Raw genomic sequence first — 57,671 nt, forward strand, 5'->3', positions numbered from 1 at the left:
CGAACGGTATAGGAATTAATTATTCCAGAAAGGTCGATGTCGTATTTCTTTTCAACGTTGTTGATGTCGATAAGGGAAAAACGCAAATGGTCATCTGATTCCAAAGGCACATTATATTCTTTTGCAGAAAGAACTTTTTTTGAAGTTTCTGTTGTTACAAAATCCAGTTCATAATCAGAAAAACAACGACTACTTAAAGAATCCCTATAATAGCCAGCATCAAAAAAAAGTTTTAAACCGCATTTTTCTTCATACTGACATTTCAGCGTTAATTCAAAATAATATTTATTTGCATGATTTTTTGTCACCCCTTTACACAGGGAACCCTCACCAGGATTACCTCCAGTTGCAGGCATATCACACGCCACAAAACACAAGACTATCGATACAAGCAACAGCCATAATTTTTTCATAAGCTACCTCAACAAAAGTATAGGAAGTGCAGGGAGATAGGTTCCTTTATAAGGGTTCTTTACAAGCGTCCCATCCAGATTTTCATACACATACGATGTTCTAGACACCGTTGCAGATGATTACTTTTTCCAGTATATCTCAGCATGAATGTTTAAGTCATCCATTCCCGAAGGACCTTGTTCAAACCAAGAACAGTCATAACCAAACCATGATCTAAGTGCTTCCTTAGCAGAAAAAGTAAAAAAACTTTCAGGATATACATTTCCATATATTTCTATGTTTCGAGGGGTCGAAATAACTGTAATCCTACACCCCTTCATCACATTTACGTCAACAGAATCGCCACGAACGGTATAGGAATTAATTATTCCAGAAAGGTCGATGTCGTATTTCTTTTCAACGTTGTTGATATCGATAAGGGATATACTTGCGCGTTTATTCGAATCAAGAACCAAATCAACACTAGTGTTTTGATTAAGCTCTGAATGAAAATAATTTTTTCTTACAATTTTTATTTCATTTTCCTGCACAAATTTATACTCAAACCCAGCAACACAACCATAATCATCAGGAACAGCTACAGGTCCAAAAGAAAATTTCACATCACAAATAGAATCAAAAGGACAGATAATCCTAATGAAATTTGTCATTATTCCATGCTCTTTCATTATATAGGAACATTCTCCCTCACCTGGATTTCCTCCGGTTGCAGGCATATCACACGCCACAAAACACAAGACTATCGATACAAGCAACATCCATAATTTTTTCATATATCACCTCAACAGAAGTATGGGAAGTGCAGGGAGATAGGTTCTCGTATGGTTTTCATTTTTGCAAACACCCCATGACTTTTGAGACATTTACTCTTCGCAGATACAATAATATAACTTTTCATGATCATTCATATCATTTATTCTAGAAGATGGTGCGAATTACATGGTTTCAAAACGACATTTGTATGGATTCCCGATCTCGCGGGAATGACGATGGGAAAAAGCCCCGGACTTTTGCAAGTCCAGGGCCTTTGTGAGTGAGGAGGAAAGTGTGTAAGGTGACCCCGCAACAAGTGCGGGGTGACAAGTTTAATGGACAGTGAGTTTCATGGTCTTTTGCATGGAGCCGCTCTTGACGATGGCAAAGTACATGCCGGGTGCGAGAGAAGCGTTCTTGCCAAACTCGGCGAGGCCTTCGCCGTGGCCGCGCTGCGAGCCAATGAACTTGCCGTTCACACCAACAAGATGGACAACGTAATCATTTGCAGGGGCATTCACCATCAGCGCAACGGATGCGTGAGAGTACGGCACGCGACTTACGGAGAGCGAAGCGTTACGCATTTGGGCCTGCGGGAGTGCCGTCGGATCAGACTTCAAATTATACCAGTCTACGTTGCCAAGGTAAGTGTCTTCGCCAGTGTACGTGAACGTGAGCTTTTGCTTGCCCGCCGGGAGCGTAATCTTCGTAGAAGATTCATACCAGTCGTTCCATCCCTTAGACTTTGCGGGGTCCACAGAGAGCGTTCCGAGAATCTTGCCCGTAGAATCCGTGACCGTGATGACACTTTCTTTTTCGGAGCCTGTGGCAACGCGACCCGTCAAGACGTAGCTACCTGCAGCCGGGACATTTATGTAGTACTGCGTCCAGTCACCATCATTGATCCAGCCGATGTTCGGAGTACCAACAGAATCTTCTTCAATTTGCACGCCGTCCATAGCCACATAGTTTTCAGCCTGAATCTTGTCCGAAATTTCGAGCGGTTCGAACGGAGCGTTCGTCACCTTGAGATTGCCATCGAATTCATAGACCTTACCTGGAACGGTCGAAGTCGAGAATTTATTTGTACCAGACACAACATTAAGCGTGCTACCGACGAGAGATTTAATTGCAACATAGGTCAGCTTGCCGCCCTTCCATGCCATGGAATCAATTTCAAAACCGCCACGAGCGCGAATGCCCTTGACAGTTCCGTTTGCCCACTGCGACGGGAGTGCCGGAAGAAGATTAATTCTGTTGTTATGGCTCTGCATGAGCATTTCGTTCACGCCAGAGACAGCACCGAAGTTACCATCAATCTGGAACGGCGGATGTGCATCGAACAAGTTATTGTAAGTCTTGCTCGGCGTGAGAAGCATGCGAATCATTCTGTAAGCATGATCGCCATCGTGCATACGTGCCCAGAAGTTAATCTTCCAAGCGAGAGACCAACCGGTAGCATCATCGCCGCGCTGTTGGAGCGTAACGCCTGCGCCCTTGATCAAGTCCGGAGTTTCTTCCGGAGTAATCTGAGCACTCGGGAAAAGGCCGTACAAGTGAGAAATGTGACGGTTCTTGTTGTTCGGATCATCCCAATCTTGGAGCCATTCCGTAATTTGTCCGTACTTACCCGTCTTTGTCGGTGGGAGGCGCTTGACGGTTGCTTCCATCTTGGCACGGACATCTTCGTCAACGCCGAGAATCTTGGAAGCTTCAATCGTGTAGTTCAAAACGTCGCGGATAATCTGGTTGTCCATCGTTGGACCAAAGCAAACGTTGTATCCACCGTGGTCATTTTCCGGGGAATCGCTCGGAGCGGTGACTAAATACTTGTTGCCCGTAGTCGGTTCTTCGACGAGGCTGTTCACGAAGAAGAGTGCGGCACCCTTCATCGTCGGGTAAACATCCTTGAGGTATTCCTTGTCGGTCGGATTGTAGAGGAAGTGTTCCCAAAGGTGCGTGCTGAGCCAGCCAGCGCCACTCGGCCAAAGTCCCCACGCACCGTCAATCGGAGCAGAACGGTTCCAGAGGTCGGTATTGTGGTGTTCTACCCAACCTTCGTCAACGCCCCAATGCACTTTAGCAGTCTTTTCGCCCTGCGGCACCATGGACTTGATTTTGTCAATGAGCGGCCAAACGCATTCTTCGAGGTTGCCGGATTCTGCCGGCCAATAGTTCATTTCGAGGTTGATGTTCGTGGTGTACTTACTGCCCCAAATCGGGTTCGTGTCCTTGTTCCAGATGCCCTGCAAGTTGGCCGGCTGGCCACCCTTACGGGAGCTTGCGATGAGCAAGTAACGGCCATACTGGTAATGAAGTTCTACGAGAGACGGGTCGTTCGTGGAATTGAAATTCTTGACGCGGGTAGAGGTGATATCGCCTGCGCTCTTGTCCGCCGTACCGAGGTCCAGCTTGACGCGGTTGAAAATCGTCTGGTAATCCTTGAGATGTGCTGCAAGCAAATCTTCATAGGACTTCTTTGCAACCTTCGACATGATTTCGGATGCGATAGCACCCGGATCGCCACTCACATCGTTATAAGACTTGAAGTTTGTAGCGGTCGTGAGGATAAGCGTTGCGCTGTTTGCACCTTCGACATTGATGTTGCCGTTTACGACGCTGACCTTGCCGCCATCGGTAACAACAGTCAAGCGATTCTGAAACTTGATGGAGTTGACCGTGACATCGTAAATGAGCGTGTTGCCGCTGGAGGTCATGCGGTTATTGCGGTGCGGAGTCGTCATCGTTGCACCAAAGCTCACCGAGCCATCCTTGTCCGCAGACAAGTGAACGACAATCACGTGATCGGGATAGCTTGCGAAATATTCACGGGTATGCTTGACGCCGCCCACCGTGTAGGTAGTCTTTGCGATTGCAGTCTTGAGGTCAAGTTCACGGCGGTAATTGGAAGAACCCTTGTGCGAAGTAGAAATCACAAGATCGCCCACCGGCTGGAAACTTGCAGGCCCCGGTCCAATCATGTACTGGCTCACGATGGATTCTGCCGTGCGATAGTCGCCACGCCACAAGGCATCACGGGCATCTTTCAAATGGCTTGCAGCGCCCTGCTTGTTGTTATCGCCAGGGCCGCCCGACCAGACCGTACTTTCGTTAAGGCCGATGTAATCCTTTTCGACACCACCGTAGATGAGGCCACCCATGTAGCCGTTACCAATCGGGAGTGCATTCGTGAATTCGGTACCGGCATCACTATTGTACCAAAGCGTAAGCGGATTGTCCGTTGTCGCGACAGCACTTGAAAAACCTACTGCACAAGCAATTGCTGCAGTACCAAGGATACGACTTGCAAAAGATTTCTTTGTTTTAAACATAGTGTTTTCCTCATAACCAAAACACACTGTTTTCATAGATCCTATCGAGTTCTACGAACTCTCCAGGATGACAGTTTTCCCTTATAAAAAATACCCCTCGGAGAGGGGTTTTCATATAGGTTTAGAATTCTTCTCATTGATTTTTTATCAATAGAAAAGGGTCTCATCGACCAAAAATCTTTTTGAATGCAAAATGTACGTCATGCGGGCGGGGCCCCAGCTCAGAGTTGCGAAGGCCGCACGGGCCCCTCCCTGCACCCTCCCCATCCTTGGCCGACGCGTCCATTCTCTTGACGTTTTATTGTCATCATTAAATTATTTAATAGCCTTTCTCGCTTACACCATCATATAAATCAACTTATCATTTTTCATACAAATAAAAAAGTCATCGCGGGGCGCTGTAGGAAGCCTCGCGATGACAGTTCTTCAATCGATTATTTCTTACTTCTTAACGGTGATGCGGAAGGCTTGGCCACCGTTCTTGGACTTCACGATATACACGCCAGAATTCTTGACGAGCCCAGACGTAATCGCATGGAGGTCTTCGACACCGCGAGTCGTAAACGCACCGACCTTCTTGCCCTGAGCATCAAAGACATTGTAGTTCTTTTCTGCGACAGAGAGGTCACGAATCTTGCCCGGGAGCGCTACAGGAATAATCCCTTCCGTATCAGGATTTGCACCTTCCGTGATATCCTTTTCCGGCTGATTTTCGTAAATCTTGTTGATCTCGTCACGGCCGTATTTTGCAGGCGGAATTTCCTTGTTCCAGCCAAAGTTCGTGAAACCAAGCAGCGAGTATTCTGTCGGATCGTTCAACTGCTTACGAATCGGAGCTATGCGGAACTTGTGAGAGTATTCGCGATTGGCATTCAGGCGATAAGCGTTGAGCGGTTCTGCGCCCCAAGAGTTGATGCCACCGACACCCATTTGGTGCAAGTCCACACGGAGCGTGATATCCTTGTCGCGCTTGAGTTCCCACGGGAGCTTTACATTAGTGAGCTGTTCCGGAGTGTAGTGCTGGGCGCTGAATTCCATGCGCGGGTTACCCACAATCATAAGGCCCTTGCCGGTCTTTTCGTTTGTAAGCGTTGCCCACTTGACATCGGTGCGCTGACCCGTTTCGCCAATTTCCATGTACATGACGGTCATAGAGTCTGCATACGTCGAATAAAGTCCCATGAAGCTACCGCGGTTACGTCCGATGTAGTTTTCATCCGGACCACGACCAAAGTAACGGACCTTTTCGTAACCACCAGGAACAGTGAAGAGCGTACCCACGTTTGGCAAATAGCTCTTGGACCCATCAGGATTGAGCGTGTATTCCACAACGATATCGCCACTGCCGTAAACCGTGTACGTAAGCTTCATGCGGGTGCTGCCGACATCCGGGAAACCGAAATTGAACGTCACCTGCGTTTCGCGAGCGGAAACTTCCTTGACTTCGGAAGTGACAGAGCGGTTGTTGCTTGCCTTGCGCCATTCGCCATGGCCGCGTTCCATGTTGAAGCCCTTGTCGTTATCAATCGGGGCACGCCAGAAGTTCGGACGGCCGCCGTTCTTGATAATCGTATCGCCATCAAGAACGTAGCTTGCAAGCGTACCGGACTTTTCGTCAAACTTAATCTTGAAATCAGAGCCTTCAATCGTGAGACCATTGTTCTTAGTGACCTTGTGAGCCTCCATGGTGCTCACATCAATTTCAGTAGACCAGAGCTGGCCTAAATCAATGCCGAACTGTTCATGACCGATGCTGTAGCCCGCCTTAGCCCAGAGTTCATCTTTTTTGAGGCGGAAATCGATATCCAGGAAGTACTCGGCACCGACTGTCGTTTCAATCTTTGGCATGTCAATCGTTACGGTTTTCTTCTGGTTCGGACCGATGTTCATCTGTGACCCGTCAATCTTACCTTCCTTAATGACCTTGCCGTTTTCCTTAATCTGCCAGAAGGCATCGAGGAAGTCGCCAAGATTCTTGTAGAGGTAGCGGCTTTCAATTTCAATCTTGCCCTTTGCGGCGTCTACGTTATGGACGCGAACTTGACTGTACTGGTACTTGACTTCCCACATTTCCGGCTGGATTTTACGATCGGGGAACACGAGACCGTTAGCGCAGAAGTTGTCGTCGTTCTGCCAGTCGCCCCACATACCGCCAAATTCGAAGTACGGAGTTCCCTTGTGGCGCAGGCCCTGGTCAATGAAGTCCCAAATGAAGCCACCGAAAGAGCGCGGGTTACCGTAGAAGGCGTCCATGTATTCCTGCAAATCACCCACAGAGTTACCCATTGCGTGCTCGTATTCGCACAACATAATCGGCTTGTTGGCATCCCTATAATTTTGAATTGCATCCGGACCAAAGTACATCCAGCTGTTCACATCGGCATTGTTCCAGTCGCCTTCGTAATGCACAAAGCGCGTAGAGTCGATTTCATGAGCACGCTGACGTTCCGAGGCGAACACGTTACCGTTACCGGCTTCGTTACCGAGAGACCAAAGAATAATGGACGGATGGTTTTTATCACGCTGCACCATGGAATTCATGCGGTCCACAGCCGGAGCGCGCCAATCATCGCTATTCTTCGGGAGGTCATTGTTTGCACCGTGACTTTCGACGTTCGCTTCGTCAATCACGTAAATACCGTACTTGTCGCAGAGATCGTACATCACCGGATTGTTCGGATAGTGAGACATACGGAGCGCGTTGATGTTGAAGCGCTTCATGAGGATAATGTCTTTTTCCATACGATCGTAAGTCACAGCACGGCCGTTATCCGGATCAAGTTCGTGACGGTCCACACCATGGAACTTCACAGGCATGCCGTTTACGTACAAACGCGGAGCACCATTGTCTTTCTTGATTTCAATCTTGCGGAAGCCAATCTTGTTACTTTCAACCTGGAGAATCTTGCCGTCAGCATCCTTGAACGTGAGCACTGCGGTATAGAGGTCCGGCGTTTCAGCAGACCAACGCTTCGGAGAAGAATACGGAATTTCGAAGTGGACGCTCTTTTCGGCTCCATTCGGACCAATGCCGGAAACCTTCTGGGAAGTCGGCTTAATCACTTCGGCACCGGAAGCATCGTACAAAGAAAGTTCCACGGTGTAATCACCAGACTGCTTGCCCGTAGAATTGTAAATCCAAGCGGTCGTCTTTAAGAGACCATCCTTGTAGTTGTTCGTAAGAGTAGCATCAATCTGGAAGTCCTGAATATGGACCTGCGGCACAGCGTAGATATACACATCGCGCATAATACCGGAAAGACGGATAAAGTCCTGGTCTTCGAGCCAAGAACCGTCGCACCAGCGGAACACCTGCACGGAGATGTTGTTTTCGCCCTTGCGGAGGTACTTATTGATATCGAATTCATGACCCGTGAAAGTATCTTCACTGTAGCCGACATAATTGCCGTTCACCCATACATAGTAAGCGGATTCAACACCTTCAAAGTGCAAACGGATGCGCTTGCCGTCCCAAGTTTCGGGAACCGTGAACGTACGGCGATAATGACCGACCGGGTTAAAATCCGTCGGAGCATACGGTGCAGAAACGCGGTTGTTCTGGGACCACGGATAAATAACGTTGGTATAAATCGGATGGTCATAGCCTAAAAGCTGCCAAGAACTCGGAACCTTGATTTTATCCCACTTGGATACATCATAGTTGTCCTTGTAGAAATCATTGTTACGCTGGCTAGGCTTATCGACATGGTAAAATCTCCATTCGCCCGAAAGCGTCTGGTACCATTCCGAAGCGTGACGGTCGCCCTTCACAGCTTCTTCGACTGTCGTATATGGCATCGAAGTCACGTGCGGGTTCAACCTATTCACACCAAAAATTCTTGGCTTGCCATTCCATTCATCGTTGGGCTGGGCAAACAAAGATACTGCGGACAATAGTCCAGCAGACAAAACCAAAGACAAACTAGAACCAAAGTTCATAAGTCCTCCCTTATCATATTCCTAATTCAAAAATACCCCCAAAAACGAAATTTTTTTCACCTCTAAAACAAGGTTCTGTGGACATTTTATCAAAGGTCGAACGCGCAGGAAAGTTTTTATTTATTGCGATTTGGAATGTTCTAATTCGAGATGTCAGGACTTTTTATGACAAAAAAATGGCGGCCCGGAGGTCGCCATTCTGAAATTTTACTAGTTCCGTTTTACTTCACGAGGACGCGGAAGGTCTTGGACTGGCCTACGCTGCGGACCATGTACACACCCGGCACAAAGCCTGCGGCGCGGATGGACTTGGCTACGCTCTGACCGTTCACTTCAACATTGCCGAGGAACTTGCCGGTCATGCCAAAGACTGCGTAAATCTTTTCAGGAATCTGGAGTTCCACGCGAGATTTCGGGAGAGCAATCGAGCTTTCTTCGCAATCAAAGCCCATGCAGAATTTGAACCAGTCCACGTTCACGAAGTTCCCGACAATTTGCATTCTGAGTACATGTTCGCCCTTCGGGATTTCCTTGGTCTTTGCTTCAACCGTAGAATAATGATCCCAATCTTCGCCCTTTTCGGCCTTGATGACATCGGTAATTTCCTTGTCATCAATGAAGAACTGGACGCCGACATCATCAGATGCCGTAGCCATGTTCAAACGAACCGTGTATTCAGACGCAATCTGGTTATCGATAGTGTATTCCACCCATTCGCCATCCTCGGTGTAACCGAGAGCGAAGCCCTTAGACTTGTCCGCAGAGTCAATTTGCACGATGTCCACTTCATCTTCGCGATAGGCGCCGCCCTTGTTTTCGCGGTCGTTATCGTAGAAGGCCTTGTTGTGACCACCGACATCGTAATCTTCCGCTTCAATCTTGCCCGGGATTGCAGATGCGACTTCCTTGAACGGAGTCTGCGGAATAGCAGTCTTTTCGCTTTCCATGTACCAATAGTCGAAATCGAAACCACCCTGCTTGACGACGAAGAACAAGTCTTCAACGCCTGCAGCATCCTTCAAGTCGAAGGTGTTTTCTTGCCAGCTAGAACTTGCCGGAATATTCATCGTTGCAAGTGTTGCTCCAGTTTCGGACTTAGCGTGGAGTTCAATCTTACCGCCATTACCTCTCGTGCATACAATGATGCGGTCTGCGCCATCACCCATGTCCACAGAGCGAACCTTTGTATAGAAGTTCGAGCCCATGTTGGTGAGGTAGACGTTATCGCCCTGCTTTGCCACATGCTTGATGATGGTATATCCACCGCTCTTATCGACATTGATGCCACCGACCCAAGACTTCGTTTCGGCTTCAACGCGAGTGAATGGGTCAAGGTTCTTAATCGGCTTCTTGACGCCATCATTCGTAGACTTGATGGTCGGAATCGAACCGTCAGCATTCCAGGTAAATTCTTCAACCGCAGTAGAACGGCTATAGCCACCGCCACTCACGTTCTTCTGGTTGTGATAGAAGAAGAAGCTACGGCCCTTGAAGTCAATGAGACCGGAGTGGTTTGTGAACGCAGTCCCGTTGCCCTGATCCATGATGACGCCGCCCCACTTCCACGGTCCCGTCGGAGAATCACTTGTCGAATATGAAATCTTTTCGGGCACGCCATGGGAAGCGTAAATCATGTAATATTTTTTGTCGCGCTTGTGAATCCACGGACCTTCAGTGTAAACGGAGTTGCCGCTCGGAGAGAATCCGCGACTCATGTCCGTCACCTTGATGTCGCCATCGAACTCAATCATGTTTTCTTTGAGCTTGGCGTAATAGAGTTTCGGGTTGCCCCAGTAGAGCCATGCCTGGCCATCGTCATCAATCCAAACGGTCGGGTCAATGTAATCCCAGTTCGGGCCTGCGAGATGCTGTCCATTGCGCGCATCCTTGAACGGTCCTTCGGGCTTGTCTGCCACGGCAACGTTGATAGCGCGGCCACCGCGAGTCGATTCTACAGTCACGTAGTAGTAATACTTGCCATTGCGACGAACAACTTGAGCAGCCCAGTCACCGTTTTTCTTGGCATTGCCACCAAAGTTTTCATTCGTGAGGATGAGTTCGCCCATATCGGTCCAGTTCACCATATCGGTGGTGCAAGAGACGCGCCAACCGTGCATGGTAAAGAAGGAACCGCCTTCGTCGTTTCCCGTGTACACGCAAACGGTATCACCAAACACGACCGGAGCCGGGTCCGGCGAATAGTACGTCTGGATAATCGGATTTTCAGCAAGCGCATTGGACGCAAAACCAAGTCCAAACGCGAGCAAGAGTTTATTTGTAAGTTTCATAGTCATCCCACTCCAAAATTATTTTACCTGAATCATTTTGCCAAATGCCTTGTTCACGCTCTGGACAAAGTAGACACCAGACTTGAAGTTCTTTGCATGCATAGCCTGCATTACAGAGCTCGTTGTCGGCATGCCCATCACGCGGATGACGCCCATGTGCTGGCCACGGATATCAAACACGTTCAGCGTAGAGCTGCGGGAGATATCCATGTTCAAACCGTAACGGACGCTCGGCTTGATGGAGATGATTTCATCTGCGGACTTACCGAACTTGATCCAGTCAATGTTCAGGTAAGCGCCCGTGATGGCCACGCGAAGCACATGTTCACCAGCTTCAAGAGCGGTCGTCTTGCCTTCAACCGTGCCATAAGTATTCCAGTCTTCGCCCTTCGGGGCAACAATCGTATCGCTAATCGCCTTGCCATCCATGAAGAGCTGGAAGCTAGAGCCTTCGAGACCAGAAGCCACGTTTGCAAGGAACACGTATTCACCAGCTGTGACATTCACGGTGTATTCCATCCATTCACCAGCCTGCGTGTAACCCACAGCATAGCCCTTAGTCTTGTCGGTAGAATCAATCTGAGTGATGTCCACGCCATCTTCGCGGTAGGCGCCGCCTTCGTTCACAAAGTCCTTGTCGTTGAAGGAAACGCTCTGGCCACCTTCATCGTAGTTTTCCATTTCGATGGTGCCCGGGATTGTCATGTTTTCGACAAACGGAGCCTGCGGAACCACATTGGAGAAGTCCGGAAGCGGGATGGTGTTGATGCGGTCACCGATGTTTTTGAATTCGCCCTGAAGGCCCGCAGCTTCGGCAACAGAAGCGATGTAGCCACCGTTGTTCTTTTCGGTAAACTGACCCGGAGCGTTACGGCCAACGCCGCTCGGAGCGTTCTTGTAAGAGTTGTTTTCGACAGCAAAGCCACTAGAGCCTTCGTCAAGATAAATCGGCAAAATCCAGTAATCCGACCACTTGGACTGGGACATATCATGGATGTAGTTTTCCTTGATTTCGCTACCCGTGCCCTGGTTGCTCAATGTATAAATCGGACCGGAGTCGCAAAGCAAACGGGCAATGTGGTGGATGTTGTTCTTATTAATTTTGTTGTTCGTCATGGCTGTTTCGCTCTTGGTCCAGCCATAACCCACAGAGATACCGGAATAGTTTGTATAGGACACTTCGTTATTTTCGATGACGACATAACGCGGATACCCGGCGGCAATGCCCACAGCGCCCTGATGTTCATTCGTCACGTTTGTCACGAGGTTGTAACGGATTGTATCGCGGGTACTGATTTCGTCCTTGTCCTTCGGATTGTACGGGATGTGAATTTCGGTCGTGGAGTCTTGAGAGAACTTGCCGAGCATAATGCCGCAGCCGCCGATTTCATAGAATACGTTGCCTTCAATCACGTCATCATTTGTACCAGAGACAAAGTCAAGACCAGTTGCAGCCATCTGCGTGAACGTGCAATTCTTGATTTTGAAATGGTGCGCATTTTCGACGCGGAAACCAGCATCCGGACGCCAGAGGAGGAACTTATTGCTGCCGAGGCGGCCATTTTCCGGGAGCACGTCAATGTTGAACATACTTGCCTGCAAATCCAGGAAGCCTTCTTCGCTCGGACGCAAGAAATTGGAGTTTGCAAAGGTTATGCCTTCAAAAGACATGTAACCAACTTTGTTCTTAGTATCCTTACCGAGGATGCTGAAGAGCGTATTGACGCGCGGAACGACAACATTTGCGGTCGCCATGTTTTCGCCTGCGCGGGCCTTGTAATAAAGCGTACCAGTCGATTCGTCCAAGTACCATTCGCCCGGCTGATCGATAAATTCGTAAGCATTTTCAAGGTAGTAAACTTGCTGCTTCGGCGGATTGCTCATGAAAGCCGTGCCAAGCATCGGGTATTTGCGCTTAAAGAGCTTTGTTCTTTCAGGGTCGCGCGGTTCAAGCTTTGTGACATTGCCGTTCTTTGTAGCCGATTCAAGGCGCAAAATGCTTTCGGCCCAGGCAATCATCAAGTGGATTTCAACTTTGTTCAAATTCTTCCAGTTGGCTTCGCCAATATCGCTGTTGTTGACGAGGAAGGCGCTGCCGGCAGAGTCCACTTTGTTCAAGCGGAAGAAGTTATGGTCGCCGTTATCGAGCAAATTCGGCATACGCGCGCGAATTGCCTTTTTGCCGTTCACGTACATCTGGCGGAAACGGGCATCGACACCTTCGACCTTCCAGATGTTGTTCTTTTCATCGTGAATCGTCCAGCCAGACATCGGGATACCGCCCGTAATAAGCGGAGTTTCGTTCGGATAGGCTTTATAGCGGACGTAGAAACCATCCTTACCGCCATCAGCCTCAGTAAAATTGACCGTAGACGAAAGCTGGTAGGTACCGCCACGGAGAATGACCGAAATATCGCCCGTCATGGTGCCGTTGATGGCGCGCACAGCCTTTTGTGCCTGCGTAATGGTCTTGAACGGGGCCTCTTCGGTACCCTTGTTGGAATCGCTACCATTGGGAGCGACATAGAATGTAGCCTGATCAGCGGCTGTAGCAACAGTTGCACCAAGGAAGAGTGCCGAGACTGCGATAAAATGGCCAATTTTTTGGAAGCTCATACCTAACCTCACTTTTTAAACCAAACATATTACGCCCTAACAACACTCTAAAATTATTCTCGAAAAGCTTATTTTTTTATGGTTTTGAGGAAGATATTGTGGACTGTTTATCCATAGCTGTTCCTATTCGGAATTACACAAAATGCCTCGCGGAAGCGCGAGGCATTTTGAATGTGTTTGTGAGGAGAAATTTTACTTAGCGACTTTCACACGCTGGATTTGGCTACCCTTGACAGAGCGCACCATGTACGTGCCACGTGCATACCCAGCGTTCTTGAGCGCCTGCGGCATGCTAGCGCCATTCAAGTCCACGCGGCCGAGGTGCTTACCCGTTGCGCTGAACACGTTGTAGGAATTTTCGGATTCAAACGACGTGAGACGAACCTTTGCAAGCCCCACCGTTCCATCGGTAAACTCAATCCAGTCAATGTCCATCCAGTCGCCGGTTACAGTAAAGCGGAGAATGTGTTCGCCTTCGGTCAGGCTCACCTTCGCTTCAACCGTGTTGTAGTCATCGTAATTATCTTCGCCTTCGCTTGCAGCAGGTACCGCAATTTCTTCGGTAATGTCCTTTCCATCCATGGAGAGCTTGAAGCTCGAGGTGCTATTAGCAGAAGCCACAGAAGCGCTCATTGTGTAAGTACCCGTCTTGGCAACGTTCACGGTGTATTCAAGCCATTCGCCTGCCTGGTTGTAGCCAACAATGACACCGGTAGCCTTCTTGTAAAGGTCCACGCCAGTACCCGGGCGGTAATCGGAATCGCCGTGATTTTCTGTATCGCTTTCGTTGTAAGTGGTGTTGCCCTGACCCACGCCGTTCACATCGAAATCTTCCACTTCGATCTTACCCGGAATGTCAAGAGGCTTGCCCTTGAACGGTTCGCGCGGAACTGGCTTTAAAACCAAGCGGAGCAGTGCAGAACCATGAGCCGGGAGTTCAATAGAAACACTAGAGACCGGTCCCAAATCCTTCTTTTTCCAGGCATCGCGGACTTCTACTTCGCCTTCTACGCCAATGTCTTTAAAGTTGCATTCGACGGTCTGGGTAGAATTGTTGTTATTGAGAAGCGCCACGGCGATATCGCCATTTTTCAAAGGCTTGGTCCAAACCTGCTTGCCATTCTTGTCAGAAATGCGGTGGCCCTGAACGCCCAAGGAGTCCTGGTTAATGGCAATCATGTCCTTGTTCAGGTAGAGTTCCTTAGTCTCGTTGCTCATGTTGCGCACATCGGAACTGATCATGATGGGAGCAGCCATGATGGACCACATCGTCATCTGGGAGCGCTGTTCCTCGTAAGAGAGGCCTCTGTTACCTACTTCGAGCATGTCCGGGTCATTCCAGTGACCGGGCTTTGCAATCTGCCAATACTTGTTGTTCGCATCGATAATTTCGTAGACGCCGCGGTACCACGAAGTCGAAATCCATTCGGGACCAATGTCGAAAGTGGTGCGCCAGAGGTTAGCAATTTTCGGCATCCAGTCCTTGTATTCCCACATGCAAATGCTGAACACGATGTCGCGTCCGGAATTGCGGAGAGCGTTGGACATTGCAGTGTAATCTTTTTCCTGCGTTCTCGGATCCGAGTCGCAGTTATCGTACTTCCAGTAGTCAACGCCCCATTCAGCGAGTTTCTTGGCATCCTGTTCTTCGTGGCCATTGGAACCACTTTCGCTTTGCCAGTTGCTATTGTAATGGTGGCAGGTGCGTTTGCCACGGTCGCCGTAAAGGCCGAACTTCAGGCCCTTCTTATGCACGTAATCAGCGATGGCCTTCATGCCACTGGGGAAAGTCTTCGGGTTGTTCTGGAGGTTGCCCTGGGCATCGCGCTTGGTGTCCATCCAGTTATCGTCCAGATTAAGGAACACATAGCCCGCGTCTCTCAAACCGGATTCGACCATCGCGTCGGCAATTTCCTGAATCTGCTTTTCGTTGATGTTTTCGTGGAACACGTTCCAGCTGTTCCAACCCAGCGGCGGCGTAAGCACCAAAGTGTCAGCACTAGCAAAAGCCTGCGATGCCAATCCCGCCAAAGTCAAAGTTGCTAACACTCCAAGCTTGCAACCATTTTTCTTGTTCAAACCAAACATAAGCACTCCTATATCCTAAGTATTAATCATCCCCAAACTAAAAATACCCCCTAAAAAACAAAAAAATTAAAGGAATTACACATGTTCCTTTGACATTTTATCCACGATGGATAATTAGTTATTATTTATTAGTCAAGAGTCATTGGTTTTTAGTGGATAGTTATTGAGAGATGTAAAAAAAGAGCGTCCCCGAAGCCAGGGAGCGCTCTTGGTGAGAGAGAGTTTTTTAACGGTCAACGGGCATCATGAACGAGCGTGTTTTGCAGCGCAAGATGTAGACGCCCTTGCCAAAGCCAGCATTTTTCATCGTTTTTTGCATGTTCGGCACGTCGTTTTCGATGATTTCGACAAATCCGAGACGCTTGCCCGCAAGGTTATAGACACCGAACTTGCCGCTTGCCGTTTGGAGGCGGAGAGATGGCGCAAGTGCAATTGTTCCCGGGTCCGGTTCCGCAATTTTCTTGAGCGTGACATTATCAAGCGTGAGCGTGCCTGTCGAGGCGCCCGCATTGAAGCTCAAGCGGGAATCCTTGTCGGTGGCGGCGGTCATCTGGAACTGGAAAGAATACTTCTTGGATTCCTTGCCGATTTCAAAATTCTTCTTTTCGGTGAGGTAGCTTGCCCACGGATCCGTGTGCTGTTCCACGTTTACTTCGAGCGTGCGGGAGGCGCCAGCGCTAGCTTCGAAGCTCACTTCGTACCACTGTCCTTTTTCAAGATGCAAGTCGTGCTGGATGAGCTGCACCTGGTAATTTTCCGTGCCGATGGCAGAAATGTCAAGCTGATACTTGCCATTTTTCACGTCACCTGTAGCAGCAGCGCTACCGTGAGTCTGCAAAGTCCAGGCCACGTCGGTCGAATCGAAGCCGCCGTTGAAAATGCTGTCGCGGTCGGTCGGCACCTGAATTGGCGGCGGAAGCGAAGAGCCGTCCAGCGAATAATTCTTGACAAAATTCCAGATTTCAACGCTCGTGTTGACACTGACCGCCTCGTCCATGGAATACCAGTGGCCCTTGCCTGCAATGGTGAGCAAGCGGACTTCGACGTTATCCTTGCAGCCGCTCCAGACTTCAAGAGAGGCGGCAGAGCCCGGCTTGCTTGATGGATACGGCTTTGTGACCTTGGAACTTGAAGAGCATTTTTGCGCAGAGACCCAGCCCTTGAGGGTATTCACGGTGCTGTTGTAATTCACCACGTCATCGGAAGTGCCGTGCGTATGCATAATCGGCATCGCGCGCTTGGGAGAGTTCACGCCACCGCCACCAGAAACCGGGGCAATGGCTGCAATCATATCGCCCATCTTGTTTGCCGCATGGTAGCTCATCATGCCACCCATCGAGAATCCCGAAACATACACGCGATTTTTGTCAATGCCGTACTTGTTGTACATTTCGTTGATAATCGCCTTGAGGAAATTGATGTCCTTGTCGCCACCGATGTCCCAGGCCTTGTTTTGACCATTCGGGAACACGACCACAAATCGTGCAGTATCGGCAATCGGCTCCCACTTGGCAGCGTTCTGCTGATACGGGGCATCCTGATTCATGCCGTGCATCTGGATGATGAGCGGGCGATTTTTTTCGATGTTTCTCGGCGCATACACGTTCATGGTACGGTTCGTGCCGTTCACATTAATGTTGTCTGCAAATGAAAAGGTCGCGAAGCCAGCCAAGGCGGCAACCGTCAAGGCGCAGTGCGCCTTCTTAAAAATTTTACCAAACATACCTCTTACTCCTTGAGGTTTATTTCCCATTTTACCTATGAAGAAAATACCTTTTGGATTGGCGATTATCACTTAGCGGTAAACATTTTCCATTGCGGTTTTGACAATGGGTTGAGGGGATAAAATGTGTAATAGGGGTGTTTTAAGAACAACCAAAAACGGCTTGGATATACCCGCAGGAAAGCAAGCTTTCAGAATGTGATTCAGCCCTTTGGTTGTTCTGGGAAGTGTGATAGGGAGTGTTTGCAGAACAACCAAAAACGGCTAGAAAATGGATGCACATAAGCTGCGCTTCTGGCATCCGCTTTCTAGCCTTGGGGGTGTTTGAGGAACTATGAATTAATATGAAGAATTACTTTGTTACGGAGAGGCGGAGGGTGTTGCCGGTGGTGAGAGACTTGACGACGTACACGCCGCTTTCCTTCACGAGGCTGTTCACCTTGCTACGCACATCGAAGTTGTTGGATGCATCAACGCGACCGATGAACTTACCGTTCAAGCCATAGACGCCATAAGTCTGCACGCCCTGCACATTATAGCGAACGCCCTTTGTGATGCCAATCGTCTCTTCCGGATCCTTAGCATCCGCACCCTTCACGAACGTAAAGTAGTCGATATCAAGCCAAGAGCCAACAACCGTGAAGCGGAGTACATGTTCGCCTTCCGGGAGTTTTACGTTTGCTTTTACCTTGTTATAATCGTCATAATTTTCTTCGCCAGAACTTGCCGCCGGCACAGAGAGTTCTTCAGTAATGTCCTTGCCATCCAAGGAGAGCTTGAAGCTCGAAGTGGAACCCGCAGCAGCAACAGCCGCAAACATGGTGTAATCTCCCGCTTCCTTCACATTCACGGTGTATTCGAGCCAGTCGCCTTCACTGTTGTAGCCCACAATGACGCCAGTTGCCTTCTTGTAAAGGTCTACGCCAGTTCCCTTGCGGTAGTCGCTATCGCCGTGGTTCTCGGAATCGCCATCATAGTAAGAGGAACCATCCTTGCCCTTGCCCGGCACGTCAAAGTTTTCAGCTTCAATCTTGCCCGGGATTGCATTTGCAGGGCAGTTTTCGCCAGCGGCACAGAACGGAGTCTGCGGAACAGGTTCAGAACCAGCGCCATCAAGATAAATTTCATCGTTCACATCGGTACCGACCTTGAACCAGTCGAAGTCTGCATAGCCGCCCGCCTGCTTGGTCGCAAAGTTGAAGAGGCCCCAGCGCACGCCCACGAACATGTGGAGGTCATAATTGAGCTTCACATCGTTGCCAATCTTTTTCCAAGAGCTACCATCGGTGCTGTAATAGAAATATGCAGTACCACGGTCAATCGGCAAGTCAAAATCGATTCGCAGATAAACCTTGGAGTCCGAAAGATTTTCACTTGTTACAAGTCTTTCGCCATCCTTGTTTCCGCTATACATCACAACCTTGTAGTTACCGCCATCTTTAGCAAGCGCGACAAAGCCCTTGTCATCCTGCAAAGCAACGAGACCCGCAATATCGCCATCCTTCATGCCCTTGCCGTCAACAAGCGTACGGCCAGAACTCTTAGGGCCAAAGGAACGCTGTGTCAAAGTGTTCTTTGCATTCACGACACGGCTATCCGTGCGGCCCGTGGTAATGCGGAAAAATCCCGGATTTGCAGACAAGCTCCAGTTTTTGTTATCGGGGTTATGGTTGAACTGCCATTCGAGAGCAAGTTCGCCAGATTCAAAATCGTCACTCGTGACCATGCCGTAGCCCGGGAGCGGAGATTCCGGCAAGTCAATTGTCGAAGGAGCCTTGGAGCCGCTCGTAGGCACGGGCCAACCGTCTTTCCATTCCATCGGCACCAGGTGCGACATACGGCCAACCGGGCCGGAATCGCGGAACAAAAGCGCATACCACTTGCCATCGGGAGTATCGAAAATGCCACCCTGCGCAACACCGTTATCTGAGAGGAAAACTCTTCCTGTATATCCGCTCAAGAGGTTCTTAGAACGGTAAACCACTTCGGTACGGCAGGAACCGCTCGGCCAAGAAATCGTGAACAGGTAGTATTCACCGTTCACCTTTTCCATGTGCGAGCCTTCCTGCTGCACGATATAGCCGCTCTTACCAGTAGCCTGATTGACGCTCACGCCGCCGAGCTTACCGCTACGGCCACCAGCCTTCACGCCGCTAGCATCGTCGTTCAACTGCACGTAGCTAATCTGGTCACCACTGCCGTAGAACACCCACACGGTGCCATCGTCATCAAAGAACAAAGAAGGGTCATGGTAGAACGGGAGCTGCACTTCGGACCACTGGCCACTTTCCACATCGGCGGTCTTGTACAAATGAGTTTTGCCCGTCGTGTAAGACGGAGTCAGCACGTAGAAAAATCCCTTGTGGTAGCGGATGCTCGATGCCCAAGAGCCCTTACCGTAGGCATCCCTGCCGCCATTCAAATTCTGCTGGTCATTGTTGGCAAGCGTCTGGTAGGCATAACCCACAGTGCGCCACTGCGCCAAATCCGTGCTTTTGAAAACCGGCACGCCAGGCGCAAAATGCATGGTCGTCGTGACCATGTAATAAGCATCGTCAACACGGACAATGGAAGGGTCCGGGCTATCGACATACATGATCGGGTTATTGACCTTAACGGCTGCACTATTCACTACAGCAAAAGCAGCCAAAACCACAGCCGACTTCGCCATCTTACTAAACAATCCCATAATCACTCCTTTTCCAACCAAGGCTAGATAAGATTAACAATCATAATTTATCCCATTTACATGGTTTTAACCCGCAATCGCACGCCCTTTTTATGGATTTTTTATCAATAACACCCCATTACGGCCCCGAAAACGTGTCGAAAACCGCGCCTCTTTTGTAAAAATTCCTTTTCGCAATTTTCACAACGCTTTATAATTTTTCACAACACCAATTCGCAACACCCGAGGAACATCCATCTATATTTTGGATAGGTCTAGCGAAGATTGTGGGGATTTGGTTGGACCGGGTGGATGAATAGAGTTTGGAATGTTTAACTATAAAAAGGAGTCGCTATGACCATGTTTAAATCCATGGCATTCGCAGGAACAGTAGCAGCACTCAGCTCACTGTCTTTCGCTTGGAGCATCAATGGTGTCGTGTCCTCAAAAGCAGGGCAGCCGCTTGCAGGTGTAAAAATCAATTCTTTCAACTACGCAAACGTCGAAACCACTTCGGGAGCCGACGGTAGTTTCAGCCTCGCCTACGACGAAATGGGCTTGAAGGTCATCAAGGCCGCAAGACCGACCGTCCAGTTCAACTACAACGTCATTACCATTTCGGGCCTCAACGCCCAGACGCTTACTGTTTCCGTCATGGACGCTCTCGGCAAGGTCGCCTTCTCCAAGACGCAGCACAATGTTAGCGGCTCCATCAGCCTCGACTTGAACAAGACTACCGCCAAGGGCGCAAAGTACCTCCGCGTCAACGCCGACGGCAATCGCGACACTTACCAGATTGGCAAGACGGTCACCCTCATGAAGGATGGCGACCCGCTGCCGACCCTCATGTTCGCCAAGGAAGGCTACAACAACTATACTTACACGATGAAGAGCTTCACCGAAGCAGGTATCGCCATCGTGATGGAACCTGCAACACAGCAGCCGTCCAGCTCCAGCAAGAAGGCCGAATCGAGCTCTTCTGCAAAGCCGGCATCTTCTAGCTCCGTCGCTGTTTCTTCTAGCAGCGCCAAGGTCGAAGACGTCATCAGCTGCACTGGCAAGACTTACCAGTCTGGCGACCACAAGATGTCCGTGAACGTCGACGGCAAGAACCGTACGTTCATCATGCACGTGCCGAGTGCCTACAAGGGCGACAAGCCGGTACCTCTCGTTGTTGACTACCACCCGATCGGCGGTAGCGGCCAGGGCCAGCTCAGCGGTACCACTTACAAGTCTCAGACTGACCCGGAAGGCGTCATCTCCCTCTACCCAGATGGCACTGGTGGAAAGTCCATGATGGGTGCTGGCTGGAACGTGGGTCCGTGCTGCTCTAACGATGACGACGTCAAGTTCTCTCGTGAAATGATCAAGGCCGTTGAAGAAAAGGTCTGCATCGATACCAAGCGCGTTTACGCAACCGGTTTCTCGATGGGTGGCGGTATGAGTAACCATGTGGCATGCTTCATGTCCGACATTTACGCAGCAGTTGCTCCGGCAGCTATGGACTTGAACAAGACCAACAGCGCAAAGTGCAACCCGGAACGTCCGATTTCCATCATCATGTTCCGCGGCACAAACGATAACGTCTGCCGTTACCAGGGTGGCGATAGCGGATTCAACGACGGTTTGAACTTCTTGGGTGCCGAAGGCAACTTCAATTTCTGGAAAGAAAAGAATGGCTGCACAGGCTCTCCGTCCAAGAACTCCAACGGCTGTAACGAATACTCCAACTGCAAGGACGGCACGAAGGTTGTGCTCTGCACCAAGCAGGGTGGTGGTCATGAACAGGGCGATGGCAAGGTCGGTTGGCCGTTCCTGAAGTCCTTCACGTTGCCGTAATGAATTTGATTTCATAATTCATCCTATATACACCATAATCGCTCCGGGCAACCGGGGCGATTCTTTTATCTTGTATAGTTGTCAACTACTGAAATTTTGAAAAACACCCCAAAACCAGCTTTTCCACATTCAAAACTACAGACAACGTTTAAATATTACGTGAAAGCCACGTATTTTCAAACCTTTTTCACGTAAATTTCACCATTTTCTAAAAATTTCATTTTTTTTCACACACCAACAGGCATTCAAACCACCGATTACTTTTTATAAATGCGGACCATTGCGCATTCTTGATAACGCGCCGCGATCTCCGACTCCATACGAAAAGAGCCCCGGCGGTTGCCGAGGCCCTATAGGAGTCACACTAATTTTTCCCGTGTATTATTCTCTCATTTTATTTTATTAGCCGTACATGATGCCAAGAGCAACAGCGACGACAAAGAAGAAAGCGATTTGCTTTACAACTACCAACTCGTTTTTATTCATGTATCACCACCTTTTTTGTTAGAGATTTTTCCCCGTTCTTGCGGACAAAGAACACACCCTTTGCCTGCTTGCGGAGCTTTGCGTTTTCCCTCACTAGATTCATCGCTTCGTTCATTCCCTTTGCGGTAAACGAACTCAGCTTAATACCCTGCATGTCGAACACGCTATAGTAGCCTTCGGCTTCAGTTGCGCTAAAGCGGAGATTCTTGATTCCGATAGGCGGCTGAGCGCTGATTTCCTTGAATTCGATATAGTCAATATCAATCCAGTCGTTTGCAATTTCAATCTTCAGTTCGTGTTCGCCAGCCTTCAGGGAAACCTTGCCACCATCGACGATAGAGAACGTGTCAAAGCCCTTGCCTTCGTTCACCATTTCATCGCCAATGCGCTTGTCATCCATGTAGAGCACAATGCTACCGGTTCCATTGTCGCCAGCGACGTTAGCTACAATTCCGTAATCGCCATCGGCCTTGACATTTACGGTGTACTTGAGCCATTCGCCCTTCTGGCAGTGACCGACGACAATGCCCATGTTCGGCTGGTAAATATCGACATCGTTCTTGCGGAGCTTACCGCCTTCGTTGCCCTTGCTCAAATCGTAATAGGCCTTGTCGGCGCCGCCCTTGTTGTAGTTTTCAGCTTCGACCTTGCCAGGGATTTCAATCGGGTCCGTGTACGGGCCATATTCCTCGGGCGGTTCATCCGGAACCGTAGACTGGCTCGGGTCCACAAGGTTTACCGGCGGAGCATCCGGATCAATCGTCTTGTCGATAAGCTTGAGCATTTCGGAGCAGTAGCGCTTGCCTAGTTCAATCACGCCCGCACGGCCAAAGTGGTACGGATCCTTGCCGTTACCCTGCAAGCCCTTGGAAGAGGCAAGTCCGAACTTCTTGAAATTTTGCTTGAGCTGGGCAATGCCGCCGTTTTTGCTAGAGCAGCAGTTCTGGCCTTCCTGGAGGAGTTCGCCCGCCACAAACGGCACTTCGTTTTCGTCCAAGCCAAGCGCATCAATCACGTCCTTGTAGGTCTTGTAAACGGTCTTGCGCCAGTTGGCATCGGTACCGTCACTTTCGCCCTGGTGGAAGATGAAGCCCTTGATGACGCCCACTTCCTTTGCCTTCTTGGCAAGTTCCAGAATGCGTCCCGGAGGGTTGTTGTCGTAATCCTTGGGCCAGCCCCAGTTCATGATGTCCTTGCCATCGCCCCTGAAATAAGCTTCGTACTGATCCTTGTCGAAGGCGCGGATGCTCACAGCACCGATGGCAACCGGGATAATGCCCACGGTCACGCCCGGCAAGGAATCGGCCATAGCGCGGCCAAAGTAGTCCGCCGGGGAGAGGTTTTCGAACGGATGGAACATCGGAGGAATTGCCGGGTACCATTCGCCCGTCTTGATAGACTGATTCGTCTTGCCGCTGCGTTGGCTTGCATTTGCATTGTGCGAAGCAAGCATGATAAAGTTCTTGGGCGGATTTGCCTGGTCCTCGGACGGTACGATATCGCCGTTGCCCGCCATGTTGGACTGCCCGTAAGCAATGTAAATATGGAAGTTCGGGTTCGGAGCCGCATTCGCCCCAACCGCAAACATAGAAAGCCCAGCAGCAACACCTGCATAGGCCAGGATTTTTTTCAATTCTCTTTCCACGCTCATTTTTATATCCCTTAATCCAAAATTTCTATAAAGAATCTACCCTAAAAAAGCCGTTTTGTAGCACAGCAGGGCTCCATATAATATGGACGTTTTGTCAATGAATTGCGAAATTCGCTCAAAAAACGCATTTTGTAAAAAAAAGAGTCCTAGCATCCGCCAGGACCCTTCATGGAGTCTAGAATTATTCGAAAACGACAACCTTCTTGCTCATGAGTTTGGCGCCATTTTTGCGGATGAAGAACACTCCCTGAGCCTGCTTGCGGAGCTTGGCATCCGTCTTGACGAGGTTCATCGCGTCGGCCATTCCCTTCGCGGTAAACGTCCCGAGCTTTTGGCCCTGCATGCTGTACACGCTAAAGTTGCTTTCGGCTTCAGTCATGTCAAAACGGACCTTTGCAATCGCGCTCGGCGGGTCTTCCTTCTTGGGCTCGCTGAACTGGATCCAGTCGATATTCACGTAGTTGGCGGTGATTTCGAGCTTGAGCACGTGCTTACCGGCCTTCAAGGTGACCTTTTCCTTCACGGAAATCGTCTTGTACGTGTCCCAGGAATTGTCGGCAGTCTGCGGCACGGAAACATCATCCGTTATGGCTTTTTCGTCGATGTAAAGCTTGAACGCAGAGGTGGAATTACCGGCAGCGACACTTGCATCGATATTGTATTCGCCATCAGCCTTCACGTCTACCGTGTATTCAAGCCATTCGCCAGTCTGCGTGTAACCAAGAGCAACGCCATCGCCCGCCTTGTACAAGTCTACGCCCGTATCCTTGCGGTAATCGCTATCACCGTGGTTTTCGGAATCTTCGTCACTGTAAGAGGCGTTACTCGTACCGTCTTCGTTCTTGCCGATACCCGGCTTGTCAAAATCTTCGACTTCGACCTTGCCCGGAATAGCAATCGGAGCACCCTTGAACGGTTCCTGCGGGACAGGGTCAACAGGCGCCACGTTGATGAGCTTGAGCATTTGCTGGGCATAACGCTCACCCATGCCGCGGTAGCCTTCTACGGTAAAGTGGAGGCCGTCCCCCTTAGAGCCGTAACCCTTGGAACTTGCGACACCAAAGTTTGCAATGTACTTGGAAAGCCCACGCACACGACTGCTAAAGCCAGCACACGAACCGCCATCCACCATTTCGCCCGCGACAAACGGAGTTTCTTCGGCATTCAGGCCAAGCTGCTTGAGCATGTATTCGTAAGTCTTCTTGACAATCTGCTCCCAGTTGCTCATGCCGCCATCGGTTTCGCCCTGGTGGAAGATGATCCCCTTGATGACGCCCTTTTCCTGAGCCTTCTTGGCGACTTCAATAATGCGGCCCATGGCATTGCCATCGTCACCGTAAGCCTTGGCTCCGTTCTTCAGCCAGCTTTCCGCAGAATTGAGGTAATTCTTGTAATCGTCCGGGTCAAACAAGCGGATACTCGTACCGCCCTGAGCCACCGGAATAATGCCAATCGTCACGTTCGGCAAGGAATCTGCCATGTGGCGGCCAAACCAGTCAGCGACAGAAAGGCCTTCACCGCACTTGAACATTGGCGGCACTGCCGGGTACATTTCACCGACCGTAGGGCGGCCAAGACTCGGGCAAGACGTTGTTGCAAACATTTTCACGCGAGGATGTTCCTTCTTATCGACATCCGTAAAGTTCCTCGCGTTACCTTCCATGTTCGATTGCCCGTAAGCAATGTAAATATGGAAGTTCGGGTCCGGAGCCGCATTTGCACCCGTTACCGCAAACATAGAGAGGCCTGCAGCAACACCTGCAATGCCCATCAGCTTTTTGAAGCTCATTTCCACACTCATATCTATCTCCCTTTTAACAAACTCTTAAAAAAACAGGAGCCAATTGCTCGGCTCCCGTTTTTAGGAATATGAAATTATTTTGCCACAGAAATGCGGTAGGATTTGCCCCCCAGCGACTTCACAAAGTAAATGCCATTCTGACGCACCACGCTCTTGGTCATGCGCTGGACATCGGCCTTGGTCGTAGCAAGGAACTTGCCCACGAGCACGCCGTTCACGTCGAAGACACTGTAATTTTCGGCTTCGGTCGGCAAGCGGAAATTAGCACCGCGCAAACCAATCGTCTTATCGTCCGGATCGGCAGCATCCTTGCCCTTTGCAAAGTTGAAGTAGTCGATATCGAACCAGGAACCCGTCACCGTCATGCGGAGAATATGTTCGCCAGCCGGGAGCGTTACGTTGGCCTTGACCTTCACAAAGTCATCGAAGCTCGTTCCCGAAAGTGCGACATTTTCTACAAGAGTTTTTCCATCCAAGGAGAGCGAGAAACCAGACGTCGAATTACTCGTAGCGACAGAAGCAAACATTGTGTAATCACCAGCTTCCTTCACGTTCACGGAGTATTCGAGCCATTCGCCTTCTTCGTTATAGCCGACCACATAGCCAGTAGCCTTCTTGTAAATATCGACACCCGTGCCTTCGCGGTAGTTCGTTTCGCCACGGTCTTCGGAATCGTTTTCGCTATAAGACTTGTTGCCCTTGCCCGTACCCGGAACGTCAAAGTTTTCGGCTTCGATTTTGCCCGGGATTTCAGCGACCTTACCACCAAACGGTTCGCGAGGTACAGGATCTGCCGGAGTGCCACTGCCCACGAGTGTCACAATGCAGTCCTTGTTGCTTGAATTGCCGGCATCCATGGTAATCGTCACGGAGCCATTCTTGACTTCGACTTCGCCTTCGTACTTTGCATTTTTCGCTTCGCTAGTGGTGTACACATGGAAAGTTTCCACATCGGCACCCTTCACATTGACGGTCACAGTCTTGCTATTCTTGTAGTCGCGGTTCACGAGCACCACGATAACGCTATCGCCATCTTTGCTCTTGTATGCACTTGCAAAGACTTCCTTTTCGGGGTTTGCCGTAGCGCCCACGCGGACAGCACCCGGGCGGACAAAGCGCGCAAACTGGCTCATCACGTAGCCGCGCTTAGAAATCTTGCCGATTTCGTTCTGCGGAATCTGGAGTTTGTTTCCAAAATCCTTTTCCATGATGAGGCCGTAGCAACGACGGATGTACCACCAGGTGTACTGATTGAAATTGCCCACGACCATGGCGCGGTGGATTTCGTAAGCCACGTCCATGGCGTTCACGGTATCGCGCTTGTTGGCGTTCGCCTGGTCACCCGTATTCGTAATCGTGCGCCAGTAGTTACCGCTTCCCTGGCTTTCGGTATAGTGTTCCGTCATCCAGCGTTCGACTTTTTTCTGGTCAGCAAGGCTGTACTGGAAGAAGTTGTCCCCAGTCCTTCGGTCACTCGCGTAAAAATGCGCGCCGAGAATGTCCCAGTTCTTGAGGGCATTGGCATCGTTCAAGACCTTGTTGTAGAGGTTCTTGTCATAACGGAAGGATTCCGTCGAAATCACCTTCGCGCCATTCTTGCGCATCTTGTCGGCATAGCCCTTGGTGAAGTTGTAGATTTCGTCGGCACTCCAGCAGGCCCATTCACCGCACCAGTCCGGTTCGTTACTGATGGAGATGGCGTACAGGGGAACGCCCTGATTCTTCATGTAATCGTTGAAGTTGTTCAGGTGGTCCACGTACTTCTGGTAATTCGAAGAAGCCATGTGCTGGTTCGCCCCTGCGTACGGCGATGTCCACGGAGTCGCGTAAAGGATAAAGTCATCGCCGGCGTACTTTTTGGCATACTTTGCGGCCTGAACTTCCTTGTTGAAGTCATTGGAATTGGCGTAAACCGGAATACGGAGCGTGTTGAGGCCAATTGTGCCATCGCCCGTACCAAAAGCGATCTTCGCATCGGCTTCGGAAAGGCCACCACCGCCCTGCCACTGGTTATGCACCATGCCACCAAACCCGCGAATCACCTGGTGTTCTTCCGTTACGTCGACATTGACCGTCGAGGCAAAAGCAGGTATAGCAAAAACCAAACCGTAAGCGGCAGCCTTCAAGACTTCACCCATGCGCTTCATAGTAAATCTCCTAAAAAAGTAATCCCATATTTTTTCGTAATTTAAATTTATACCCATCGCGCAATCATTTTACACCCCCAGAATAATTTTCCATTGTCAATTTGGTAATGCGTAGGCCGAGCGTCGCAACCGTAAATACAACAAATGCGTAGGCCGAGCGTCGCGGATGCACACAGTTGCGTAAGGCGAGTGATGCAGGATTGCTCGCAAGCCTATATCCGAGCCTAGCAACTGGCATTTGCACATAGTGCAAATGCAAACACCTCGGAACATTCGTCCCGAGGTGTAATGACGCCATTCAGCGCCATTAGGGTGTGTGGTTTAGGAGGATCGTTTGGGCTTCAGGCGCCCTACAAGGCCGTAAACAATAGCCTATCGCAAACTCAAAAACATCTCAAATTTTTCGCCTGCAAAACGGCAAGGCTTTCCAATATGGAATTTAGAATCTCCAGACGCCCAAAAGGCATTTTTCCAAATATTTATCATTGACATTTTGGTAATGGGGCAGCGACAAAAAAACACCCCAGAGCTTTTGCCTTCGGGGTGCTTTTCGTTATTTGGTTTCGGAATTATATGAATTTTATCTTGCGACAGAGGTCATGAAGGTCTTGTGGCCGTCAACGCTCTTAAGCATGTAAACGCCCTTGTTGAAACCAGCACTCTGGAGAGCTTCGGCGGCCTTCTTTCCGGCGAGTTCCACCGTGCCGAGCAGCTTGCCGCTCACGCTATACACGCGGTAGGTGCTCGGAGCATTTGCCTGGAACTTCACAGTCGGCTTGAGACCAACCTTTTCCACATCGCCAAGGGAGAACCAGTCTACGTTCACATTGTCGCCCGTAATCACGAGACGAATCACGTGCGTGCCCTTGGTAAGTTTCGCCTTGCCTCCGTCAAATTCCTTATAGACGCTCCAGTCTTCACCGGTCTGCGGAACCGTAATGGTATCGCCAATTGCCTTGCCATCGGCCAAGAAGCAGAAGCTTGCGCTTTCCATGCCAGTAGAAGCCGAGGCCTTAATCGCATAATCACCGTCTTCCGGGACTTCGACCGTGTATTCGAGCCATTCGCCAGAAGCGGTATAGCCAATCGCCATGCCCGTACCGCCTTCGACAATGTCAACGCCCTGGTCTTCGCGGAACTTGGCATCGCCCTGGTTTGCCTTTTCGTTATCGCTGTAAGAATCCACATCGCCACCGCGGCCAACGCCCGGGATGTCATAATGTTCAGCTTCAATCTTTGCCGGAAGCGTCACAGCCTTTTCGCCATACGGTTTCTGCGGTTCCGGCGGAGTTGTGCCGCTACCTTCAAAGCCCCAAGCCTTAATTGCCATGGTGGAGTCCTGAGAGCCCTTGAACACGAGGAAAATTTCATCTACGATGCCCTTGAGGCCGGTCACTTCGCAGGAATTTTCTGCAAAAGTGTTCTTGTTGCCGGTATTCTTGAGCGTACAAGAGCCAGCGAGCGTACCTGTAGCAGAGCCCGAATGAATTTCAATCTTGTTGCCATCAGCAGCGCTTGCCGCCTGAACCACAAAGCCCGTTGCCGCCGTACCAAAGTCCACGCCACTCACGCGAATCCAGGATTCCTTCGTGGAAAGCGGGAGCAAGAGGTGTTCTGCGACCTTGCCCGGAGTCCAGTTCGAACGGCTGCGGATGCCTTTCTGCTTAGAACTCGTGAGTGCCGGATACCAGTCATACGGATCGAAGTTTTCAATCTGTTTCGGGCCTTCCTTCGTGAAGGTCAGTTCCTTCATGGTACCGTCACCGTTGTAGAAAAACTCGTCAACACTCACGCTGCGGTGGAATGCCGGCACCGGATTCGCCTTACCGTCATCGGCAGGAATCTTTTCCAAGCCGTCGTAACCGTTGGCAATGCGGCGGTCATGATAAGCGACATACCAGTGGCCCTTGAATTCGGCAATGCCGTGGTGGTTATTGTTGTTGGCGTTGATGTTCTGGCCGCCAATGTTCGGGTTACCCATGAAAATGCCCTTGTATTCATAAGGACCCATGGGGTTCTTGGACATGCCGTATGCAATGCGCAAATCCGCCGTACTGTAAGAGAGATAGTAATTACCCTTATACTTGTGGATGTAAGAGGCTTCCATCGCCTTCGGACCACCAATCTTCAGGTGAGTCTTGGTGCTCACATCGAAGCCCTTCATGTCCTTGTTGAGCTTGTAGATGTTGAAAATGTCGTTATTGTTGTTATTTGCCGGGCGGCTATCGCTGCTACCGCCACCAAAGGTGAAGTAGCCTGTACCGTCGTCATCGAAGAAAATTGCCGGGTCAAAGCACCAACCAATACCGTCGCAGTCCGAAATACCGCCACCCCAGTTGTTGATGAGCTTCTTGTTGCCAGAGACCGGGTTTGTCCACGGACCTGCAATACTATCGGCACCGATGAGGCCAACGCCGCCGCCACCGCCATCCGGGAACACAATGTAGAGTCTGTGGTCATTCGGGTTCACCGCAATACCAGAAGCCCAGATATCACCAATGCCATCGACCTTGCGGGCATCATAAATGATACCGAAGTCGGTCCAGTTCTTCATATCCTTCGTGCGGAAACCGTAAAGGGCCTTGATATTATAGCCATTGGCATTCGATGCAGCAGGGTCATCCGAGTCGGTTATGACATAGAAATAAGTATCATCGGCAGCGGCACCCGGGTCCGCCAAGTAATGGTAAGCCGAAATCGGGTTATCGGCAAGTGCGCCAACACCAAAACCGGCGAGCAAGCCTGCCATCGTTAAACGTTTCAGTAATCTCATTGTTCACTCCTTGGGATCGACCAAACACACCGCCATCCCGTTTTTTATAAAACTACCCTCAGAAACGCCAAAAGACCCACGAAAAATCGTAGGTCTCATGGACAAAAAGTCAATAAAAGGAGATGCCCGATCAAGTCGGGCATGACATTAAAGCCTGTCGGGCATGACATCCTTAGCGAGTGGTGCGAACTTTTGCCACCGCGCCGTTGTAACGGTTACGGATGATGCAAACGCCCTGCACGTTCTTGGACTGCGGATTTTCGCGCCAGAGCTTCTTGGCTTCGTGGATATTGCGGGCCGTGAAGCTAGAAACCTTCTTGCCGGTCAAGTCGAACACGTCGAAGTTTGCGACTGCATCTGCACCAAGCACCCTGAAGCCCTTGATACCAATCGTTTCGTCGTCCGGATCCTTAGCGTCCTTCCCTTTAGCAAACGTCATATAGTCGATATCGAACCAGTCGCCCGTAACAGTGAAGCGCAGGACATGTTCACCGGCCGTGAGCTTCACATTGGCCTTGACCTTCACAAAGTCATCCCAGCTGTCGCCGGAAACCGGGACTTCAGCGATAGACTTGTCGTCAATGGAAAGCGTAAAGCTAGCAGTGGAATTGTCCGTTGCCACAGAAGCAAACATCGTGTAGTCGCCATCTTCCTTGACGTTCACGGTATATTCAAGCCATTCGCCGGACTGGTTGTAGCCCACGACATAGCCTGTAGCCTTCTTGTAGATATCGACGCCAGTGTCTTCGCGGTAGCTCTTGCCACCATTTTCGATGCCATGGTCTTCGGAATCGTTTTCGCTGTAGGACTTGATTTCACTACCGCGGCCAGAACCCGGAATGTCGAAGTCTTCCATTTCAATCTTGCCCGGAATTTCCCAAGCCTTGCCGCTAAACGGCTTCTGCGGTTCCGGAGGAGTCGTGCCACTGCCTTCGAAGCCCCATGCCTTGACAGCCATGGTCGAATCCTGATTACCCTTGAACACGAGGAACAGCTGCTTTACGACGCCCGAGAGGCCTTCGACATCGCACTTGTTTTCGGCATAGGTGTTCTTGTTGCCGGTATTCTTGATGGTGCAAGTACCCGCAAGCGTACCCGTTGCAGAACCCGAGCGGATTTCGACCTTGTTACCATCAGCCGTGCTTGCGGCTTCAACGGTAAAGCCCGTTGCGCCAGCGCCAAAGTCCACGCCCGACACGCGGAGCCAAGCTTCCTTGCTCGAAAGCGGGAGCATCACATGGTCAGCGGCCTTGCCCTGCACAAAGTTAGAGCGGCTGCGGATGCCCTTCTGCTTGGAGCTCGTGAGTGCCGGATACCAATCGTACGGGTCAAAGTTTTCAATCTGTGCCGGACCTTCATCCGTCACCTTCACCGTCTGAATGGTGCCGTCAGCATTGTAGAACATTTCGTCTACAGAAACGCTACGGTGGTAACCTTCGTTCGGTTTTGCCTTGCCATCATCTGCCGGGATAATTTCCAAGCCGTTGTGACCCTTCGCGATACGGCGGTCATGATAGACAACGTAAGAATGTCCCTTGAATTCGGCAATACCATGATGGTTGTTGTTGCCATTGATGCTACGGCCGTTCATGCTCGGGTCGCCAAGAATCGTACCCTTCCAGGTGTACGGGCCCATAACGTTGTTCGAGATACCGTAGTCAATCGTCGGAGCGCCCTGCTGCCAGCCAGTACTGTAAGAGAAGTAGTAAGTACCCTTGTGCTTGTGGATGTAAGAAGCTTCGAGCATCTTGCGGGTCGGCAAGTTGTTCACCTTCACATGGGAACCGTTGCCCACCGGGGCGTTCTTGGCATCGTTCAACTTGACAATGTCGAAGTTATCAGTGTTTGGACGGCTAGTGCTTTCGCCGCCGCCCCATGTCACGTAGGTGGTTCCGTCGTCATCGATAAAGATACCCGGGTCAAAGCACCAGGAAACGCCATCGCAACCGATGATACCGCGACCACCGACAAGCTTATCCTTGCCCTGGCCCACGGCGTTTGTCCAAGGGCCTTCAATTGCAGGCGCCTTGATGTAGCCAATGCCGCCGCCACCGCCATCCGGGAACACGATGTAGAATGTACCGTTGTGGACTGCAATACCAGAAGCCCAAATGTCGTTAATGCCACTTACCTTGCGGGCATCGTAAATAATGCCGTAGTCGGTCCAGTTCTGCATATCCCTACTGCGGAATGCATAGAGGGCGTAAATCTTGTAACCGTTAGAATTGTACGGAGCCGGGTCATCGGAGTCCGTGATGATGTAGAAGTAATCATCGTCAGCAGCAGCACCCGGGTCAGCCAGGTAATGGTAAGTAGAAATTGGGTTATCGGCAAGCGCGCTTACTCCAAAGCCCGCCAAGAGTCCAAACATCGTTACTTTCTTAAGTAGTTTCATAACACTCCTTAGGATCGACCATACACCGTCAATCCATCCAATCTAAAAGTATGTCCAAAATCACAAAAAAGAACGCGGCGGTCCGCAAGCATCATGGACAAAACGTCAACGAGTCCGTAAAAATTTGGATGCAAAAAAGGCCCCTCTTGCGAGAAGCCCTTTTATACGGATGTGTGTTTCTTGGAGATTCTAGCGGGTCGTGCGGACCTTAGCCATCATGCCGGTACCACGGTTGCGGATGATGCACACGCCCTGCACATTAACCTGGGCGCCACCACGCAGCATGTTCTTCGCTTCGTCCATGCTATGGGCCGTGAAGCTAGAGACCTTCTTACCGGTCAAGTCGAACACGTCGTAAGTCGCAGCGGCAATCGCATTCATGCGAATCTTCTGGCGGATAGCCACTTCGCTACCTTCATCCGGGTCCTTGGCATCCTTGCCCTTAGCAAACTGGATATAGTCAATATCCATCCAGTCGCCAATCACGGTAAAGCGGAGGATATGCTTGCCAGCCGGGAGCTTCACATTCGCCTTCACCTTGCTATAGTCGTCATAGTTTTCTTCGCCATCGTTCTTCGGGACAGAAATCGATTCCGTAATATCGTCACCATCGATGGAGAGCTTGAAGCTGGAGGTCGCATTGGCAGAAGCCACAGCCGCAAACATCGTGTAGTCGCCTTCAGCAGCCACATCCACAGTGTATTCCAGCCATTCATCCGTTTGGTTGTAACCGACGACATAGCCCGTAGCCTTCTTGTAGATATCTACGCCAGTGCCTTCGCGGTAGCTCTTGCCACCATTGCTTTCGGCACCGTGGTCATCAGAATCGTTATCAGCGTAAGAATCGTTGCCTGCGCCGTAGCCCGGTTCATCGAAGTTTTCCATTTCAATCTTGCCCGGGATTGCCCAAGCCTTGCCGCCAAACGGAGTCTGCGGTTCAGGTTCGCGCTTCGTGCCCTGGAATTCCCATTCGAGAACGCCCATGGTCGAGTCCTTGCCATTGTTCTTGAACACGAAGAACACCTGGTCAACAACGCCGGTGAGGCCCTTCATTGCGCAATCGTTATCCACGAAGGTCTTGTTATTAGCGGTCTTAGCAAGTTCGCAAGTACCGGCCAACGTGCCGCTCGCGCTACCCGTATGGATTTCAATCTTGTTGCCTTCGCCCACGTTAGCGGCCTTGATGCGGAGGTTTTCAGCACCCTTACCGAAGTCCACGCCAGAAACACGAATCCAAGATTCGCTACGGCTCGTAAGCGGCAAGAGCACATGCACAACGGGCTTGCCCTGAGTCCAGTCCGTACGGCTACGGATGTTCATCTGCTTGGAACTCGTCGTTGCCTTGTAGGTCTTGTACGGGTCAAAGTTCTTGATCTGCTTTGGTCCTTCACGTGTGAAGGTGAGCTTGTTCATCTTGTCGCCATTCCACGTGAGTTCGTCGATAGACACGCTTCTGTGGTTTTCGTAGTTCGGGTTTTCGGAACGCACGCCCTGCTGCGTCGTTGCGGCCGGGTGGTTGTCAGAAGTCACCAAGCGACGGTCGTGGTAAACGGCATACCACTTGTCCTTGAACGGAGCAAAGCCCTGGTGGTTGTTGCCGCCTTCGCCATGAGCGTCCGGCACAGAGCCGATGCCCGGAATAACCGTACCCACAAAGGTATACGGGCCCCAAATATTGTTAGACATACCATAGTCAATCACCTGGCTACGGTTGTTGAAGCTCAAGTAATAAGTGCTACCCTTCTTGTGCAGGTAAGGAGCTTCAAAAGAGTTCGGCAAAGAGACCTTCTTCAATGAGTTCTTGTCGAAAGTAATCTTGCCATTGCTTTCGGTAAAACTGATAATGTCAAAGTTGTTGCCGTAGGGGCGCTGGCCGCTTTCGCCACCACCGAAAATCACGTAACCCTTACCGTCGTCATCGATCAAGATGCCCGGGTCAAAGCAATGCGCAATGCCATCGCAACCTCCGATAAGACTTCCGCCACCAGCAATTCTGTTGACACCATGGGTTTCCTTGACGGGGTCGGTATAAGGCCCGTCGATAGCCGGGGCGGTAATCATACCCACGCCGCTTGCACCATCGGGGTAAACGATATAGACCTTACCATTCTTGACTGCGATGCCCGATGCCCAAGTATTGTTCGGATAGTTCCCGAATTCACGCCTGGAGCGGAAAATCATGCCGTGATCAGTCCAGTTCTTCATGTCTTCAGACGTGAAGGCGTAAAGGCCGACAATATCGTAGTTCCAGTTCGTCTGGTTGTTATAGTCATCCACATCGGTCAAGATGTAGAAGGTATCACCGTCAGAGGCGCAAGAAGGGTCCGCCAGATAGTGATAGCTAGAAATAGGGTTGTCAGCAAGCGCGCTTACACCAAAGCCAGCAATTAAGCCCAGTGCAGCCAAACGTTTCATGTTCATACACACTCCTTCGGACCAGCCATACACCGCCAATCCATCCATTATTAATCTACCTCCAAACAACAAAAAAAGACCTGCAAAGCGATGCAGGTCCATTGATAAAATGTCAATAGTGGATAAATCTACTCTTCTTTCCGGACAACGCTCTTCTTCACAACCGGGGCGTACGGGTCAAAGATACCGTAGCCAAAGACTTCGATATCGTCCACCCAGACTTCCGTATCCATAGCGCCGAAGATGCCAATCTTTGTGACACTGTCCTTCACCGCTTCCCAACCGTAGTTACCGCCATTGCTGTCAGCCGTATCCAGTTCCGCCGGAATCACGGTAAACTGCGTCCAGACCGTATCCGCCTCGAAATGGCGCCAAGACTTGATATTATCGGAACTCGTCACGGAATCGTCATTCACGAACCTGTCAAACGAGAACGAAATTCTCGACGGAGTCGAGACGCGGACCCAGAAGCGGATAGAATCCAAATCGCTCATGTTGACATAGCCACCCAGTTCACGACCGATAAGAGCCCAGTCCCACTGAGCCGCAGAATCGCGTTTGCAGATAAAGTGTGCCGCCTTGCCTTCGCGACCAAGACCTGCCGATTCAATATTAAAGGTGACCTCCGCGTTGAGCGATGCCGCAGTTTCCCAAACGCCAGCGCCATTTTCAAAGTCATCGAATACAAAGTACGTCTTGACGTAAGCGGAGTCGCCGAGGTAAAGGGCGCCTTCACTGGAGTCAGAGCCAACGTCAGCTTCAATTCGGCCATATTCCGTAACCGAGTCAGCGCCAGCTTCGTTCACGAATGCGACAATCTCGACATTGCCGTTCGGGAGCGATTCAAATTCAAAGTAGCCCGTGGAATCCATCGAGACCTGGTAGTCCAAGCCCTGCACAGAGACCGTAGCGGAACTGCGCACCAGTTGCGGAAGACCGACTCGACCGGAGACCTTGGTCGGTTCCGAAACTTCGACTGTCAAAGGAGTCGTCGTATCCGATTCGACGTAGGCAATCTTTTCAAAGCCCTTCAAGTTCAGGGAATCGCTACGTGCTTCAATCACGTAAGAGCCCGACGGAACGCTAGACAGGACAACGCGTCCCTGTTCGTCGGTTTCAAAGTGCAACTGGTACAGGGAGTCCGATCCGAGTTCGGATGCACCGGACAAGTAAGATTCAGGGCGGACAATAACGTCCATACGTGCAGCAGGCGTGCCATCGGCCAATTGAACAAGCACCGCGATGGAATTCTCAGTTTCCATCGACGATCCTGCGGTACGACCGCTATCGCAGGCGACATTGAACAGAGCCAACGTCGCCAACCCATATGTCCACGCCCGTTTAATCATTTTTTATCTCCTGCACCTTCCCCTACTATTATAGTATTTTCCGACGCCCCTCCTTTACGGGCAACCGGGTAAAATGCCATAGAAAGCTGCATAACACGATCAGGATTCTTGGCTCCGTCCACTCTTTTTTGGACCAGACGGCGGAATTCCCTCAACATGTCGCCCAAATCCTCGAAGCAGGACTGGTCTACAGAAAGGGTCAGTGTAGAAATGTTACGTTCATTGACGGGGACGTTTTCGAGCGCATCGCTCGCAAGGCTCAGCACCTGGCGCTGGAAATTGCGCACGGCCTTGGCCTTTTCGGGGCCCCCTACTGTCAAATGGGCTTCGGTGAGTGCGAGCTTGCCCGATGCAAGCTTCTTCACGAGACCGACGCTCTTCAAAGTTTCAATGGCTTCGAGAGCCTGTTCCTCAGTGATCGGCGGGCAGATGTCTTTGGCAATCTGCTTGACGTTTACAACGCCACCGTTCAATTCCAGGTAGGCGCGTACCGCAGGAATCCACCAGTTTTCGAGGAGTTTAAGTTCAGCAGCCTGCAAAGAATGGCGTTCCACGTCGCGGAGCGAGAGTGCCTTCGCCATGAGTTCTTCGCGCTTAGTCTTATCCTTGCTGACAGCAGCAGAATAAAGGAGGTCGAAGTATTCGGCCTCGCGACCACTCAGCGCAAGGATTTCCTTTGCCGCAGGTAATGCATGAGCAGGCAAGTGCTGCTTCTTTTGCAATACGCGATAGAGATAGCTGGAGTCTAGCCCGAGCTTATCACCCATCATGCGGTAGCTGTAGAAGGGCATCTCGACCTTGCGCCTGTCGTAGAATTCCTTCAAGAAGTCGCGGTAATCCGCTATGTCAGAAAAAGTAACCATCAATATCTAAAATATTTAAAACTTACCGCTGGGAACCTACAATGTAAACATTTGGTATGGATATTTTGTCAACGGGTAGGTCATTGGTCATTAGTTATTAGTCAATAGTAAAAAAGTCCGCCGAGGCGGACTTTTCAAACTTATTCTTCCCCGAGGTATTCCACCGCGAAGATGAGCGTTGCGCCACCCGGAATCGGGCCTGCGCCGCGGCTACCGTAGCCAAGGCCAGGCGGCACCACGAGGATTCTCTTTTCGCCCGGGAGCATGCCCTGCACGCCGAGCTCCCAGCCGCGGATCACGTTACCCGCGCCAAGTTCAAATGCAAACGGCTGTCCGCGGTCGCGGGAGCTGTCGAACTTGTAGCCGTTCACCATCCAGCCCGTGTAATGCACGATTGCGCGGTGGCCAGAACGAGCCGGTTCGCCTTCGCCCTGCTTCACGACAGCATAGCGGAGTCCTTCAGGACCGTTTTCGTACTTGAGGAGCGTTGTGTCCGGGAAGAAGTCCATGTGCTTTGCCAGTTCCGGATCCACATCGCTAGAGACCATCTCGACGCGGAACACGAGCGTGGAGTTCGGCGGAATCATCGAGAATGCCGTAGCGCCATAGCCCATCGCCGGAGACACGCGCAACCAACGGACGCCACCTTCGCGCATTCCTTCAAGGCCCGTTTCCCAACCCTTGATCATCTTGCCTGCACCCATAATCGATTCGAGCGGCTTGCCCAGATCCTTGGAGCTACCGAACTTGCGGCCAGAGAGGAGCCAGCCCGTGTAATGCACCTTAATGACGTTGCCTGCAGCGTTCAGCTTGCCAGAGCCCGCCTTTTCGTCGTAGACCTTGAGCCCGCGGCCCATGTCACGCCATTTTAATTTATCTACATCAGCAGGGAATTTGTCTGCTTCGAGCGGCTTTTCGGCATGGACAAGTTCAACAACGAACATCAAGTCGCTATTAGGCGGAATGCCTTCGAGAGAGTTGTCGCCATAAGCCATCACGGACGGCACCGAGAGCTTGCGGATTTCGCCAATCTTCATGCCCACAAGGCCCTTGTCCCAGCCTTCAATCACCTGGCCCACGCCCACAGTGAATTCGAGCGGCTGTTCACTGTAATAAGAGTTTGCAAAATAGGGAGCTTCAACAGTCGTATCCGTAGCGGCCTTGTTCACCGTAGCGCTATCGACAGCCAGGTAACCTTTATAATGGACCTTAATCAACTGACCTGCACGAATGGCATCCCCGGCGCCCTCCTTGAGCGTTTCGACCTTAAACGGGACAGCCCAGGCAGTACAACAAGCAAGCAACACTATAAAAAACTTTAATTTTGACATAATATCTCCTGCCTTATAAAATAGAAAATGCTAGTTTTTGAGAGTAAGGATTTATCGTAAACGGATTTAAATATGCTATCAATCATCATCGTCATTGCGATTGTGCTATTGTCCATCGTCCTCGCCGGGATTGGAATTTATGTGGGCACGCACAATACCGACGAAAAAGAAACGACAAAACCCATTATCGACGTATCGGGGCAATACGCCGCCATCGGCCGCCCCGCCCGCGAGACGCTCACCGCCGTGAAGCCCTCCGAAGCATCCATCAGGGCTTGGCTTGAGACCCAGAATTTGACTCCAGAACAAAGGTTGGCCTACATCGAGCAGTGGAACCAGACGCTGGAAGAAACAATCAAGACAATTGACGAAGGGGACAAGCAAGGGGTCGCGACTTACAGAATCGTGATTGGTCCCAAGGGCAAGAATTATTGTAAATTCGTGAGTGAGGAAAATTTCATCACCCGCGAACAGATTCGCAATCATGCGGAAATTTTACCACCTTATGTTTTGGGCTGCGACTGTAAGCTTTTACCGAAGCAACCCTGGGAAAACCCGAGCAAATCCGGATGGAAGGCAGTGATCCCGACACACGGAAACACTTACAACGTCCCGGATTGGAGGCAACTTGCGTAAGTCATTATTATCTGCTATTCTTTTGGCACCTGCCATGGCGCTCGCCACAGGTTCGGCCATTATCACCCTCCAGATGCCCGTTGGCGCACGCCAGCTAGGTATGGGCGAAGTCGGTGCCGCACTTGCCGATGACGCAACCGCGATGTACTACAACCCGGCAGGCCTCGCTTTCGGACCGCTCGCCGACGAATGGCGCAGCTCCTACAGTGCAGACGCCAAAAAGACGCCGTTCTTCACGCACATGGCATCCCGCTCCAAGAACGGGTTCTTCGACAAGAGCGAACTCTGGGCAGGTACCACGCAGGGCATTCTCAAGTACGACGGCGAACAGTGGGTCAACTACTATTCCGTCACCTTGCAAGGCACCGCCAAGATTAAGGACGCAGTCCGCACCTACGTCGGTACGGAACGCGGCCTCGACGAATACACCCGAGTCGTGAAGGCTTTCAACGATGTGAAGAACGCCGACGACGAATCGCACGTGGTCGAAGTCAAGATGCCCTGGGACCTCGTCGTCAAGGACACCATCTCGGCCATCCTCTACGAAAGCCTCACCGAAAAGCTCTGGGTCGGTACCCCGAAGGGTCTCTACCGCTTTGACGGCAAGGGCTGGAAGTCCTTTGAAACGGAACTCGGCGAACGCCGCGTGACCGCACTTGCAAAACAAGGCGCCTCCCTCTGGATCGGTACGGACAACGGCCTCTTTGTCTACCGCAACGGCGCCTTCGAACAGAAGGGCAAGGTTCTCCCGAGCCAAAAGATTAACGCACTCGTCTGGTCCGAAAACCGCAAGGAACTTTACGTGGCAGTCGACGGTGCAGGTGTCGCACGCCTCACGCCGAAAAAGAGCGCCAACGACAAAGACCGCTGGAGCCTGTTCAACCAGGAAGACGGCATCATGGACTTGAACCCGACCGCACTTGCAGTCGATAGCTCGGGCCACGTCTGGGCAACGCACAAGGGCGGCCTCTCGCACTTCACACTCCGCAAGTGGGAACAGGTGCAGTTTGCGAACAATACCGTGAACGACGTTTCCGTGGACCGCAAGGGCGCCATCTGGATTGCAACCGACCTCGGCGTCTGGCGCCACATGCCGGACTACGCAACCGCTAGCGGACGTAAGGCCGAACTCGAACGCAGTTCCAAGGAAGACCCGACTGTAACCAAGCGCGATGACGAATGGACGCACTACCACCAGGGCAATGGCCTTTCGACCAACAAGGTCTGGGCTGTGCTCCCGGAAGGTAACGATGTGTGGTTCAGCACCGCGAACGGCATGGAGCAGTACAAGGACGCCGACTACCAGCTCGTCGCCTTCTATGAAAAGCTTTTGCCGGTTTTGAACATTCCGGACCTTTACCACCTCTATGGCGGCATGACCATTCCGCTGAACGACTGGGGAACGCTCGGCGTTTCCGTGAACTTCGTCTCGTTCGGTTCGACCGTCGCTTCTGGCGACCTCGATGCCGATGACCTCGTGGCCTACAACAGTTCCGAAATCGTCGGTGGCGTGAGCTACGGTACAAGATTCCCGAACGACTGGGGCCTCGGCCTTTCCATCAAGTTCTTCTACTCCGACCTGAGCTCCGGCGCTGCCGCAGGCGAAGAAGAAGCCACCACGTTCGGTTACGCATTCGATATCGGCGTGTTGAAGAAGAACCTCTTTATCCCGAAGCTCAACTTTGCCTTGGTCCTTGCCAACATCGGCCCGAGCGTGTACTACGTGGACAAGACCATCGAAGACCCGATTCCGCTTACTTGGCGCCTCGGACTTTCTTACGAAATTCTTAGCATGGCCGATTACAAGTGGACAGTCGCTTTTGACTACAACCGCGAAGTCGTGATTGACGATGACAAGGGCGACCCGGAACCGTTCTACATCGCCTGCTGGAAAGACCTCTTTGACCCAGATGACGATACGAATTCATTCCTCCAGGGCGTGTTCAACTTCGGTACGGAATTCATTTATTCCAACACGATTGCGCTCCGTTTAGGTTATCTGTACGATCGTATGGGCAAGCGTAATGAAGTCGACTTCGGCGTAGGCGTGATGCTTTCTGACGTGCTGCAGTTCGACTGGGCAACCATCAAGAACGTGGGCCGTGCAGACGGCGTACGCGATGGCCAGATGCGCTTCGGTTTGCTGTTTAAGTTCTAAAAACTTGGCGGCGTCGCCGCGTTACAACGAACGAAAAAAGTCAGGTGATGAGCCTGACTTTTTAATGTCATGCCCGCCTCCGAGCGGGCATCTCCTTTTTAAGCAAAAGCGGAAATATTTCGCACTCTACTCTTCGCGTTCGAGAATAATCAGTGCGCGGTCCTGGGTGCTGTTCGGGATGGTATAGAAATGCTTCCCGACAAACTTGTAGCCAAAATCTTCAGGATAGAACGTCTTGAGTTCATCGGCTACGGCAGGGCCCTTCATGAAGTACACGCGGCCGCCGACCTTCAAAGAATTTGCGATACGCGGGAGCGTCTTTTCCATGAGTTCAAAAGCACGGCTAATCACGCCATCGACCGGGATGGTCATGCTGCGGCTCGTGACCTTATGACCAAACACGTCAATTCCCTTGAGGCCCATCTTTTCGATGACCATGTTGAGGAAGTTGATGCGGTTCGGGCGCGGTTCGCAAAGCGTAAGGCGAATCGACGGGTTCACAATCTTGAGCGGGATTCCCGGGAAACCGGCACCGCTACCAACGTCAATCATGCGGGCGGGCCACTTAGGCACGTAAGCATTGATGAGCGTGCAGTCGGCATAATGGCGTTCCACCATCGTCTCGAAAGCGTTGAGGCGGGTCAAATCCTGGTCATCGTTATTGGCACGGAGCAACTGGTGGAATTCCCAAATCTGCTTGAGCGTTGGCTCCTGAAGTTCCACACCGTAGTAGTGCAACAGCTTGTCGAGCCCTGCAAGAGAGGGCGTCACGCGCTTGCCGTTAAAAAGCGGGAACTCCGTACGCGGAGCCTTCATGTGAGGGATAAAATCCTTGCCAAGCGCACTCGCGCCACTGCGAGGTTTGGAATTCTTTGACCAAGATGAATTTGCCATGTCCAAAAGTTAGAAAAGTTTTTCAATAAAAAAACGGGCCAAAGCCTCCGTTCAAGCGTGTATATATAATGGAGGTTCCCATTGCAAAAATTACTCATCATTTTCGCCCTTTCACTTTTTTCGATTGCCACCGAATTAGCCCACGCACAACCGCCTTTTGACGCCGCGCAAGTTTTCGAATGGTGGGACGACGGCATTATCACCGCCGAGGAGGCCGACGAAATATTCTCGCGGCTCGAAGAAGAAAACTACGACGAAGCTTGCCTGCTTGCCGAAGTTTACGCCCAGGAGCCCTGCATAAAGCCCACGCAAACCAAGTCTGCCATTCTAACGGGAAGCGTGCAGAAAGTGCCTACTATAGTTCCACACGGCAACGTTTCGTGGAAAGGCCAGTACGACTCCGAAGGGCATTTGAAAAAGCACCGCGAAGAGCTACAGCTCCAATTCTACTACTTCAAGTTGCGACTCGGATCGCAAGAGCTGTTGTCTTACCGCCGCGATAACTTCGAAGCGTATTTTGGACAAGTTTCTACACTGGAGTTCCACAGCCACATTCCGCTAGACACCTTATGGGGTGCCGCACTCCTCTACCCCATCGGCAAATTCCGGCTTGGCGCATTCCTGGATACGAGCAAGACGTTCAACGCCCACGTCACCTTCAAGCCGAACCGCGAAAACGAAATCGGAGCCACGTTCTGGAAATTTTCGGACGCAGGCGCCATCAACGTACAAGCCCGCACAACGCTCGGACAAATCTCCGCATGGTACCAGTTCGGCCAAGACCGACCGCTCGTCAAAATCCAGCTCCAGAGCGAAAAGAAACACCTCTCGTGGAAAACCACCGCCTACATCCACGGCGACAGCCTCCCGCTAGGGCTCAACTTGAGCAAGGGCATCGCCGAAAACCGGCTCTGGGCATCGCAAACCGTAAACGCCAAATGGCCCGAAGCGCTAAACACGGCCCTATCTGCCAAAGTCAGAGTCTTAAGTCCTATCGCCTCCGATTCCGTCAGCGCCCGATTCAAGATGACACTCGCCTCGGGCCCCGCCCGTTTGCGCCCAAGTTTAAGCGTAACCTGCATCGAGGCTAGCAACAACTGCAACACAACCGAATGGAATGGGACCGTAGAATCCGCCTGGGAACCGTTTTCTTTCAAAGCAGGCACGGACTTGCGCTACGACCGCACCAACAGCGCCAAGCCCCCAAAAATCGAGCTCGGGGCAAGCTATCGCAGCAGCCACGCGCTCGCTAAATTGAGCGTCGCGTTCCCCAAAACAAATCCGTCAAAAGGCATTTCCGTCCAAAACGAGGTCAAGCTCGACAACGACTGGCTCAACTGCAACTTCGTGTTCACGTTCAAGAAGACAAAGTCCCAATCCTTTAAGCCAAACTTTGCCCACATCCTCACAACACTCAAATTTTGAGACATTTTACCCCAATACCCCCCTTGTATACAAGCGTGGACACAATTGTAACCACAAATTTTTGGAATATTCTAATCTATTCCCTTTAAGAAATCTATTATTAATAATACCCAAACACTCTCAGACTCCTTTAGGTTACCTCCTTTGCCTGAAGGAGTCCTTTTTTTTATCTTAGGGATATGTTCTACATTACCGCAATTATCGGATCTATCGTCTTTTTGCCCTCCATCGCACTGAACATCGCCCTTGCACTCGGGGCGCCACTTGGCATGTACGCCATGAACGGCCGACACAAGGTCGTGCCGCAGGAGGTCCGCAAGGCATTTGTATTGCCGATTATCATGCAATTTGTGGCACTTTTCACGATTTTGAGTGCCGGGCACGTGCTCCCGGAGACGATTCCGTTCGGGATTGTGCGCATTCTCGCCTTTTTCTACGCTGTTTACCTGACGTTCTACACGGCAACAGTATTCTTTAGCTTGAGCGCCCAGGAACGCCATGTGATGGGACCGCTCGCCATTGCCTCGACCATCTGCTTCTGGATTGTTGCGGTGGGGACTATTTAGACGAGAGACGAGAGACGAAAGGCGATAGAGACATGGAAACGGCTGCACCAAAACACAATTACCAGGTCGATTTGGACCGCATCATCCGCAGGCTTGAGCGCACGGGTGAAGTGCCGACGCTCTTGTTGCACGCGTGTTGTGCGCCGTGCAGTAGCTACACGATTGAATACCTTTCGCAGTACTTCAAGATTACGCTTTTCTATTACAATCCGAACATTGCCCCTGCCGAAGAATACCAGCATCGCGTGAACGAAATCAAGCGTTTCGTTGCCGAATTTAAGACAAAGTACCCAGTTACACTCGTCGAGGGCGAATACGACCCGAAAAAGTTTTACGATGTCGCCCGGGGTCTCGAAAAAGAACCCGAAGGGGGCAAGCGTTGCCGCAAATGCTTTGAGCTCCGCCTTGCCGAATCGGCGAGACTCGCCAAAGAACTGAACTGCGACTACTTCACGACAACGCTCACGATTAGCCCGATGAAGGATGCCCAGGTGCTCAACGAGGTGGTGCAGGAACAGTGCGACATCTACGGCATCAAGCGCCTTCCGAGCGATTTCAAGAAGAAGGGTGGCTACAAGCGCTCCATCCAGCTCTCGCACGAATACAACCTCTACCGCCAGAATTTCTGCGGGTGCGTCTACTCCATGCGCGAAGCGGAGGAACGCGAAGCGAAAAAAGAGCGTGACATTTAGAGCGTTATTATATATACTTTTATAGAATGCACAGGATATGGATATACGCAATGGCCGTCTTGGGGGGAATCGTCACTGCCTGTAGTGACGGTATTACCGAAGCGCACGAAGAAAATCCATCTGGCAAAATTGAAATCATATTGGTCAACAAGTCATCCTCTAGCGAAGCTTCGTCAAGTTCTTTTTTCCGAACCAACAAGACCGATATTTTCTTCTCTAACAAAATCGAAATCAAGAGTTCATCATCTAGCGAGCCTTCGTCATCGAGCAAAGTAGAACCCTCGAGCAGCTCAAAACCTGCGCCCAAATCATCCAGTTCGCAACCAAAGTCCTCAAGCTCGGAGCCGCCCGCCAGTTCGAGCAGTGAAGAAAGTTCCAGTTCCGAGACGCCAAAGTCCAGCGCAGCGCTCCGCTTTTACGATTGCACCGAGCACGACTGCGTCACCATGGACTACCTGAATCCAGACATTTCTTATGGCGAATTTTTAGACAAGCGCGATGACCAGGTTTACCGAACCCTCGTCATCAGTAACCATGTGTGGACTGCGCAAAACATGAACTATGAAATCGAGAGCGAAGAGAACGACGAAATAAACAGCTGGTGCTACGACAACGAACCTGAAAACTGCAAAAAATTTGGTAGGCTCTACACTTGGGAAGCGGCAAAAAAAGTTTGTCCTGAAGGTTGGCATTTACCCACCGAAGATGAATGGCAGGAACTCATCGCAGAGCACTCTTGCGATATTGTGAGAAAAGACGGAAATCCACCCGTATATCGTTGCGCAGGGACAACACTGAAAGCAATTGACAGCTGGGGAAACGGCCTCGAAAACACAAACGAATACGGATTTTCTATTGTTGCCGCAGGGATAGTAAACTCAGGGAAATTCATGAACCAGGGGATAACGGGCTACCTGTGGACCGCAACAGCACCATATGAATCTGAATCACTCGCAACCCTAGTCATATTTGAATATAACGAAGATTACACAAGATTCGTATTGACAAAACCAAACTCCGGGCTATCCGTCCGTTGCGTCAAAGGGGCCGCCGAGTAAGACGAAAATAAATTTCGCCGGCACTTGCGTTTTCTATCTTTAGGTTTATAAACTTTTTAACCCCATAAGTTCCATTATGTACGATCCTCGATTTTTACCCATTTGCAAAGAAGACCTGGACGAACTCGGTTGGGATTACGTTGACGTGATTATCATCAGCGCCGACGCTTACGTGGACCACCCCTGCTTTGGGCATGCGGTTGTCGGGCGACTTTTGGAACATGAGGGTTTGCGCGTAGCGATTTTGCCGCAGCCGAACTGGCGCGATGACTTGCGCGATTTTAAGAAGCTTGGCACTCCGAGACTTTTCTTTGCGATTTCGAGCGGCATGGATTCCATGGTGAACCACTACACCGCCGCAAAGCGCCTCCGCAGTGACGACGCCTTTACGCCGGGGAACAAAGCCGGATTCCGCCCAGATTACGCGACATACACATACGCAAAAATTTTGAAGAAGCTCTACCCCGACGTGCCACTGCTCATTGGCGGCCTCGAATCGAGCTTGCGCCGCGTGACGCATTACGACTACTGGAGCAACAAACTCAAGCCGAGCATTCTGTTCGATACGCAGGCCGACATTCTCGTTTACGGCATGGGCGAAAAGCCGCTGAAAGAAATCGTTCGCTTGCTCAAAAAAGGCGTTCCGTTCTCGAGCCTGAATTCCGTTCCGCAAACCGCCTACTTGGCGCCCAAGAGAAGCGTTCCGAAGAACAGCAAGTGGGAAGACTTGCGACTCTACAGCTACGAAGAATGTCTAGAAAGCAAGAGGAACCAAATCGAGAACTGCCGCCGGGTGGATATCGAATGCAACAAGTGGTTCCAGCACCGCATTCTGCAAGATGTCGCCGAACAGACCGTGGTAATCAACCCCGCGTACCCGCCGATGGAATACGGCGAACTCGACGAAAGCTTTGAATACCCCTACGCCCGCGAGCCGCACCCGCGCTACAAAAAACGCGGCAACATTCCGGCGTTCGACATGATCAAGTTCAGCATCAACACGCACCGTGGCTGTTTTGGCGGTTGCAGTTTCTGCGCCATCAACGCACACCAGGGCAAGTTCATCGCAAGCCGTAGCCGCGAAAGCATTCTGCGCGAAGTCGACATCGTCACCAACATGGAAGGCTTTGCCGGAACGATTACAGACCTCGGCGGCCCCAGCGCGAACATGTACAACATGCGTGGCCGCGACCCGAGCCGTTGCCAAAAGTGCGCCCGTGCAAGCTGCCTCACGCCCAAGATTTGCGACAACATGGACACGCATCACGCCGAAATCTTGAGCCTTTATCGCGAAGTGCGCAACCACCCGAAAGTGAAACACTTATTCATCGGAAGTGGCGTCCGTTACGATATGCTCTTGCAGGAGACGGATGACGAAGAACTCCGCAAGGACCACGAAGAATACGCCCGCGAGCTCATCGACTACCATGTAAGCGGCCGTTTGAAGGTCGCTCCGGAACACACAAGCGATGCCGTTTTGAAATTGATGCGCAAGCCGAGCTTTACGCTGTTTCACAAGTTCAAGGAATTCTTTGACGACGAATGCAAACGCATCGGCAAAAAGCAGCAGTTGATTCCGTACTTTATCAGTAGCCATCCGGGATGCACCGAGGCTGACATGGCTGAACTCGCACTCGAAACAAAGCAATTGGGTTTCCAGTTGGAACAAGTGCAAGACTTTACACCAACGCCGATGACCATTGCGACCGAGATGTTCTACGCCGAAATGACGCCGGACGGAAAGCCGCTCTTTGTCGCGAAAACGCCCGAAGAAAAAGCAAACCAGAAGCAGTTCTTCTTCTGGTACATTCCGGCAAACCGCCCGCACTTGCGAGAAGTCTTGGAACGCCTCAAGATGGGTAAGGTCAGCCGCTTGCTGCTGAGCCGCACGGCAATGGCCGAGGGCAAGGAATACTTCCCGAGCAAGGAACGCGAAGAAAACGAAGACTTCCGCAATCGCGAAATGCAAAAGCGCGACGAACGCACGAATGCGTTGCGCCCCAAAAAAGAGAAGGTCAAGAATCGCTGGCGAGACGACGGGTACGAAAGTCGAGGATTTAACGAAGGCCGCGAGAATCGTGGGGAGTCGCAAAGGGAACCGCGCGAATCCCAGTTCCGCGAAGAGCGCTTTAGTGAAAGTCGCGGGAACCGTTTCGGCGAGAATCGCCGCGACTTCCATCGAGATGAACGTCGCGACTTTGACCGCCGAGGCAATGTATTTGATGAACGTCGCGGGAACCAACAGAATGCGCCGTTCCGCGAACACCGCAATATCGAAGACAAGAACCGCTTCAACAGCGGCGAGATAAACCTCGCCAGCCGCCGTTCACACGGTAAAGGCTTCAAGAAGCCATCGTTTAAGAAGTAGTTTTAGGAGTGCGCAAGCACACTCCACCACTCCCCCTTGGTGCGTTCGACGGAGACTTTAAAGCCGGCTTCTTCGAACCACTTGAGGATGTAATCCTTTTCGACTTCGAGCTGACCGCTGATGATCAGTTCGCCGCCTTCGGTGAGCAAGTCTTCGATGTCGTCGCGAAGCGGCCAAAGTTCACTGCGAATCATGTTGCAGAGAATCACGTCGAACTTCGTTCCATCCTTAAACGCATCCAAGAAACCGAGCACGCAGTCGCTTTCGCCAAAACCATTACGTTCAAAATTTTCCGCAATGCAAGGAATCGTAAGCGGGTCGATTTCCGTACCCACCGCGAGGCTTGCGCCCTTACGACGAGCAAACATCGCCAAGATGCCCGTACCCGTTCCAATGTCGAGAACAGTCTTGCCCTTGAAATCAACGTTTTCCATAAGCGCAGCACAGCTACTCGTCGTTTCGTGCTCGCCCGTTCCAAATGCAGTCTTTGCCTCAAGCTCCAAGACAACCGCTTCAGGATCTTCCGGCGTGAATTCCACCCAAGGTGGACGCACCCAAAGGTGCTCGCTCACAGCCACCGGCTGCGCACGGTCACGCCACCACTTGTCCCAATCCTTTGCAGGCTCTTCGGTGACCTTGAAATTGTACTGCGGAAATTCCGCCACGATGCGGTCGCGTTCCGCCTTGTCGCCCGTGTAAAAACAGAACTCCGTGTGGCCAGCGGTCACCGGGTCGAGTTCTTCGAGCGTCGCAACACCCGCCTCGAAAAGCAGGTAGCTTGCAATTTCATATTCTTCATCGGGGCAATTGCCCTCAGCCTTGTACCAAGTTTCAATTTTCTGCATAGTTTAAATTTATCAAATTCAACGGAGCATTGAAACGCGCGCGCCAAATAACGCCGGAAAAAGAAATATATTTGAGAAAAGACCATGCTTTACATCCACCAATTCCCAGACTGGACGCGATTCCGCTTCGATTCTCCCAAGGTGCTCCAAGCGCTTGGGCAGACACGCCTTGAAGAAGGCAAGCTCATCGGAATCATGCAAATCTGCGGACTCAAGGACATCGAAGCAAAACTCCTCGCCGAAGACATCGTCGCCAACTACGCCATCGACGGCTACACGCTTGACACGACAAGCACACTCGCCGAAGTGGAGCTCAAAAGCAAAGGTTCGCAAAACTACATCAAGAACTATCTAGGCGCCATCCAGAACGCCTCGCAGCCACTCACCGAAGAACGCCTTTTCAACTGGCATTCCGCAATGGGTCAGAACAAAGTCTTAAAGTTTCGCGAAGTTCCGAGCGAAGTGCAAACAACCATTGACGAGAAGCAACTCCATTTTGCAGGTCCGAACCCGGAACGCCTCCAAAGCGAAATGGAAAATTTTTTATCGTGGTTTGAAAGCGCAAATATAGACGGGGTGATTAAAGCAGCAATTGCACATTTTTGGTTCATCACGATTCGCCCCTTCGCCGACGCAAACGGCAGACTCGCCCGTGCCATCACAGCCATGCAACTCGCCCGCACCGAGAACACGACTCATTGCCAATACGCGCTGAACAAACAAATTAACATTCACAAAGGCGAATACTTAAAGATCCTCGCACGCACACAAGCCGCAAGCGGTGACCTCACCGAATGGATTTTATGGTTCCTGCAAATGATGCGAGACGCCATCAAAGATAGCGAACAACTTTTCGCCTCTGCAATCAGCCACATCCAGTTCCGCAACGCCCACGCCAACGATACGTTCAGCGCCCGCGAACAACAGCTCATCGACGAAATCATGGAAGGCCGCCTCGCGCAACCATTCACCGCCAAAGAAGCCGCCGCCCTCTTCAACGCAAGCCACGACACCGCCCTCCGCGAAATCCAGAGCCTCATGGACAAAGGAATCCTCGAGACAAACAAAAAAGGCGGCCGCAGCATGCGATACCGCCTTGTCGACAATCATCCCTGATAAACAGCGACGCCCTTTGCCGTGAGTAATAAGTTTCATGATGTTTAGATTATTAGAATAAAACTTATCATGCGTTCGCAGTTTACTTGTCGGCAGCTTGTCGGGTACTTGTCGGGTCAGCAAGATTCGGCTGAAGATTACTGGCGGAGCTGAGTTTCATCCTATCACTTCCCAATGACCGCCTTTATCGGGACCTATACGCTTCACAACGCCTTTTGCCTGTAACCTTGCAACGTTCTTTTCTATAGCTCTCGTTGTCAGCCGTAGAGATTCAGCCATCATTGGTATAGTAATTTCAGGGTTTTCTTTCATCATCTCAATAATTTTCACCGAACTTTTCACCGAACCTTTCACCGAACTTTTTACCGAACCTTCAGGATTATCAGAGTCTGCACCTTCATTCAACTCAAACGGAGTCACATTAATCCTGTTGAATGGAATCGTCACCACAATAAAATTCTTCTCTATCTTGATTGATTCCCGGCCATATGCCTCGACAATCTTCGGCACACCACGTCCCGACCGTTCGCTTAACCGCAGCTGCAAGAAAATTGAAGCTAGGATTTCATTGACAGGAATGCTCACGCCCTTGTAAAAGCCCTCCAAATCCTGCTCAAGACCAAGACCGCCATGCGAAAGAATCTCAATGCGGTCCGTAAAAACACTAATCATGGGCGCGTTCATTCCCAGCCACTTATTATGAATAAACGCGTTCAAGATTGCTTCGTGAAAAGCCTCATAATCAAAAAGAGGAACATCCTTCCGCTCGGAAATACGTCCCCGTTCATCCGCCTGGATGATATTGATTGCATCGCCGTATTCCAGAATTTTATCCATCGCATACAGAATACAGGAATTTCCGTATTCCTTTACCGAGAAAAGCGTATCAGCCTTGCTCTTGCCACTAAAAACGGAAACACGAATCGGGATGTCGTTTGCATCCGAAAGCAGCAACGCCATAATGTTGTAGCGCCCGTCAGCAGTCAAGAGCCTGAGCGACTTCTTGAAAGTTTCCTTTCGAAGTGCAACGCCCTTCGCCCCATAATACATAAACAGTTTTTCAAAAGTCAGTTCCTGCGCATAATCAGGAGCCGCCATACCGACAATCGTCGGAATGCCGTTAGACAAAATGTTCAAAAGACGAATCTCCCATTCAGGGAACTTCGAAAGTTTTTCCTTGCTTGAACCGATTCGGATAAAAGCTTGTGACAGGAACTTCGTTGGGACGGATTTCGCTGCAGGGACAGACAACAGAACAAGACGTTTGCCGTCAATCTGAACATTTTCAACATCAAAAGCAACGCTCGGCTTTAAATTTCTCGCGAGATAATGCTTGTAAGGCTCATGATTAACGTCCTTGTCAAAATTTACAGTCGTGCCAATGATTTCGTGCGTTGAGTTATGGATTCCCCACACGATATAACCAAATTCGCGGCCACACAATGCAGCCCCATTCGAAATCGCCGAAATGTACTCGCCGATTTCATCCTTTGAAAACCAGCTTTCCTTAAAGTCCAACCACTCGTATTCATGCGGAAGGGCTATCAAGCTCTTTATAAGGTTCTCTGATTTTGTCATAGGGCCTCCTGCGTTTTTCATTTCTTCGCAACGGCTTTCTTGCGCTCCTGTTTCAACTTTTGGGCACTGATTTTGGGCGTGGGGAGGTTTTCTGGCATTGTTCCGCCAAGTTCCGCAATCGTTTGGCGAACCTTCTTGCCTACGGCATAATGGGTTTCGTTTGCCCGTTCCTTCCCCTTGATGTTTTCACGACGGAGTTTGTCATCTGTCTGGGTGATGCGGAACAGGTTCGCAGCAAGTTCGGTGGCCCCCATGTGGTCCAAGATCTGTTCGTTTTTCTTGAGCCCCTTGCGCTTGTGAATATCCTTCATTCCCAACCCGTTGTAAAGTCCCTGGTAGCCACGATTTTGGAACACGGCGTAATCCACAGGCGTTTCAACACCGGCCGCCTTTGCAGAACTGGCAAGGAATTTGTTGCGAATGGTCACTTCGTCACGAATCGCCAGGCGTTTTTCGTCTTCCGAAAGCTGTGCCGCAGAGTCCGAAATTTCCTTCTGCCGGGTTTTAACAGCAAAATATGTTTGACCCAGGGCAATCACTTCTTTGCGGGGGTCTCCGTTCATCACAATCAGGTAACAAGCGTAACGCGAAAGCTTGATATCGGTGATTTCACGCTGGGCACCTTTAGCGAGGATTATCATTTTGCCGACGTCGGCAAAATGATCCTCAACATCCAACCCGCTGGCCTCACAGGCGGTTTTTGCACGGACAATCGATTCTTGAAAACGGCGCCACTGGGCATATTCAAGAGCCGTTTGCAGCTCCCTTGCATACCAGAATTCAGTTCCATTTTCGTCGGTGTGCTTGATATTCTCGAAAGTCTGCTGAGAATAAGTGACAATTTCTTTTTTAGCCATAGGGCCTCCTGTGTTTATTGTTTTTACTAGGAACGCCCTTGCAATACGGCAAAGCCAAATAAAGCAAAAGCGCATCATTCCTTTCTACGGAATGACGCGCATGAGTGTAATGCACCTAATATCGCAAAAGTTGGCAAGAGGGGCAAGAAAATTTTACATCTGGTTTTACTTTTGATTTGCACTTTATCACGGAAGCGTATAATAATCAAGAATCAGGTCAACCGCACTTGCATCTTTGAGGATTCGATTTTCGTAGCGTATTCGCTTGCTTCTTATTTGTTCCTTCGCTATTTTTTCTTTCTGTTTATATTCCTGTTGATACTGAAAATCCGTCATAAAAGGAGCGCGACGAATTACGATCTCGAGCATTGGCTCGGGTTCGTTTCTTTTTTCAAAATCCTTGAGATCCAAATACGTCGAAATCCTTAGACGGTTCTGAGGTGACAAGCCCATGGCCGTTGCATAGACTTTTGCTTCCCGAATGATTATGGCACCACGATCAATTCCTATAGATTCAAGATTATCCGGAATATAAGAGAAGCCCATGAAATAGACTCTCTGCGCATTTTTCAGGAATCCTTGATACATTCCTATTTCAGATTCACCGCGATTCGAACGTTTTTCCCAGACCGTCGCCATCCTCTTGGCAATTTCTTGATACTTGCCATTTTCTACAGCACCAAAGGGAATTTCCTCAAGAGAGCCGATAAAGCCATTGACATGGTGTATTTGCATTTCTTTTATGAAAGCATGAGCATCAGCATCTGCATATTGCTTGTCCGATGTCAGATACAAGAAGATGCAATACTCTAGAACGCGGTCATAATTAAAGGTAAGGAACACCGTTTGTTTCAGGATTTCGTCCCAGTTGGATTGCTGGTCTATCCGAGAAAGCAAATGCTGAATCCAGTCAATATTGCCAAGCCGTGACGCTTGTTCCGCCTTCAAGATCTCGTAAGCTATCAGACGTTTTCCAAAATCAGCTTCGTTTGATTTTTCCTGACTGAGGCGGTTCTTTAGAAACTCATCCGTCGAAACCATCATTGAATGACGAATACTTTGAGAAAAAGGAAGAACAATCCCATCCATCAATTGATTGTAGAAGTTTTCATGTTCAGTGTACGGTAAGACCCACGCATAATCTTTTCCGTATTGTCTTTTATTATCTGTACTTGAATAACCAAAATGCTCTTGATATAAATCAACTAGGAAAATATCAATTGAGTCGTTAGGGTCTCTAGGAAATTTTCTGCCGTAGTCGAAATTCTTCAACTTCTGCATCAGCATAGTGCCCGTAGGGAATCCATACAGGACACTGCAACCGGCACCTATGACAAAAACATCAGACATTAATCTTTACCTTGTTTCCTTTTGGGCTTTACTGTTCAGCAATATTGGTCATAGGTTTATTTTGGAGGGAAATGCCTTCCTCTCGCTCGCCCTACGTTGCTTGCAACCCATTCCTAACATTCATCATCTTTTCAACCAAAATACTCTTCAATTCTTTGGAACGGACTTTTAATTTCCCCATCTCTAAAGCACAAAGCCCATGATATAATCAAATCAATGGATCCCACTATATACGCTATAGGTTCTATTTTATCCCATCCAAATACAGGAATACAGATAATTAAAGCAACAACAGAAAGTATCATACAGGAAGTATAAAATCTCTTAATGTACAGACTAGGAATCGAACGAATCCAGCACTTTGTACTTTGATTATAATTTCCGTCTAAGGGATTATCATACAATTTCTGTTCAATTTCATCTAAAATATCTTGCAAGCCTTCCCAATGGTCTCCACTTTCCTTCCGTAATTCAATAATCCGCCCGATTCTCTTTTTTAGTACTTCATATCGTTTTACAGTAGTATTTTCTTTAATTACACAAAGAACCCAGTTGCCGAGAATCCTGCGTCTTTCAGTTGACATTTCAATTGAGTACTCATACAAACTGATAAATTTTTCAAAAAGTTTATCATCAAGTATTTCAATTTTATACAAAGAATGGCTCAAATAAGATTCAACTTTTGCACCACTTATATATTCATCTATTACACAACGAATAGCACACTCATCTCCTAAGTTTCTTAAGAGTTCTTGCTTTCGGGGACCTTCCAAGGTGCTTATTTTTTTTACAACATTCTTTTTTTGTTCAACCGATGCGTTTTCACAAAAATAATCAATCAAAGCATTATTCAATTCCAAAGACGATTCCTCTGATTTCATTACGAATTCTTCAAAAGGAACAAATGAGGCAATTTCGTCAGCTTTATTTAGTTTGATTGATCGCCAGAAGTGAGCTAAAGCATACTGAACCTCACGATTGTCAGTCTTCTCAGCTATCTCTGTTTTTGTTTGCTTTATAATAAAATCAACAGTATTTTCATTTTCAACTTCCGAAAGGAAATAAATTATCCCAGACCTAATGGAATCATATGCCACTTTTTCAAAGCACTTTATTGATACTCCAATCAATTCGGTCTTCGTAACACCACATTGTATTTCAAGCCATTCAAAAATCGATTTAAAAGTGAATACTCCCGGTTTAAGCTCATGTAAATCATGGTAAATATCCACACATATCACGAAATCTGTTACTTTATTTTTATCAAACCAATCCGGAATTTTCGAATCATAGAGCAAGGCTGCGTAATAAAGAAAAGGTTCCATCCAATTATTGCGATTTTGCACATCAAAAAAAGCCCCTGCAGACTGTTTGACAATTCCGGTTACTTCATTCCGCATTGATTCTTTTATTCGCTCAACAATATCACTATTGTCAGACAGGAACTGTTTTGCATCCTCAGTCTTTTTATCAAAGAGACAATAAATGTAAATATAGCGCCAAAAGATAGATTCAGACACAAAACACGCGTCTACTTCCTTATTTACAGCATCCTGATCAATCAAGTTTTCTTTTAAAAACTTTTTTCGTTTTATAAATTTAATCGCAAATTCAGAGAAAACATCTCTTATATATTTTTCTTCATAGGGCCACTTAATATTATGTTCAATAGTTTCCAGCGTCATCCCATGCAAAACATCCCAGGCACTACGATAATTACCACAGGAAATCATTTGCTCCACATACTTTAATATTCGACCGATTTCCTTCAGCAATTCATTCTTATCACAAATTATTCCGATTTCTTTAGCAAGCATTTCTTGCTTATCGTGTTCAAATTTTTCTATTGCAGCTATTCGTTGTGTTCTTTCTTCAACAAATACAGGATCCACAGTAGGAACATTTTCGACACAATAAGTCTTTAAAAGATGTTTTTCTTTTTGATAAGCAATATTTCTAACAATGAGTTTATGATTTCTGATGCAGATGCTTTTTATTTGTTCCAAAACCTCTTTAGAATATTCGACATTTCCATTATCCAACAATTCTATAATCACGGAACAATGATGCCAGGAGTTTTCTCCAGCGACAAATTGTTTATCTTCTAGGATTTTACGGAGCAGGGCTATTTTAGCATTTGCATTCAACTCGCCACAAAAAACATTCATCTTATCCTGGAACATGAAATGTCCCTCATCAAGGTATCGTTTTACAAAGCGATACAAATCACAGGAACAAGCGACATCAAACTTTTCAGCATTCTTATTTAAAAGAATCCACAAGCCATCAATAACATCATCTCGTTCTGTACTCCGGACTTTATATATGTTATCTTCTATGGGGGATTCATTGAATATGGCCAAAATTTCTTTGCACGCTAAATTAAGTCCCTTCAAACAGTTGCTAAAATCAACAACATCTTGATTAACATGAATTGGGTGGCCCTCATAATCATCATCAATGCTAGAAGGTACAAATCCAGCAGAGCCATTGTCGAATTGAGTATTTAAGATTTTTACAGCTAGTTCTTTCAGTAGATTTAACACTACCGGGTTCTTATGGAATAGATTAAAAATCACTAATTTTACTTCGAAATCTAATTCATCTCCAATAGTATAGAAGTCTTTAGGCGTTTGAGGCAAAATTGCTACAAGAAATGCAAGCCAATCACTTTTAGAAAAGCAATCAGCCCATCCATATTCCAAATACCAATACAAAACAATTTCAAAGGAAAGTAATCCGTCCAATTCCTTCGCTAAGGGATTATTCAAAAAGAATTTAATTACAGGTATTGACAGCTGTTTTAAAATCAATTGCTGTTCTGCATTCCAAATTTTTCGGTTGTGTAAGCCAAGCAAAATAATTGAATTTGCAAAAACAACTAAATTTTTCTTCTGAGGATTCTTTAGAAAAGTATCAACTTGTTTTCTATGATATTCAATCGCATCTGATTTAAATTCATCTGGAAGCAATTCGATTAGACTATCGGATAGCGAACCTATATTTACAAGAATATTATGGCTAGAACGAAAACGGAGATAATAAATGAGCGATTTGTTATTGTTGTATTCCTCAAGAATCTTCTTATAAAAGTCAAAACGATCTTTAGCAGGAAAAGTCACGTAATCTGTCAAAAGAACATATGCACTTGATTGCTTAGATAATTGATTAACGATTTTTTTATAAAGAGAGCTCTTGTTATTCAAGATATTTAGCAACATCGAAATCACAACAATCTCTTGAACTTTCGCCTTACC

At 49.7% G+C, this 57,671-nt stretch carries 33 protein-coding genes (1 of these 33 running past the window's edge); 9 read left to right on the forward strand and 24 right to left on the reverse strand.

Annotation, left to right across the window (positions count from 1 at the left end; all coding sequences use genetic code 11):
- The 9 genes from B7982_RS06270 to B7982_RS06310 all read right to left on the reverse strand — a co-directional run.
- A partial coding sequence (locus B7982_RS06270) for a hypothetical protein (RefSeq protein ID WP_144065929.1) occupies positions 1-413 on the reverse strand: 413 nt, incomplete at its 3' end.
- A gap of 120 nt (positions 414-533) precedes the next feature.
- Positions 534-1,187: a hypothetical protein gene (locus B7982_RS06275; protein ID WP_088660024.1), complete on the reverse strand. Its 654-nt coding sequence runs from the start codon at positions 1,185-1,187 to the stop codon at positions 534-536.
- Between the two features lie 312 nt (positions 1,188-1,499).
- Entirely contained in the window at positions 1,500-4,499 is a 3,000-nt protein-coding gene (locus B7982_RS06280; protein WP_088660025.1) for a glycoside hydrolase N-terminal domain-containing protein, read from the reverse strand.
- Positions 4,500-4,940: 441 nt separating this feature from the next.
- Positions 4,941-8,438, reverse strand: a complete 3,498-nt coding sequence (locus B7982_RS06285; protein ID WP_088660026.1) for a glycoside hydrolase family 2 TIM barrel-domain containing protein — start codon at positions 8,436-8,438, stop codon at positions 4,941-4,943.
- A gap of 221 nt (positions 8,439-8,659) precedes the next feature.
- Positions 8,660-10,726, reverse strand: coding sequence for a family 43 glycosylhydrolase (locus B7982_RS06290; protein ID WP_088660027.1), 2,067 nt, complete (start codon positions 10,724-10,726; stop codon positions 8,660-8,662).
- Between the two features lie 18 nt (positions 10,727-10,744).
- Entirely contained in the window at positions 10,745-13,342 is a 2,598-nt protein-coding gene (locus B7982_RS06295) for a carbohydrate-binding protein (RefSeq protein WP_088660028.1), read from the reverse strand.
- Between the two features lie 192 nt (positions 13,343-13,534).
- Positions 13,535-15,430, reverse strand: coding sequence for a carbohydrate-binding protein (locus B7982_RS06300; protein WP_088660029.1), 1,896 nt, complete (start codon positions 15,428-15,430; stop codon positions 13,535-13,537).
- Positions 15,431-15,656: 226 nt separating this feature from the next.
- Positions 15,657-17,153 (reverse strand): carbohydrate binding domain-containing protein, encoded by a 1,497-nt coding sequence (locus B7982_RS06305; RefSeq protein ID WP_088660030.1) that lies wholly within the window; start codon positions 17,151-17,153, stop codon positions 15,657-15,659.
- 352 nt (positions 17,154-17,505) lie between these two features.
- Positions 17,506-19,842: a family 43 glycosylhydrolase gene (locus tag B7982_RS06310; RefSeq protein ID WP_088660031.1), complete on the reverse strand. Its 2,337-nt coding sequence runs from the start codon at positions 19,840-19,842 to the stop codon at positions 17,506-17,508.
- Positions 19,843-20,175: 333 nt separating this feature from the next.
- Between B7982_RS06310 and B7982_RS06315 the strand changes: the two genes are divergently transcribed.
- Entirely contained in the window at positions 20,176-21,660 is a 1,485-nt protein-coding gene (locus tag B7982_RS06315; protein WP_088660032.1) for a PHB depolymerase family esterase, read from the forward strand.
- A 478-nt stretch (positions 21,661-22,138) separates the two neighbouring features.
- Here B7982_RS06315 and B7982_RS06320 read toward each other — a convergent pair whose 3' ends face one another.
- The 9 genes from B7982_RS06320 to B7982_RS06360 all read right to left on the reverse strand — a co-directional run bounded on the left by B7982_RS06320 (position 22,139) and on the right by B7982_RS06360 (position 38,871).
- A complete protein-coding gene (locus B7982_RS06320) occupies positions 22,139-23,779 on the reverse strand; it encodes a sialate O-acetylesterase (RefSeq protein WP_233138404.1) in 1,641 nt (546 codons plus the stop codon).
- Positions 23,780-23,978: 199 nt separating this feature from the next.
- Positions 23,979-25,598, reverse strand: coding sequence for a sialate O-acetylesterase (locus tag B7982_RS06325; RefSeq protein ID WP_088660034.1), 1,620 nt, complete (start codon positions 25,596-25,598; stop codon positions 23,979-23,981).
- A 74-nt stretch (positions 25,599-25,672) separates the two neighbouring features.
- Positions 25,673-27,745, reverse strand: a complete 2,073-nt coding sequence (locus B7982_RS06330) for a carbohydrate-binding protein (RefSeq protein ID WP_088660035.1) — start codon at positions 27,743-27,745, stop codon at positions 25,673-25,675.
- Between the two features lie 580 nt (positions 27,746-28,325).
- Positions 28,326-30,518, reverse strand: a complete 2,193-nt coding sequence (locus tag B7982_RS06335) for a carbohydrate-binding protein (protein ID WP_088660036.1) — start codon at positions 30,516-30,518, stop codon at positions 28,326-28,328.
- Between the two features lie 172 nt (positions 30,519-30,690).
- Positions 30,691-32,913 carry a carbohydrate-binding protein gene (locus B7982_RS06340; protein ID WP_088660037.1) on the reverse strand — a complete coding sequence of 741 codons (2,223 nt, stop codon included), beginning with the start codon at positions 32,911-32,913 and terminating at the stop codon, positions 30,691-30,693.
- 189 nt (positions 32,914-33,102) lie between these two features.
- On the reverse strand, positions 33,103-35,334 hold the full coding sequence (locus B7982_RS06345) for a carbohydrate-binding protein (protein ID WP_233138405.1): 2,232 nt from the start codon (positions 35,332-35,334) through the stop codon (positions 33,103-33,105).
- 122 nt (positions 35,335-35,456) lie between these two features.
- Positions 35,457-36,677 (reverse strand): hypothetical protein, encoded by a 1,221-nt coding sequence (locus B7982_RS06350; RefSeq protein WP_088660039.1) that lies wholly within the window; start codon positions 36,675-36,677, stop codon positions 35,457-35,459.
- Positions 36,674-37,540 (reverse strand): DUF4423 domain-containing protein, encoded by an 867-nt coding sequence (locus B7982_RS06355; RefSeq protein WP_073424853.1) that lies wholly within the window; start codon positions 37,538-37,540, stop codon positions 36,674-36,676. The genes B7982_RS06350 and B7982_RS06355 overlap by 4 nt, the downstream gene beginning before the upstream one ends.
- 140 nt (positions 37,541-37,680) lie before the next feature.
- Positions 37,681-38,871, reverse strand: coding sequence for an FKBP-type peptidyl-prolyl cis-trans isomerase (locus B7982_RS06360; protein WP_088660040.1), 1,191 nt, complete (start codon positions 38,869-38,871; stop codon positions 37,681-37,683).
- Positions 38,872-38,943: 72 nt separating this feature from the next.
- Here B7982_RS06360 and B7982_RS06365 point away from each other — a divergent pair, with 72 nt between their 5' ends.
- On the forward strand, positions 38,944-39,507 hold the full coding sequence (locus tag B7982_RS06365) for a hypothetical protein (RefSeq protein ID WP_088660041.1): 564 nt from the start codon (positions 38,944-38,946) through the stop codon (positions 39,505-39,507).
- The gene (locus tag B7982_RS06370; RefSeq protein ID WP_088660042.1) at positions 39,500-41,665 is read left to right on the forward strand and encodes a PorV/PorQ family protein; all 2,166 of its coding nucleotides are present in this window, start codon (positions 39,500-39,502) and stop codon (positions 41,663-41,665) included. Before B7982_RS06365 ends, B7982_RS06370 begins: the two co-directional genes overlap by 8 nt.
- 126 nt (positions 41,666-41,791) lie before the next feature.
- Here B7982_RS06370 and rsmG read toward each other — a convergent pair whose 3' ends face one another.
- Positions 41,792-42,559 (reverse strand): 16S rRNA (guanine(527)-N(7))-methyltransferase RsmG, encoded by a 768-nt coding sequence (gene rsmG, locus B7982_RS06375; RefSeq protein ID WP_233138406.1) that lies wholly within the window; start codon positions 42,557-42,559, stop codon positions 41,792-41,794.
- An 81-nt stretch (positions 42,560-42,640) separates the two neighbouring features.
- On the opposite strand from rsmG, the gene B7982_RS06380 reads away from it, so the two are divergent.
- The 5 genes from B7982_RS06380 (at position 42,641) to B7982_RS06400 (ending at position 48,668) form a co-directional block, all read left to right on the forward strand.
- Positions 42,641-43,984 (forward strand): hypothetical protein, encoded by a 1,344-nt coding sequence (locus B7982_RS06380; RefSeq protein ID WP_088660043.1) that lies wholly within the window; start codon positions 42,641-42,643, stop codon positions 43,982-43,984.
- A gap of 179 nt (positions 43,985-44,163) precedes the next feature.
- Positions 44,164-44,550: a hypothetical protein gene (locus B7982_RS06385; RefSeq protein ID WP_088660044.1), complete on the forward strand. Its 387-nt coding sequence runs from the start codon at positions 44,164-44,166 to the stop codon at positions 44,548-44,550.
- 32 nt (positions 44,551-44,582) lie between these two features.
- Positions 44,583-45,242, forward strand: a complete 660-nt coding sequence (locus B7982_RS06390) for an epoxyqueuosine reductase QueH (protein WP_088660045.1) — start codon at positions 44,583-44,585, stop codon at positions 45,240-45,242.
- Between the two features lie 50 nt (positions 45,243-45,292).
- The gene (locus B7982_RS06395) at positions 45,293-46,300 is read left to right on the forward strand and encodes a fibrobacter succinogenes major paralogous domain-containing protein (RefSeq protein WP_233138407.1); all 1,008 of its coding nucleotides are present in this window, start codon (positions 45,293-45,295) and stop codon (positions 46,298-46,300) included.
- Positions 46,301-46,376: 76 nt separating this feature from the next.
- Entirely contained in the window at positions 46,377-48,668 is a 2,292-nt protein-coding gene (locus tag B7982_RS06400; RefSeq protein WP_088660047.1) for a YgiQ family radical SAM protein, read from the forward strand.
- 2 nt (positions 48,669-48,670) lie between these two features.
- On the opposite strand, the gene B7982_RS06405 is transcribed toward B7982_RS06400, so the two are convergent.
- Complete coding sequence (locus B7982_RS06405; protein ID WP_088660048.1) at positions 48,671-49,513, reverse strand: 50S ribosomal protein L11 methyltransferase; 843 nt, start codon at positions 49,511-49,513, stop codon at positions 48,671-48,673.
- Between the two features lie 84 nt (positions 49,514-49,597).
- Between B7982_RS06405 and B7982_RS06410 the strand changes: the two genes are divergently transcribed.
- The gene (locus B7982_RS06410) at positions 49,598-50,629 is read left to right on the forward strand and encodes a Fic family protein (RefSeq protein ID WP_088660049.1); all 1,032 of its coding nucleotides are present in this window, start codon (positions 49,598-49,600) and stop codon (positions 50,627-50,629) included.
- 156 nt (positions 50,630-50,785) lie between these two features.
- On the opposite strand, the gene B7982_RS06415 is transcribed toward B7982_RS06410, so the two are convergent.
- From B7982_RS06415 to B7982_RS06430, 4 genes are all read right to left on the reverse strand, one after another.
- Positions 50,786-52,207 (reverse strand): RNA-binding domain-containing protein, encoded by a 1,422-nt coding sequence (locus tag B7982_RS06415; RefSeq protein WP_088660302.1) that lies wholly within the window; start codon positions 52,205-52,207, stop codon positions 50,786-50,788.
- A gap of 17 nt (positions 52,208-52,224) precedes the next feature.
- Complete coding sequence (dinD, locus tag B7982_RS06420) at positions 52,225-53,064, reverse strand: DNA damage-inducible protein D (protein WP_088660050.1); 840 nt, start codon at positions 53,062-53,064, stop codon at positions 52,225-52,227.
- 186 nt (positions 53,065-53,250) lie between these two features.
- Positions 53,251-54,414: a hypothetical protein gene (locus B7982_RS06425; RefSeq protein ID WP_088660051.1), complete on the reverse strand. Its 1,164-nt coding sequence runs from the start codon at positions 54,412-54,414 to the stop codon at positions 53,251-53,253.
- A 131-nt stretch (positions 54,415-54,545) separates the two neighbouring features.
- Positions 54,546-57,671: the 3' portion of a hypothetical protein gene (locus B7982_RS06430; RefSeq protein ID WP_088660052.1), read on the reverse strand. It continues 1,383 nt past the right edge of the window; 3,126 of the gene's 4,509 nt are visible here — the last part of the coding sequence; the start codon falls outside the window, past its right edge — the gene reads right to left on this strand; the stop codon is at positions 54,546-54,548.

The organism is Fibrobacter sp. UWB2, assembly GCF_002210425.1.
GTDB classification, from domain to species: Bacteria; Fibrobacterota; Fibrobacteria; order Fibrobacterales; family Fibrobacteraceae; genus Fibrobacter; species Fibrobacter elongatus.

What these genes read in the sequence shown, in the direction of transcription:
- B7982_RS06275 (WP_088660024.1), bottom strand. Translation starts at nt 1,187, where the DNA reads ATGAAAAAATTATGGATGTTGCTTGTATCGATAGTCTTGTGTTTTGTG.
- B7982_RS06280 (WP_088660025.1), bottom strand. Translation starts at nt 4,499, where the DNA reads ATGTTTAAAACAAAGAAATCTTTTGCAAGTCGTATCCTTGGTACTGCA.
- B7982_RS06285 (WP_088660026.1), bottom strand. Translation starts at nt 8,438, where the DNA reads ATGAACTTTGGTTCTAGTTTGTCTTTGGTTTTGTCTGCTGGACTATTG.
- B7982_RS06290 (WP_088660027.1), bottom strand. Translation starts at nt 10,726, where the DNA reads ATGAAACTTACAAATAAACTCTTGCTCGCGTTTGGACTTGGTTTTGCG.
- B7982_RS06295 (WP_088660028.1), bottom strand. Translation starts at nt 13,342, where the DNA reads ATGAGCTTCCAAAAAATTGGCCATTTTATCGCAGTCTCGGCACTCTTC.
- B7982_RS06300 (WP_088660029.1), bottom strand. Translation starts at nt 15,430, where the DNA reads ATGTTTGGTTTGAACAAGAAAAATGGTTGCAAGCTTGGAGTGTTAGCA.
- B7982_RS06305 (WP_088660030.1), bottom strand. Translation starts at nt 17,153, where the DNA reads ATGTTTGGTAAAATTTTTAAGAAGGCGCACTGCGCCTTGACGGTTGCC.
- B7982_RS06310 (WP_088660031.1), bottom strand. Translation starts at nt 19,842, where the DNA reads ATGGGATTGTTTAGTAAGATGGCGAAGTCGGCTGTGGTTTTGGCTGCT.
- B7982_RS06315 (WP_088660032.1), top strand. Translation starts at nt 20,176, where the DNA reads ATGACCATGTTTAAATCCATGGCATTCGCAGGAACAGTAGCAGCACTC.
- B7982_RS06325 (WP_088660034.1), bottom strand. Translation starts at nt 25,598, where the DNA reads ATGAGTGTGGAAATGAGCTTCAAAAAGCTGATGGGCATTGCAGGTGTT.
- B7982_RS06330 (WP_088660035.1), bottom strand. Translation starts at nt 27,745, where the DNA reads ATGAAGCGCATGGGTGAAGTCTTGAAGGCTGCCGCTTACGGTTTGGTT.
- B7982_RS06335 (WP_088660036.1), bottom strand. Translation starts at nt 30,518, where the DNA reads ATGAGATTACTGAAACGTTTAACGATGGCAGGCTTGCTCGCCGGTTTT.
- B7982_RS06340 (WP_088660037.1), bottom strand. Translation starts at nt 32,913, where the DNA reads ATGAAACTACTTAAGAAAGTAACGATGTTTGGACTCTTGGCGGGCTTT.
- B7982_RS06345 (WP_233138405.1), bottom strand. Translation starts at nt 35,334, where the DNA reads ATGAACATGAAACGTTTGGCTGCACTGGGCTTAATTGCTGGCTTTGGT.
- B7982_RS06350 (WP_088660039.1), bottom strand. Translation starts at nt 36,677, where the DNA reads ATGATTAAACGGGCGTGGACATATGGGTTGGCGACGTTGGCTCTGTTC.
- B7982_RS06355 (WP_073424853.1), bottom strand. Translation starts at nt 37,540, where the DNA reads ATGGTTACTTTTTCTGACATAGCGGATTACCGCGACTTCTTGAAGGAA.
- B7982_RS06360 (WP_088660040.1), bottom strand. Translation starts at nt 38,871, where the DNA reads ATGTCAAAATTAAAGTTTTTTATAGTGTTGCTTGCTTGTTGTACTGCC.
- B7982_RS06365 (WP_088660041.1), top strand. Translation starts at nt 38,944, where the DNA reads ATGCTATCAATCATCATCGTCATTGCGATTGTGCTATTGTCCATCGTC.
- rsmG (WP_233138406.1), bottom strand. Translation starts at nt 42,559, where the DNA reads ATGGCAAATTCATCTTGGTCAAAGAATTCCAAACCTCGCAGTGGCGCG.
- B7982_RS06385 (WP_088660044.1), top strand. Translation starts at nt 44,164, where the DNA reads ATGTTCTACATTACCGCAATTATCGGATCTATCGTCTTTTTGCCCTCC.
- B7982_RS06390 (WP_088660045.1), top strand. Translation starts at nt 44,583, where the DNA reads ATGGAAACGGCTGCACCAAAACACAATTACCAGGTCGATTTGGACCGC.
- B7982_RS06395 (WP_233138407.1), top strand. Translation starts at nt 45,293, where the DNA reads ATGGCCGTCTTGGGGGGAATCGTCACTGCCTGTAGTGACGGTATTACC.
- B7982_RS06400 (WP_088660047.1), top strand. Translation starts at nt 46,377, where the DNA reads ATGTACGATCCTCGATTTTTACCCATTTGCAAAGAAGACCTGGACGAA.
- B7982_RS06405 (WP_088660048.1), bottom strand. Translation starts at nt 49,513, where the DNA reads ATGCAGAAAATTGAAACTTGGTACAAGGCTGAGGGCAATTGCCCCGAT.
- B7982_RS06410 (WP_088660049.1), top strand. Translation starts at nt 49,598, where the DNA reads ATGCTTTACATCCACCAATTCCCAGACTGGACGCGATTCCGCTTCGAT.
- B7982_RS06415 (WP_088660302.1), bottom strand. Translation starts at nt 52,207, where the DNA reads ATGACAAAATCAGAGAACCTTATAAAGAGCTTGATAGCCCTTCCGCAT.
- dinD (WP_088660050.1), bottom strand. Translation starts at nt 53,064, where the DNA reads ATGGCTAAAAAAGAAATTGTCACTTATTCTCAGCAGACTTTCGAGAAT.
- B7982_RS06425 (WP_088660051.1), bottom strand. Translation starts at nt 54,414, where the DNA reads ATGTCTGATGTTTTTGTCATAGGTGCCGGTTGCAGTGTCCTGTATGGA.